Raw genomic sequence first — 56,021 nt, 5'->3', positions numbered from 1 at the left:
CGCACACCACGATGATCAACGGCCTGGGCGTACTCGGCTGGGGCGTCGGCGGCATTGAGGCGGAAGCCGCCATGCTCGGCCAGCCGGTATCGATGCTGATCCCGGATGTGGTGGGCTTTAAGCTGAGCGGGAAACTGCGCGAAGGCATTACCGCCACCGACCTTGTGCTCACCGTGACCCAGATGCTGCGCCAGCACGGCGTGGTCGGTAAATTCGTGGAGTTTTATGGCGATGGCCTCGATTCGCTGCCGCTGGCGGACCGGGCGACGATCGCCAATATGGCGCCGGAGTATGGCGCGACCTGCGGCTTTTTCCCGATCGATGCGGTGACCCTGAGCTATATGCGCCTCAGCGGGCGTAGCGATGAGCAGGTGGCGCTGGTGGAAGCCTATGCCAAAGCGCAGGGGATGTGGCGCCAGACCGGCGATGAACCGGTATTTACCAGTACCCTGGCTCTCGATATGGGCACCGTGGAGGCGAGCCTGGCCGGGCCGAAACGCCCGCAGGACCGCGTGGCGCTTGGCGACGTGCCGAAGGCCTTCGCCGCCAGCAGCGAGCTGGAGGTTAACCTGACGCAGACAGCGCGTCTGCCGGTTGACTATACGTTGAACGGACAGCAATATTCGCTGCCCGACGGAGCGGTCGCCATTGCCGCGATTACCTCCTGTACCAATACCTCTAACCCCAGCGTGTTAATGGCCGCCGGTCTACTGGCGAAAAAGGCCGTTGAACTGGGACTTAAGCCGCAGCCGTGGGTAAAAGCGTCTCTGGCTCCGGGGTCAAAAGTGGTTTCTGACTATCTGGCCCATGCCAATCTGACGCCGTATCTCGATGAGCTGGGTTTCAACCTGGTCGGGTATGGCTGTACCACCTGTATCGGCAACTCCGGGCCATTGCCGGAACCGATCGAAGAGGCCATCAAAAAAGGGGATTTAACCGTCGGGGCGGTGCTTTCCGGTAACCGCAACTTTGAAGGCCGAATTCATCCGCTGGTGAAAACCAACTGGCTGGCTTCGCCGCCGCTGGTGGTGGCCTATGCCCTCGCCGGTAATATGAACGTCAATCTGACCCGCGATCCGCTCGGTACCGGTAAAGATGGTCAACCGGTGTACCTGAAAGATATCTGGCCGAGCGGTCTGGAGATTGCGCAGGCGGTTGAGCAGGTTTCTACCGAAATGTTCCACAAAGAGTATGCCGAGGTGTTCGAAGGCACGCCGGAGTGGAAAGCGATTAACGTCGAGCGTTCTGATACCTATGACTGGCAGGAGGATTCAACCTATATTCGCCTGTCACCTTTCTTTGACGAGATGGGCGTGCTGCCCGAACCGGTGGAGGATATTCACGGCGCGCGGATTCTGGCGATGCTGGGCGACTCGGTGACCACCGACCATATTTCACCCGCCGGTAGCATCAAACCGGACAGCCCCGCCGGGCGCTACTTACAGGAACACGGCGTGGCGCGCGCTGACTTTAACTCCTACGGCTCCCGCCGCGGTAACCATGAAGTGATGATGCGCGGGACCTTTGCCAACATCCGCATTCGTAACGAAATGGTGCCGGGCGTGGAAGGGGGGATGACCCGACATCTGCCGGGCAGTGAACCGATAGCGATTTATGACGCGGCAATGCTGTATAAGGATGAAGGGGTTCCGCTGGCGGTCGTGGCCGGGAAAGAGTATGGCTCCGGTTCCAGCCGCGACTGGGCGGCGAAAGGTCCGCGTCTGCTGGGCGTGCTGGTAGTGATCGCCGAGTCATTCGAACGTATTCACCGCTCTAACCTGATTGGGATGGGGATCCTGCCGCTGGAGTTCCCGCAGGGCGTGACGCGTAAAACGCTGGGGCTGAGCGGAGAGGAGCGGATTGATATTAGCCATCTGCAGGCCTTACAGCCAGGCGCGACCGTTCCGCTGACCTTAACGCGGACGGACGGTACGCAAGAGGTGATTAACTGCCGCTGCCGTATCGATACCGCAACCGAGCTGACCTACTATCAGAATGACGGTATTCTGCACTATGTGATCCGCAATATGCTGTAAAAAAAGGCCAGCGTCGGCTGGCCCTTTTTCATGCTGGCGAACTATTTATTCAACAGGTGCCCCATCTTGGCGGCCTTGGTGTCCAGATAGTGGGCATTTTTCGGGTTGCGTCCGACGATCAGCGGCACGCGTTCAACGATGTTAATCCCGGCCTCGGTCAGAATTTCCACTTTTTTCGGGTTGTTGGTCAGCAGGCGGACCTGCTCGACGTTGAGCAGTTTGAACATATCGGCGCACAGCGTAAAGTCGCGCTCATCCGCGGCAAAGCCCAGCTGGTGGTTCGCTTCCACGGTGTCATAACCTTGATCCTGCAATGCGTAGGCGCGGATTTTATTCAGCAGACCGATGTTGCGGCCTTCCTGACGATGGTACAGCAGAATCCCGCGCCCCTCTTCGGCGATATGCGACAGCGCCGCTTCCAGCTGAAAACCACAATCACAACGCAGACTAAAAAGGGCATCGCCCGTTAAGCACTCAGAGTGTACGCGCGCCAGGACGGGCGACTGGCCCGAAATATCGCCGAATACCAGCGCGACATGATCCTGTCCGGTTGCCAGTTCTTCAAAACCCACCATCAGGAAATCGCCCCAGGGGGTTGGCAGTTTGGCTTCTGCCACACGTTTAAGCTGCATGTGATTCTCCAGATTCTGTCAGCACCTGAATGTGCTTCTGTTTGCCGCTATTTTGCCACAATGCCCTGACGTTCTCCTAATTGCGCACGGCTGCCTGCGCGTAAAGCGCACAAACGAACCACTTTCCGTTATGATAGTCGGGTGAACAGATAAGGAGATGAGATGCTGTCGATTGCCAGACGAACCGCCATCGCTGCGGCGCTACTGATCGTTATGCCCGCTGCGGTATGGACATCCGGCTGGAAGTGGCAGCCAGGCCTTCAGGAAGGCTGGTTAACGCTGCTGTACTGGATTACCGAAAGCGTGACCCAGCCGTGGGGCATTATCACCCACGCGCTGTTATGCGGCTGGTTTTTGTGGTGTTTACGCTTTCGTCTGCGCGCCGCCGTGGTGCTGTTTATGATTCTGGCGGCGGCGATTCTGCTGGGCCAGGGCATTAAGTCGTGGATCAAAGGGCAGATGCAGGAGCCGCGTCCTTTTGTGGTATGGCTGGAAAAGACGCAACAGGTGCCGGTCGATCAATTCTACGCGTTAAAACGCAAAGAACGCGCTAAACTGGTGCATGAACAGCTGGCGCAGGAGCGGGAGATTCCCAAATTCCTGCGTAAGCACTGGCAAAAAGAGACCGGCTTTGCTTTTCCGTCAGGGCACACCATGTTTGCCGCCAGCTGGGCGTTACTCGGCGTAGGGCTGTTGTGGCCGCGGCGGCGCTGGTTGACCATGGCCGCGCTGCTGACGTGGGCCACCGCGGTGATGGGCAGCCGCCTGGCGCTGGGCATGCACTGGCCGCAAGATTTGATTGTCGCCACGCTTATCTCCTGGCTACTGGTGACCGTGGCCACCTGGCTGACACAACGTCTGTGCGGCCCGCTCACCCCGCCTGGCGAAGAGGCGCAGGATATTAAGAAACGGACGATAAAACAGGGCTAAAGTTGATTTTGGCGCCAACCGGCCGCATATCCTGTAGAGGTGCCGTGCTTTTCCATTTCACCCCTGCAGCGAAAATGATACTTTATAGGGCTGAACGCGGGATTTCTTCGCTCAACCCACATAACGGGACGTCGTGTGAAATATTTACTTATTTTCTTACTGGTATTAGCGATTTTCGTCATCTCCGTGACATTAGGTGCGCAAAACGATCAACTGGTCACGTTCAATTATTTGCTCGCGCAGGGTGAATTTCGTATTTCCACATTGCTGGCCGTGCTCTTTGCCGCCGGGTTTGCTATTGGCTGGCTGATTTGCGGCCTTTTCTGGCTGCGGGTTCGCGTTTCTCTGGTTCGTGCCGAACGTAAGATTAAGCGCCTTGAACATCAGATTGCACCAACAAACGCCGCGCCGGCCGACGCAGGTGTCCCTGCGGTGAAGGAATAATCATTTATGCTGGAGTTGTTGTTTCTGCTTTTGCCCGTGGCCGCTGCTTATGGCTGGTATATGGGGCGCAGAAGTGCACAACAGTCCAAACAGGACGACGCGAGCCGCCTGTCACGTGACTATGTGACCGGGGTTAACTTCCTGCTGAGCAATCAGCAGGATAAAGCCGTGGACCTGTTCCTCGACATGCTGAAAGAGGATACCGGCACCGTTGAGGCCCATCTGACGCTGGGGAACCTGTTTCGCTCGCGCGGCGAGGTTGACCGGGCCATTCGCATTCACCAAAGCCTGATGGAAAGCGCTTCGCTGACCTACGATCAGCGGCTGCTGGCCGTCCAGCAGCTGGGGCGTGACTATATGGCCGCCGGTCTCTACGATCGCGCGGAGGATATGTTCAAACAGCTGGTGGACGAAACCGATTTCCGCCTCAGCGCGCTGCAGCAGCTGCTGCAAATCTATCAGGCTACCAGCGACTGGCAGTCTGCTATTGAGGTCGCCGAACGCCTGGTGAAGCTGGGTAAAGAAAAGCACCGGGGCGATATCGCTAACTTCTGGTGCGAGCTGGCGCTGCAGCAGATGGCCAACAGCGACATGGACAAAGCCATGACGCTATTGAAAAAGGGCGCGGCGGCTGACCGTAACAGCGCCCGTGTCTCGATTATGATAGGCCGGGTGTGGATGGAGAAGGGCGATTACGCGAAAGCGGTTGAGAGCCTGCAGCGGGTTATTAACCAGGATAAAGAGCTGGTCGGCGAAACGCTCGAGATGCTTCAGACCTGCTATCAGCAGCTGGGCAAACTCGATGAGTGGGAGACCTTTTTGCGCCGCTGCGTCGATGAAAACACCGGCGCCACCGCGGAGCTGATGCTGGCGCAAATCCTTGAGCAGCGTGAAGGTATCGAAGCGGCGCAAAGCTACGTCACCCGCCAGCTGGAGCGCCACCCGACGATGCGGGTGTTCCATAAATTGATGGATTACCACCTCAATGAAGCCGAAGAGGGGCGCGCCAAGGAGAGCCTGGGCGTGCTGCGCAATATGGTGGGCGAGCAGGTACGCAGCAAGCCGCGCTACCGTTGCCAAAAATGCGGCTTCACGGCCCATACCCTGTACTGGCACTGTCCATCCTGCCGTTCATGGTCGACGATCAAGCCCATTCGCGGTCTCGACGGGCAGTAGCGTCTAAAAAAAGCCTCGCTTTAGTTACAACATACTCTTGGTTTTTTATCACTCGCCTACTGAAGCCGCAGAGCCGGTATCGCCGGGCAGGAGGTAAAAAGCAGCCTGTCAATTTCCCGCCATCGCAGGTAGAATGCTGCCCGTTTACCTTTTTTGCGCCAAAGCGGCGCCTATCAACAATTAAGGTCTGGTCATGACGTCTACTGCTTCTTCTTCCCCTCGCGTTGTCACATCCTCTCCCGTTGTTGTTGCCCTCGATTACGATAACCGCGACAAAGCGCTGGCGTTTGTTGACCGCATCGACCCGCGCGACTGCCGTCTGAAGGTCGGCAAAGAGATGTTTACGCTGCTGGGCCCGCAGTTTGTTGGCGACCTGCAGCAGCGTGGTTTTGAAGTTTTTCTCGACCTCAAGTTTCACGATATCCCGAACACTACCGCGCGCGCGGTGGCCGCAGCGGCGGACCTTGGCGTCTGGATGGTCAATGTTCACGCCTCCGGCGGCGCGCGGATGATGACCGCCGCGCGAGAAGCGCTGCTGCCGTTTGCTAAAGACGCGCCGCTGCTGATTGCCGTAACCGTGCTGACCAGCATGGAAGCCAGCGATCTGCAGGATCTGGGTATTACGCTTTCACCCGCCGATCATGCGGCAAAACTGGCGGCGTTAACGCAGCGCTGCGGGCTGGACGGGGTAGTGTGTTCGGCGCAAGAAGCGGCACGCTTCAAACAGGAGCTGGGACAGACGTTTAAGCTGGTCACGCCCGGTATTCGTCCACAGGGCAGCGATGCCGGCGACCAGCGGCGTATTATGACGCCGGAGCAGGCGCAGGAAGCGGGCGTTGATTACATGGTAATCGGACGTCCGGTGACTCAGTCTGCCGACCCGGCTGCGACCTTATGCGCGATCAATGCGTCGCTGAAGAAGGGGGCATAATGGCTGATTCTAATAGCCGTCTGGTCTACTCGACCGAAAGCGGGCGCATCGCTGAGCCGAAGCAGGTTGCTGCGCGTCCGAAGGGGGATGGCATCGTGCGAATTCAGCGTCAGACCAGCGGCCGCAAAGGCAAGGGCGTTTGCCTGATTACTGGCGTTGACCTGGATGATGACGCTCTGGCCAAACTGGCCGCGGAGCTGAAAAAGAAATGCGGCTGCGGCGGCGCAGTGAAAGATGGCGTGATTGAAATTCAGGGGGATAAGCGAGATCTGCTGAAATCCCTTCTCGAAGCCAAAGGCATGAAAGTGAAGCTGGCGGGCGGTTAATAAACAACAAGGCCACGGTAACCACCGTGGCCTTGATTCTTTGCTGGTGCTAAAGTCGGCTAATGCGGGTTATATTTATATGTGGTCTGCTTTAAACCTTACTTACCAACCTGATGGCCAATAATCCCGCCAACTGCCGCGCCGCCGAGGGTACCCAGAGTGCTACCATCGGTTAATACCGCGCCGCCCAGTGCACCGGCGCCCGCGCCGATGGCGGTGTTGCGATCGCGTTTAGACCAGTGGGAACACGCGCTCAGAGACATTACCACCGTAACAGCCAGTACCGCCGCAGCCATTTTTTTGCTCATTGAAGTCATCATAATTTTCTCCTGAATAATCTATTCATGGATACTACTTACTTAAAGCATAGCATGAGGCTATACCTTAAAGTTCTTTTCCATGAAACTTGCGTTGCGCAGGTGTTACTTTAATCACGCAGGTGATAGTCACTTCCTGTTATATCGCTAATATTAATTCTACTTTTTTTTAATTTTACCGGCAGGTAAAAACTCTTAATTGCACCCTCGGAATACTCTCAGACGTGGCGTGGCGCGGCCTGCGCCCACATGGGGTGGCCGCAGGAAAATGAGAAAAGAGGTAAGCAGAGAAACGACAGCAATCAGGAAAATTTAACGATATCGACGATTAAACCACTTTCCGTCAGCTGTTGACGCACGGCATCGTTCAGGCTGTCATCGGTAATGATACGGTTAAAACGGCCCACCGGCCCGAGCGGATAAGGGTGGACGACGCTGAATTTCGAGCTATCGCTTAGCACAATCGCTTCACAGCCTTTTTCCAGGACCGCGTTAACCACATCCGCACGCATCATATCCCGCCCGGTAAAACCGGTCTCCGGCTGCCAGCCATCGATACCGATAAAAGCTTTGCTGAAATGAACCTGCTGAATAAACTGCCTTGTGAGCGGGCCAACCATGCTTTCACTGCGCTTCTGGTAGATCCCACCGAGCAGAATCACTTCCCCCGGCGTCTCTTTAAGCAGATGGGCGATATAGCTGCTGACGGTAATAATGGTGATATCGCCGCGCTCGGCAAGCGCACGGGCGAGCAGGGCGTTACAGCTGCCGTTTTCGATAAATACCGTCTCGCCGGAGGCGACGAGGTTCGCTGCGCGCATCGCCAGCTCACGTTTGATCGAGAAGTGGGTCATCATGCGGGTTTCGACATCTTCGCTGTCCAGCGGAACGGCAAAGCCGTGGGTCCGACGCAGATAGCTCTGCTTTTCCAGCAGATTTAAATCCTGACGAATCGTGACTTCAGAGACTCCGGTCATTTTCGCGAGGTCGGCCACGCTCATGCGGCCTTTATCGATGACCATTTGCAAAATACTTTGTTGTCGGGCGTTCATAGCAACATCACAGTTAGGGGGGCTATTTGGCTGGCAATCGGCGCCAGTGGGCCGGTTGCGGCGATGTGGGCGCTCAGATTTCCCAGGGCGCTTTCGGCTGGCCGGGTTTTGCTTCCGGTTCATCGCTGGCAAGCGCCTGAAGCTCGGCTTTAAGGATCTCAAGATTATGAATCGCGGAGTGATAATCTCCGGCAACCAGAATATCCAGCACGGTATCGATACGTTGGGCGAGCAGGCGGGCATTCAGATCAGACATAGCATTATCCTGGTTACAAAAACGAATGAAATCAATGATGCAAAAAACGGATGAAAAAGAGAAGTGAAAAGATCGCAGAACCTAAATCATCTGTGATAAATGAGCGGGGAAAGGTGGAAAAAATGCGGCTCCCGGGGTCGGGAGCCGCTGAGGAGAGCGATCAGGCGAACGGACGGGCGATAACGCTGCGCGTTTCCATCCGCACTTCGGCAATCTTGACGTCGATAACGTCAGTCACCTTATAGACGGTTTCACCTTTGATCTGCACGGTGCCGTTTTCCTGGCTGCAGACCAGTTCGTCGCGCACGGCGTGGAGGAACGGTGCCGGAATAAAGGCCACGGCGCCGTTATCCACCAGGCGCACGCGCATCCCGCCGCGGCTGATATCGATAATTTCGGCTGCAAAACGGGTGTCGGTACCGGCCTGTGGATTCAGGTAACGGGCGTACAGCCAGTCTCCCACATCGCGCTCGGCCATGCGGTTCAGGCGGCGACGTTCGGCCATCTGCACGGCGATCTCATCCTGTGGGCGAGAGGCCGTTTCACCTTTGATGATGGCTTTCAGCAGGCGATGGTTAATCATGTCGCCGTATTTACGAATCGGTGAGGTCCAGGTGGCGTAGGCTTCGAGGCCAAGGCCGAAGTGCGGGCCAGGCTCGGTGCTGATCTCTGCGTAAGACTGGAAGCGGCGAATGCGGCTGTCGAGGAAACCAGACGGCTGCGCATCCAGCTCGCGGCGCAGTTTGCAGAAACCGTTTAGTGTCAGCACTTCTACCGGATCAACGTGTACGTCGTGGGTCTTCAGCAGGGTTGCCAGCTGCTCCGTATTCGCCGGATCAAAGCCGGTATGCACGTTGTACACGCCAAAGCCCAGCTTGTCGCGCAGAACGCGAGCGGCGCAGATGTTTGCCGCGATCATCGACTCTTCAACGATGCGGTTGGCGATGCGGCGCGGTTCGGCAACAATGTCCAGCACTTCGCCTTTCTCACCCAGCACGAAACGGTAGTCCGGACGGTCTTTGAACACCAGCGCATGGGCTTTACGCCATTCGCTACGGCGCAGACAGACGTCCTGCAGCAGCTTAATCTGCTGAGCGATAGCGTCGTTTTCCGGCTGCCAGCTGCCGGTATTTTCCAGCCAGTCGGAGACGTTGTCGTAGGCCAGTTTCGCTTTTGACTCGATGGTGGCGGCAAAGAATTCGATATCGTCTTCAATGGTACCGTCAGCGGTCAGAATCATGCGGCAGGCCAGAACCGGGCGCACTTCATTCGCCCGCAGCGAGCACAGGTCGTCAGACAGTTCACGCGGCAGCATCGGAATGTTAAAGCCCGGCAGATAGTTGGTGAAGGCGCGGATTTTCGCAGCGTTATCCAGCTTACTGCCTTCGGCGATCCAGGCGGTCGGGTCGGCAATCGCGACGGTCAGATGCAGCTTGCCGTCAGCGGCCGCTGCGACATACAGCGCATCGTCCATATCTTCGGTGCTGGCGCTGTCGATGGTCACGAATTCCAGCGCCGTTAAATCACGGCGTTGCAGACCTTCGTCCTGCATTTCGGTCGCCACGCCGTCCGGCGCTTCTTTTTCCAGATTATGGCGTGCCAGCGTCACCCACCACGGAACAAAATGATCGTCACTGAAGGTGATGAACTGAGTCAGTTCGGCATAAAAACCGCGATCGCCTTTCAGCGGATGACGGCGCATTTCCGCAACGGCCCAGTCACCCTCTTTAAAGTCATGGTTTACGCCGCGATCGGCGCGGCAAGGAATGGCGTCTTTCAGCAGCGGATGATCGGGAACGATAGATAGCCGATCGTCTTTCTTATGCACTTTACCGACGAAACGGGTCAGGAAAGGTTCAATTAATTCTTCCGGTTCGGCGCTTTCACGATCTTTTTCAGTGTGGATCACGGCGCTGATACGGTCGCCATGCATCACTTTTTTCATTTGCGGCGGCGGAATAAAGTAACTTTTCTGCGCATCGACTTCGAGGAAGCCAAAGCCTTTTTCCGTACCCTTAACGACGCCTTCAACGCGAGGAGTCTGAGCATGCAGTTGCTGTTTAAGCTGCGCTAGCAGCGGGTTGTCCTGAAACATAATTAGGTATTTTCGTGGCTAAAAGAGCGGCTGACATTTTTACGCGATAATGCCTGTTGCAGCAAGCGATGTTTGGCATTTTACGTCTGTTGACGAACATTCCCGAGGGCGATTTTCAGACGATTCATCCAGCCACACAGCCCGCACCACGCCAGAATATCGATAACCCGATCGCGCGAAAGCCCGTATTCCGTGAGGGGAGTTAATTGCGCGGCGCTGAACCGGTCAGGCGCGCGGGTTAAAAGTTCTACCGCCTGGGAAACCGCGCGTTCGGCGGGATACCGCTGTTGCCAGAGCGCCAGCGCCCGATCGTCATGACGTAAGGCATCAGCAAATTCCGGCGCCCCTGACCACTGCTCGGCCCAGGCGTTGAAGCAGCTGACGCTACCGTTGATCCGTGCTGCGACCAGCGCCACCAGCGCAGCAAAGGGCTGTCTGGCGCTTAACTGGCTGAGTAACGCGTTCTGGGCCTTGAGTACCGCTTCCTGAGCGGCCAGCAGCGGCGCCAGCTCCGATAAACCCGGATGCAGCTGCCAGTCGGCCAGCAGCGCCTGTCGTTCATCGCTGGCATAGCGTAAATCGCTATCGTTGACGTCGGGCGTCCAGCTCACCGGATGGGCGGAAAAAAGTTCTGCCGGGGCATCTTCTTGTTGCGGCATCCCCGGCATCCAGCGTACCGGGTAGCCGAGGGTGGCGTGAAAGGCGGCGATGGCGCGAGCCTGGAAGCCGACAAAACCAATAATCTGATTCATCAGGATAATGTCGCGGCTGGTCAGCCCGACTTCATCCAGCTGGCTGCGGGAGAGGGCGGTAATCACCGACGGAGAGCCGGCCAACTGACGGGCATATTGGGTGATTTGCGCCAGACGGCGGTTGCTCTCGCGGGAGGAGTCCGGGCCCGGCAGCGGCGCCAGCCGCGCGGCATAGTGGTTGCACAGGCGCTGCACGCCGTACACCTGGGCGACGGTCAGCGCCGTACTCAGGCGGTCGTAGGCGCTGAAGGTTTGCAGGCGGTTAACGACAACTGACGATGGGAAAAGGGCATCGGCCAGACATCGCGCGGGCGCCAGCCACCCGGCGTGCGCATGCAGCCACTCTTCCGGTAATGTCAGGTCGAGGAGAAAACGGTCTTCGACATGGGCGGCTTCCGGGACGAGCGGCAATACATCCACCGGGCAGATTGTTGACTGGGTTTCATGATACCAGTGGTTTTTGCCATAAACGCGGCGTTGCTCCATGGGCGTTCCTTGATGGGTATGTGTCCAGCCGCACTTCCGTGGGCCATATATGCATAACTATCCTGGCGTAACCCTGAAGCAGGAGAAAATATTGATACGTGCTAACAAATAGCTGATTGGAATAACAGGGGGGAATGTGTACCGCGAGATGCGGCGAAGAAGACCCTCCTCACGGGCGTGAGGAGGGAAAGGAACTTATTTCAGTTCCAGTTCGTTCATTGCCGCGATGCTGAAACCGCCATCAACGTGAACGACTTCACCGGAGATACCGGCAGACAGGTCGGAACACAGGAAGGCGGCGCTGTTGCCCACGTCTTCAATAGTCACGGTGCGACGAATCGGGGTTACCGCTTCGCAGTGCGCCAGCATTTTACGGAAATCTTTAATGCCGGATGCGGCCAGAGTCCGGATTGGACCCGCAGAGATGGCGTTGACGCGCACGCCTTCCGGACCCATCGCATTCGCCATGTAGCGCACGTTGGCTTCCAGAGAGGCTTTCGCCAGACCCATCACGTTGTAGTTCGGGATCGCGCGCTCAGCGCCAAGGTAGGAGAGCGTCAGCAGGGCGGAGCCCGGGTTCAGCATCTCGCGGCAGGCTTTCGCCATCGCCACGAAGCTGTAGGCGCTGATGTCGTGGGCGATTTTGAAACCTTCGCGGGTCACCGCGTTAACGTAGTCGCCGTCCAGCTGGTCAGCCGGTGCGAAACCGATCGAGTGAACGAAACCGTCAAATTTCGGCCAGACTTTGGACAGTTCAGTGAACAGAGACGCAATGCTCTCATCTTCAGCCACGTCGCACGGCAGCACGATGTTGGAACCCAGTGCCGCAGCAAATTCTTCCACACGACCTTTCAGTTTGTCGTTCTGATAGGTGAACGCCAGTTCAGCCCCTTCACGGTGCATTGCTTGCGCAATACCGTAGGCGATGGACAGTTTGCTGGCAACGCCAGTGACCAGAATGCGTTTACCGGAAAGAAAACCCATAGCTTTAATCCTTATCGTTATTGCTTATTTTTACTTTAACAATCATTGGGTTAAGATTGTTATTTCAAAATAACTCAAATTTAGCCGAGAATTATATCCCACTGACGACCCCATGTGTCACGCTATTTTCGTGTCTTAACGCGTAATGGCGACCGTACCCCTCCAGTATATCACCGGATAGCAGGCGCCGTTTGGCGCTGTTTGGCCGGGTAAGAAGGTGCTAACGACGGGTAATGCGGGCCAGCAGAAGGCGGGCATCCGCAGCGAGCGGAACCAGTTCGCCCGGCGATAGCGACGACCATACGATCCCGGATCGGGCCTCATAGCGCTTCCCGGCCAACAACCAGCTTCCTGCCAGGACATAGGCCACGCCTTCGCTGCCGGCCTGCTGGGCGGCGGAGATCACGCTGACCTCCGCGGCGGCCCGGGTGCGCTGGGTCATTATGTTGAAATCCAGCCCCGGTGCGACAATCCCTTCGCTGCGCAGCGCCCATTCCCCGCAAAAAGTCCACGGCTGCCATCGCGCCAGGTGGTGGTGGATCCCCTCGCCACGCAGCCAAAGCGGCTGGCCTTCGATTAAGGTAATGACCCGGTCAATACCGATGAAAGGCGAGAACGGCCCGTCGTTTTGTAAGGTGGCGATACTGGCGCGCCAGAGAAACGGCGCATCGGGATCGGGAGAGGCAACGCTGACGATTTCACGTGTTTCACCGCCGCCGTTTTTCCAGGGGGTGACGGAAAGGGAAGAGAGCTGGAAAGGAACGATCATCATACGCTACGCCTTTGCTGACTGCAGGGAGAGGACGCGGCTGGCACCGCGTGATTGTTGATGTAATGTTGCCATATGGTTACTTTTATACATACAAAAATTTACATACCCATCACAAATTCATCATGCTCACGGTGCGTCCGCTTGTCAATGCTTGTATATACATGAGCTGTCATATGAGCGGGCCTGTCGCGATGGGTTCAGGGAAGTAAGGTCCTGAGGTGGTTGAAATACCGGTTAAAGCGAGGAAACTATGTCTTCTTTTTCGTCAACAGAAGGGCAGTCACAGCATCATCAGCAGGGCTTAACGGAAACGCGTTCGATCGATTATATTCCCGAGCGCGAAAGGCATGGACATCCTTTTAGTCAGTTTACGCTGTGGTTTGGCGGCAATCTGCAGATTACCGCGATTGTCACCGGCGCGCTGGCGGTGGTGCTCGGTGGCGACGTCGTGTGGTCGCTGATTGGGCTGCTGCTGGGGCAGGTGCTGGGCGCGGCGGTGATGTCGCTGCATGCGCTGCAGGGGCCGCGTCTGGGCTTACCGCAGATGATTATCAGCCGGGCGCAGTTTGGCGTTTTCGGCGCCGTGGTGCCGCTGGTGCTGGTTTGCGTGATGTACGTGGGCTTCTCCGCCAGCGGCACCGTGCTGGCCGGTCAGGCGATGGCCAGGCTGCTGTCGATTTCCAACGTCGCCGGGATGCTGCTGTTCAGCGCGATTATTATCGTCATTGCGGTCCTGGGCTATCGCGTGATCCACAAACTGGGCAAAGTGGCGAGTATTGTTGGGGTGTTAGCGTTCGTCTATTTGTTCGCGACCCTGCTGCTCTCCGCTAACCTGCAGGCGATCGCGCAGGATAACCATTTCTCGCTGCCGATGTTTTTACTGGCCGTGTCGCTCTCTTCATCGTGGCAGATTGCATTTTGCCCCTATGTTTCCGACTATTCACGCTATCTCCCGAAAAATGTCCCCGGCGTAAAAACCTTTTTTTGCGTCTTTAGCGGTACGGTCCTCGGCACGCAGGCATCTATGACGCTGGGCGTTCTGACGGCAGCCATCGCCGGCAGCGCGTTTCCCGGGCATGAGGTGAGCTTTATTGTCGGCCTGGGAAAAAGCCAGGTGATGGCGATGGTGATTTACTTCGCGATCTGCTTTGGCAAAATCACCTTTACCACTCTCAATGCCTACGGTAGCTTTATGTCGCTGAGCACTATCGTCTCCGGTTTTCGCCGTCAGACCTCGCTGTCGAAGCGGACGCGGATGACTTTTGTGGTGCTGATGGTCGCCATATCGTGCGTGATTGCGCTATTGAGCGAGCCGGCATTTTTAAAGAACTTCACCCATTTCCTGCTCTTCCTGCTGGCGTTCTTCGTGCCATGGAGCGCGATCAGTTTAACCGACTACTACCTGATCTCGGCGGGGGCCGTGGATATTCCCGCGCTCTCCGATCCGCAACAGCGCTACGGTTACTGGAATCTCTATGCGATTACGGTTTATGTGGCAGGCGTGCTTATCCAGCTGCCGTTTATTGAGAACCCGCTGTATCACGGTTCGCTGACATGGCTGTTTGCCGGAAATGATGTTTCGTGGATGATCGGCTGGTTCGGCACCGGCGTGCTCTATTACGCGCTGCGTCGTTTTGACCGCCGGGTGCTGCCGGCGCAAAGCGTATTCCCGGATTAATCTCCCCGGCAGGGCGAGCCTGCCGGGGCGACGGCCGATTATTTTCCGTCTTTACGCCAGGCATCGGCGGTGAGCGCCTCGCCGAAATGCCCGGCAATCAGCCGCCGGGTGAGGTCGTGCAGCGGCGACGCCAGCACATCGGCGGTACTGCCGCGCTCCACCACTTCGCCCTGATGCATCACCAGCACCTGGTCGCTGATATGCTTCATCATCCCCAGATGCTGGGTGACGTAGATATATGAAATACCCTGTTTTTCCTGCAGCTCCAGCATCAGGTTGATCAGCTGCGAACGCATCGACATATCCAGCGAGGCCAGGGCCTCGTCGCAGATAATTACTTTCGGGCGCAGGATCAGCGCGCGGGCCAGCCCCAGACGCTGTTTCTGCCCCGGGGCCAGCATATGCGGATAGTAGCTGACATGGTCCGGCAGCAGGCCCACCATGCGTAACGTCTCGATAATCTGTTTCTCCCGCGCCTCCGGCTCAAGGTCGGTATTCAGACGCAGCGGGAAGTCGAGGATCTGCGAAATCCGCTGGCGTGGATTCAGCGAGGTTGAGGGATCCTGAAAGATCATGCGAATCCGCTGGCTGCGGAACGAGTAATCGCCAAATTCCAGCGGATGATCGTCAATCAGCAGTTCGCCGGAGGTCGGCTCAATCATTCCCGCCAGCATTTTCGCCAGGGTAGACTTGCCGGATCCGTTTTCCCCGATGATCGCCAGCGTCTGCCGTTCACGCAGGGTAAAACTCAGCGGTTTGACCGCTTCCACCATCTGCCGATGAAACCAGCCCGTACGGTAGCGAAAGGTCTTACTCAGATTGCGGACTTCGAGCAATGTTTCGACCATTTCACTCTTTCTCCATGTTCAGCGGGAAATGACAGGCGAACAAATGCGTTCTGGCGCCGGTCAGGCGCGGCGTTTCGATACACTCGCGCTGAGCGTACGGGCAGCGCGGCCCGAGGCGACAGCCGATCGGCAGTTGCTCAAGCAGCGGGATGGCCCCCGGCAGGGTATTCAGGCGGCTTTTATGCGGCAAGGCGCTGCCAAAATCGGGGATTGCGCGGATTAATGCCTGGGTATAGGGATGGTGCGGCGTGGTCACCAGCTCCTCGCTGGGGGCCGTCTCCACCGTTTGTCCGCAGTACATGACGTTGATTTTATTCGCCCATTTACTGAGCATTTGCATATCGTGACTGATCAGCAAAATGGTGGTGTTGTTGTTCTGGTTCAACCGGGTGAGCAGGCGGATAATTTGCGCCTGCGTCGTTGGTTCCATGGCGTTGGTCGGCTCGTCGGCGATCAGCAGACGCGGCTGGTTGGCGAGGGCGATGGCAATCATCACCTTCTGGCACTCCCCGTCGGTTAATTCGTAGGGGAAACTGCGCATGGCATCTTTGTGATCCTTGATGCCAACGCGGTGCAGCAGCTCGATCGCCCGGCGTTTGCGCCAGCCCACGCGCTGCCACCAGCGGCCCTTAAAGGTCCAGCCGGGGATATTCTGCGTTAACTGCAGGCCGATACGCTCGGAAGGGTCGAGACAGGACTGCGGCTCCTGGAAAATCATCGACACGTTGTGGCCAATCAGCTTACGACGTTCGCGATTGGAGAGACGCAGCAGGTCGATATCATCGAAGCGCATGCGGTCGGCGGTGACCCGCCAGTTGTCTTTGGTGACGCCGCAGATCGCTTTGGCGATTAAGCTCTTACCGGAGCCGGACTCGCCCACCAGCCCGCGAATTTCGCCTTCCGCGAGGGTCAGGCTGACGCGATCGACGGCTTTGACCCACCCTTCGTTGGTTTTAAATTCAATGGTTAAATTGCGAATATCGAGTAACGGCATTATTCCACCCCGGCGATAATTGCGCGGCGGATACCGTCGCCCAGCAAATTGACCAACAGGACGCTGATCATAATCGCCGCCCCGGGCAGCATCACCGTCCACGGCGCCACGTAAATCAGCTCCAGCGCGTCGCCCAGCATCGCGCCCCATTCCGGAGAGGGAAGCTGGGCCCCGAGGTCGAGGAAGCCGAGGGCGGCGATATCGAGGATCGCCATCGACAGCGCGCGGGTTATTTCGGTCACCAGCCCGGAGGCGATATTCGGCAGGACCGCAAACCACAGAATATTCAGGGTGGTTGCGCCGTCGAGGCGGGCGGCGATCACGTACTCTTTTTCCAGTTCGTCATGCACCATGCTATAGACCGAACGCACGATACGCGGCAGCAGCGCCAGCCAGACGGCGAACATTGCATGGCCCAGGTTCGGCCCGGCAAAGGCGACGACGATAATCGCCAGCAGCAGCGACGGAATCGACAGCAGGGTATCGAGAATATGGTTCAGCATCGCGGAGAGCAGGCCGTGCGTCGACCCGGCAATGACCCCGAGCGCCAGCCCGAACAGCGTGGCGGCGAAAGTGACGACAAAAGCGCCGCCCACCGTGGGGGCCGCGCCGCTCAGCAGGCGGCTCAGAACATCGCGCCCAAGATCGTCGGTCCCGAGGAAGAAGGACACTTCACCATAGCGCGACCACGACGGCGGCAGCAGCTGGTAGCCAAGAAACTGCTGATCGATACCATAAGGGGCAAACCAACTGCCGCAGATGCACAGCAGCACCAGACCGGCGCAGCCGTACAGACCGATCATCGCGGTGGTATCGCCGTAGAATTTCCGCCATACGGTACGCAGCGCTCCCGGCGGGCGCTTTTCCAGATAAACGCTATCGTAGGGCATACCATTCCTTATGTTTCAACGGGTTAGCCATGGCGCCCAGAATATCTGATATCACGTTCACGGTAATAACCAGCGCACCGATAACCATCACTCCTGCCGAGATAGCGGCATAGTCCTGCTGGCGGATCGCGTTGATCAGCCAGCGGCCCAGCCCCGGCCAGCTGAAGACCATTTCGGTGATCATCGCCAGGGTCAGCATGGTCGAAAACTGCAGCCCAAGACGCGGGATAACCGGCGGCAGGGCGTTGTGCAGGACGTGGCGATGTAAAATCGTCCGCCGCGAAACGCCGCGGGTGGCGGCGGCTTTGACGTAGTTGGTGTCATACACTTCGCTGGTGCTGATGCGCATCAGGCGGATCACTTCGGTGGTCGGCGCGACGGCCAGCGTCAGTACCGGCAGCACCATATGGCGCACGGCGCTGACGATCATTTCATGGCGCCACGGCGAGTCGGAGAGCCAGGCGTCAATCAGCGCAAAACCGGTGACCGTTTTCACCTCGTACAGCAGATCGAAGCGCCCGGAGACCGGGAACCAGCCGAGAGTCAGGGAGAAAAACAGCGTCAGCAGCAGCGCCAGCCAGAAAACGGGGATCGAAAAACCGAGTAGCGCCAGAGCGCTGATCAGGGTATCGGGCCATTTGTTGCGCATGATGCCCGCCAGCATACCGACGGGGATGCCAATCAGCAGCGCAAAGCCAAACGCGAGGATACACAGCTCCATGGTCGCCGGGAAAACCTCTTTTAGCTGCTCTGCAATCAGCTGGCCGTTAATGCTGGAGACGCCGAAATCCCAGTGCAGCAGTCCGCTGAACCAGAACTGCCAGGCGTTCCATAACGAGGCGCCCTGCAGCGGAGCGTGCGGGGTAAAATAGCTCAGGCTGAAGCCGACAAAGGTCAGGAAAAAGAGCGTGACCAGCAGCAGCAGCAGGCGGCGGAGGGTAAAAATAATCATGGTTTTTTCACCTCGTCTTTTTTCTCCCGCGAGACGCCCGCAAAGGAGGCGTTGCCAAACGGACTCAGGATCAGACCTTTCATATCGTAGCGATAGGCCTGCAGACGCAGCGAAGAGGCCAGCGGCAGCACCGGCAGCTCGCGGGCGAGAATATGCTGCGCCTCTTTATAGGCATCGATGCGCGAAGCCAGCTGCTGGGAGCGCAATGCCTTTTGCAGCACCTCATCGAATTCCCGGTTACACCAGTGGGCGAAGTTGGTTTGCGAGGCAATGGCCGCGCAGCTCAGCAGCGGGCGGAAAAAGCTATCCGGATCGTTACTGTCCGTTGCCCAACCGGAAAGCGTCAGATCGTGGTTCATATCCATCAATCGGGCCTCCTGGAAGCGACCCTCTACCGGCACGATAATGACCTTCACGCCAATCTGCGCCATATCCGCCTGAATCAGCTCGGCGGTCTTCAGCGGGCTGGGGTTCCAGGCCTGGGAGCTGGTAGGGACCCACAGCTTAAGCGTCAGTTTTTCCAGCCCCAGCGCTTTAAGCCGGGCGCGGGCTTCCGCCGGGTTGTATTCGGTAATTTTAGCCTCGTTATCGTAGGCCCAGGAGGCGCGCGGTAGCATCGAGGCGGCGGTTTCTGCCGTACCGTAATAAATGGACTGCATCAGACGCTGGTTATTGATGGCCAGCGCCAGCGCATGGCGCACTTCCGGTTTATCCAGCGGCGGTCTGGCGGTGTTGAATGCCAGCCAGGCGATATTCATCCCCGGGCGCAGCGTCAGGCGCAGGCGCGGATCGTCACGCAAAATCGTCAACTGGCTGGCGGCGGGCCAGGCCAGAACGTCGCACTCCCCGGTCAGCAGCTTCGACAGGCGGCCGGTCCCCCCGGAACCCAGATCCACCACCACCTGCGGCATCAGCGGCTTACCGCGCCAGTAGCCCGGATGGCGCTGCAGACGCACGTACTGGCCGGCACGGTACTCCTCCAGCTGGAACGGACCGGTTCCCACCGGCTGGCGGTCAAGTAGCTCCTGACGATCGGTTTTGCTGAGCTGCGCGCCATATTCAGCGGACATCACCGAGGCGTAGTGGGTCGCCAGGTGCCAGAGGAACGAGGCATCCGGGCGTTTCAGGCGAAACTCGACGGTTTGATTATCCAGCTTGCGCACGCTTTCAACGCTGTCGGCGAACTGCAAACTGTCGAAATAGGGGAAGCTGCTGCCGTTGACGCTATGCCACGGGTCGTCACGGTTAAAAATACGACTGAAGGTGAAAATCACATCGTCGGCATTAAAAGCGCGGGTGGGTTTAAACCATGACGTCGACTGAAAGGGCACGTGGCTACGCAGATGGAAGCGGTAGGTGGCGCCGTTATCCAGTACCTCCCAGCTTTCGGCCAGTTCAGGCACCAGACGATAGGTATACGGGTCGACATCCAGCAGCCGATCGTACAGCTGGGCGGCTAAAGTATCGACAATCAGACCGCTGCTGACTTTTTGCGGGTTAAAGGTATTCACCTGACCGTTAACGCAGTAAACAAAGCCGCTATCGCGAATATCGGCATTCGCGGGTAGCGTGGGCGCGGCGATAGCCTGTCCACACAGCAGGGCTGCCGCTGCCAGGAGAGAGGATAATTTCAGGCGCATAATGTTTTTATGGTTATAGAGCAATGCTCTATCTTATTAATATTCAATGACATATTCCATCACCTTAAACGCTCACAGGAACAATGCAGTCGACTGCTACGCAATTGCGCTACTCCAGCGCTGCGCATTCATCGCGCATAACTACTTCGAGTATACCTCGGAAAGCCAGCAGGTGTTTTTATCCGCCATCCCTCTGAATAAACGTACAAAGCTTGCACCAGCGCAAGGCGGAACGATCGTGATGCTTCATCGGGGGCGACGGATTGATATTCATCAAAGACCTGAGGGTATGCTGCTCTTTTAGACGTTTCTCAGCCTGTTTATGCGGCGTGGAGCGGATAATGAAACATGGTATCTTTTTATTGCCGGTTTCTCCAGTTAGCTGTTTATTCCCCGGCGCTTACAGCGGAAGTAAGCGGTTATAACGGGCAATATAGTCTTTGGGGGTAATTTCGATCTCACTGCCGCCGTGATGGGTGGCGACAAACGTTCGTAGCACCATGCCGCTGCGTTTCTCGCTAATTTTCCAGCCCTGCTCGCGATAGGCATCGCGGGTTGAACGGATACATAAATCAGAGAAAATCATCATTACCGAGAGGGCGGGAGAACGATGGCTTTTCATGGTATGGGTCAAACTGACGTGTGCCGCATAGCGACTAAGAGTATGAATATTAACCGGAATCATGTGCGTTTTCAGTCCATTGAACGATGATGGCGCAGACTATAATTCACATTGGCACATCTTACCAGTTACAAATTATTAACTATCACGGGACCCTGGCGCGGCAATACAATGCGGGCCGGTGACCGGAGGCGAGCCCGCATTGCCCGGCAAATTCACCGCGACATGGGGTGTCAGGTGAGCGAATGAGACATCCGCGACAGAGCAAACTTCAGCACCTTATCACCATCAAATGAGGCATAGGGTAAGCTTTCAACGACCGCAATTTGCTGGTCATGGGTTAATGCCTGAGTAAGTTCATTGATTTTGTATTGAATATGCGGCGCAACCAACAGGCCGTGGTAGGCCGGGAGCACGCTCAGGACATTTTCCAGACCCACGGCGCTGATTAACAGATTCACCCCCTGGGCATCCGCTATTTTTTGCATTTTCTTCGCCAGGATGGTCGCTGTTTCGCCAGACAAGCAGCATATCAGTAATTTTTTCACGGTTTGATCCTCGATGGAGTTCCGTGTCTACAGTATGCCGCCTCAGGCGGGGAAAATACGTCCTGCATCAAGGTTGTTGCACATTCCCGCGGGTAATAAAAAAAGTGCCGCCGCGCCAGGTGGCCGCACTTTTTGTGACGACGTCACTTTTTATAATGGCCGTTTCGCAGATCGTCAAGCAGCTGAGGACCGGTCGGCTGCCAGCCAAGCTGCTGGCGGGTCCAGGCGGATGTTGCCCGCAGATCCATCCCGGCAAAGGCGGCAAACCAACCGAAATGCACCGCGGCCTCTTCGCTCGTCAGGGATTGCAGAGGGAGGTGGAGCTTTTCCGCCACGACCTCGGCGATGCGCAAAGAGGCGATGGCTTCTTCATCAACGGCATGATAGCGCATGCCGGTTTCTCCCAGCTCCAGCACCCGACGGTACAGTTCCGCCACATCGCTGACGTGCGCCGCCGACCAGCAGTTGCTACCGTCACCGACGACCGCCACGATCCCTTTTTCAGCCGCATGTTCAATGTAGTAGCTCAATAATCCCTGACGGGTGGTGCCATGAACCTGAGGCAACCGTACCACCCGCACATCGACACCGGCCTCCAGTAGCTGATTGCCGGCCAGCTCGGAGGCGGCGCGCGGGTTAGGGTGCGCGGAGTTAAAGTGCCGTTCGCTGGCGGGCTGCCCGTTGCCCGTATCGCCCATGGCGGTCCCTGAGGTGATGAGCAGCGGGCGGCGGCTGCCTTTCAGCGCCTCACCGATCGCGAGAATGACCCGGCGGTCCTTGTCGCAGTTCGCCACAAAGCGGCTGAAATCATGATCGAAGGCCGTATGGATAACCGCATCGCTGGCCTCAACCGCCGCCAGCAGCGAGTCGGGAGCCTCCAGCGTACCGCGCTGCACCTCGGCGCCCGCCGCCTGCAGCGCGAGGGCGCTGGCATCTGAACGGGCCAGGCCGGTGACCTGATGCCCGGCGGCCCGCAGTTCGCTGAGAATGCGTGAGCCGATAAAACCGGTCGCACCGGTGAGAAAAATTCGCATGATCTACCTCCAGAATGAGTATCCAGGCTATGGTAGTCTTATCGGGATACTATAAAAGTAGAGACATTATCAGGGTATAAATACTAACAGGCTGACGATGACTGACTCTTCAACACATGCACTTGGTGAATTTTTGCGGGCGCGACGCGGGCGACTCGACCCGGCAACGTTCGGCTTTCAGCCCGGCCGTCGGCGCACGCCCGGGCTACGGCGTGAAGAGGTGGCCCAGCTGGCGAACATCAGCCCGACCTGGTACACCTGGCTGGAGCAGGGACGCGGGGGCGCGCCGTCGCGGGAGGTGCTGGGGCGTATTGCCAGCGGCCTGCGGCTGACCACGCCGGAACGCGATCATCTGTTTATTCTGGCATTTGGTCATCCTCCGGAAACCCGGCTGATTGTCTCGGATGATATTACCCCGCGGTTACAGCGGGTTATCGATGCGTTTCCCGTGCCGGCGATCGTCAAAACCGCCACCTGGGACGTTATTGCGTGGAACCATGCCGCGGCCCGTGTGCTGACGGATTACGCCCAGCTGCCGCTGGCGGAGCGCAATATCCTGCGCCGCCTGTTTACCGATAGCCAGGCGCGGAGCGTGCTGGAAGACTGGCAGTCCGTAGCGCGCCTTATTGTCAGCGCCTTTCGCGCCGATGTGGCGCGGGTGGGTAACTCGCCCGATACCGAACGACTGATCGCTGAGCTTTCGGGCCAGAGCGCGGAATTTGGCACCTTCTGGCGGAGCAACGATGTTGCCGGGCATGGCGAAGGCTTTAAGCGGATGCAGCACCCGCAGATCGGTATGATTGAGCTGGAGTTTTCCACCTTTGCCGTTGAAGGGCGCCCGGATCTCAACATGCTGGTCTTTAATCCGGCCAGCGAAGAGAGCCGGATTAAAATTCAGGCGTGGGTGAATCAACCCACGCCCACCTGCGCAGATGATGCCGTTATCCATTCAGCGGGGTGAACTCATACAGCGCCAGGGCGTTACTCTCCAGCGAGTCGACGATCTGCCAGCGGGTATCCGGCCTCTCCTCTGAGACGCTCAGGTCCGGCCTGGCCTTGTGCATTAGCCATTGATAACCCTCCTCGTCCGGGCCGCTGTGGCTGCGAAAGGCTTCAAAGAGCGGGAATAACGCCCCGTGGTGCCGATCGAACAGATGCTGCTTAATCCGCCAGCGTCCCGCTTCAAGACCGGACAGCTGAATGCTGTAGGGCTGACTGAAACGCTGGATAAAGGCCTCTTCGCTGGAGAGCCAGGGGTTGAACACCACCGTATTGCGTAACAGCAACTGATAGTGCCCGTTGTGGCGCAACAGCAGCAGGTTTTTATCATTGACCAGCACTTCCCCCCGCAGCCGTCGCCATAGCCACAGTACCCAGTAAACCGGGCGCGGCAGGCCGTGGAGATAGTGCAGCGCGAGGCTTGAGGTGTCCAGTTTGCCGTTAGCGCGGGCTTCGCCCTGCAGACCCGAGTTGAGCCAGAACCCGGCCAGCCACACCTGATCCGCCAGCCCCAGCAGGTTATCCATCAGCAGCGCGCCGCGGAAGAAGCGGCCGTTGGTGTCGCGGGTGTCGCCGGTCAGGGTGTTCCACGAGAGCAGCCACAGGGGAAGGGTCAGCTGACGCTGGCGCAGGGCGCTGTGGATCTGGCGTAGTTTATGCACCGGGTAGTTTTCGCTTGCGGCCAGCTTACTGCTATCCAGCTGAGCGAGATCCAGTAGTTCGTTGGCGTCGGCCTGGCAGGCGAGGAAATCGGCTTCGCCAGGAATCGGCGATTGCAGCAGGGGATCGTCGTCAATGGCGTTTTCCGGGAAGCGATGCCAGACCCCCAGCTGCGGCTGCGGCAACGAGGCCCGCAGGACCTCGCGCTGCTGCCGCCAGGCGTGCTGGCGCGCCTCTTCGCTGGCCTGCGGCGACCAGTGCCAGACAAACCGCCAGCTGGCGAGGGTTGCCGCAGGGAAATGGTCAGCGGCGAGGCGGAGAAAGCGCTGTAGCAAATCGCAGCGGGTGGTGATCCCGGTATGCAGAATCACCCCCCAGCCCATTTTCGCCAGCCAGCTGAAAATGTGCTGCAGATTATACCAGCAGGCGTAGCCCGCCATCTGCGGATCGTCCCAGCCGGTGGCGAACAGCCGGCTGCTGAGAAAGGGATCGTGGATATCAATGGCGTAGACCGGCAGCGTTTCGTGCAGCCGTTCCAGTTCGTGACGGACATCTTCTCGTAGTAAATCATCCAGTTCACGCACCGTTACCACCATGCGGGTATGGCGTAACGACGCCGCGCGGGCAGGGAGCTGGCGCAGGTCAATCTGGCGGGTCTGCTGCGGGCTCAGCGGCGGCGGCGGGTTGTCCCAGCCGCTGCTCTCCGGTTCATTCAACCGGGCGTACAGACGCTCGACGGCGACCGGCAGCCAGACCTCGGCCCGGCTGGCGCGCGGACGCGCGGCCTCAAGGACAACCTGCGGATGCTGCTGGCGGAACTGGCGCGGCGTTAACCCATGCAGGCGTTTAAACAGGTCGCTCATAATGCGGGTACTGGCAAACCCGTGTTCCAGGGCAATCTGCTGTACCGGTTTACGGGTGGCGATGAGCTGCCCGGCCGCCTTGTTCAGGCGTAACGCGGTGAGATACTGCATAAAGCTCATGCCGACCTCTTTGCGAAACAGACGCGACAGCCAGGCTTCGGAGACCAGTTCCGCTGCGGCGATTTCATGCAGCGAGAGCCGACGCTGGTAGCTGGCGTCGATGCGCGCCACCACCCGGGTAATACGGCGGCTCCAGCTATCCGCCCCGCGCCGGGGGCCGGAGGCAATGGGCTGGCTGAAGCGGGTGGCCAGCAGCAGGGCTATTTCGCTGAGCCAGCGGTTAGCCTCCAGGCGATAGCGGGCCTGGTGATTAACCAGTTCAACGACTAACAGCTGGCGCATCAGGCGGCGCAGATTGGCATCGGCGTCGCGCGTTTCGGCGCTAACCCGGTAGTCGACGGTAAAAAAATCGCCGTCGAGGCGCGTCAGCCAGCCGCCGGAAAGGGTCAGCAGCATGACCGCGTTGGCGGCTGACGCGTGCAGGCTCCAGCGATGGTGGCGGTTGACTATCGTCAGTTCGTCCGGCGATAGCCGCTGTTTCAGGTCGCCGTCGTGCAGCTCAAGCTGGCCTTCGAGAACCCACAGCAGCGTCAGCGCATCGCTCTCCGGCTGACTGTAGTGACGAATGTCGCGCACCGCGACGCCAAAATCCCCTGAATGGTGCTCCACCGTGGTCTCCTCTGCAGGACAAAAAATAACAGGTTATTTTTTGTCATAACCGATTTGTATGAAAAACACTCATTAATAATCCGTCAATATAAAACAAAAAACAGCACTTTAAAGCCAATAAGGCAGCATAAACTCGAAAGTGTCGCGCAAACACAACAAAGGGATAACAAAAATGACGCATCCACTTATTGAGGCATTACAGGTTAATGAAGAGCAGTTTATTGCCCTGCGCCGCCGCTTCCATCAGCAGCCGGAGATCGGCTTCGAAGAACATAAAACCAGCGATGAAGTCGCCCGTCTGCTGAGCGAATGGGGCTATGACGTACATCGCGGTCTGGCGGGGACCGGGGTGGTCGGGACCTTAAAGGTGGGCAACGGCGAACGTCGTCTCGGCCTGCGGGCGGACATGGACGCCTTACCGATGCAGGAAGCGAGCGGCAAAGCCTGGGCCAGCCTGGTCGATGGCCGTTTTCATGGCTGCGGTCATGACGGGCATACCACCACGCTGCTGTACGCCGCGGAGTATCTGGCGCGCACGCGTCAGTTTAACGGCACGCTGCATCTGATTTTTCAGCCTGCCGAAGAGCTGCTGTACGGCGGCCGGGTGATGGTGGAAGACGGGCTATTCGATCAATTCCCCTGCGATACCCTTTTCGGCCTGCACAATATGCCGGGACAGGCGCTGGGCAAAATTGGCCTGCGCGACGGCGCGATGATGGCCTCCTCGGATACCCTGCATATTGAAGTAAAAGGCATAGGCGGCCACGGCGCGGTGCCGGAACATACCGTCGACGCCACGCTGGTGGCCTGCCATATCACCCTCGCACTGCAATCTATCGTCTCGCGCAATATCACGCCATTTGAGGCGGCGGTGGTCACCGTCGGCAGTATTCAGGCCGGGCATGCGCCGAACATCATTAACGATAAGGTGCTGATGAAGCTGACGGTACGCACCCTGAACGAGCAGGTGCGCGAGACGGTCCTGCAGCGGATCCACGATATTGCCGTCGCCCAGGCGGAAAGCTTTAACGCCAGCGCCACGTTGACCCACGTTAACGGCAGCCCGGTGCTCAGAAACGATCCCGTCGCCAATGAGATGGTGCGTAGCGTGGCGACGGCGCTGTTCGGCGCGGAGCTGGTGGGTGAGGTGAAACCGTTTATGGGCAGCGAAGATTTTGCCTTTATGCTCGAGCATAATCCCAACGGTTGCTACTTCACTATCGGCGCCGGGGACGAGGCGGAGCGCTGCATGGTGCATAACCCCGGATACGATTTTAACGACCGGATCCTGCTCAAGGGCGCGGCGCTGTGGTGCGCCCTGACAGAACATTATCTGCGTTAACCATCCGCAACGGGGAGGATCGAATAATGAGTTCCGTATCTCTGGCCGAATCACCGTTTGTGGGCACCGACCGCCTGCTGGCGGGAATTGTTTTGAGCGTTTTGACCTTCTGGCTGTTTGCCCAGTCGGTGATTAATGTCGTTCCGGCGATGAAAAGCAGCCTGGATATTTCCCTCGAGACGCTGACGTTAGCCGTTAGCCTGAGCGCCTTATTCAGCGGCTGCTTTGTGGTCGCCAGCGGCGGGCTGGCGGATAAGTTTGGCCGCATGCGTATGACCCATATCGGCTTGCTGTTAAGTATTATCGGCAGCGCGCTGCTGGTGCTGGCCCAGGGGCCAGGGCTGTTTCTGACCGGGCGCGTTTTGCAGGGGCTGTCGGCGGCCTGCATCATGCCGGCGACCCTGGCGCTGATTAAAACGTGGTATGAAGGCAAGGCGCGGCAGCGCGCGGTAAGCTTCTGGGTCATCGGCTCGTGGGGCGGCAGCGGTTTGTGTTCCTTCGTTGGCGGCGCGATCGCGACCGGCCTCGGCTGGCGCTGGATCTTTGTTTTTTCGATCGCCGTCGCGCTGGCGGCTCTGCTGCTGCTCCGCGGCACGCCGGAAAGCCGCAGCCAAAGCGCCCAGCGGCAGAAGCTGGATATCAGCGGCCTGTTGAGCCTGATTATTTCGCTGGTACTGTTGAATCTGTTTATCAGTAAAGGGCACGGCTGGGGCTGGAGCAGCGGCCTGTCGCTGACGATGCTTGCCGGTTCGCTGCTGTCGGCGAGCTATTTTATCCGCAGCGGGTTGCGCAAAGGGGACGCGGCGCTGATCGATTTTGCCCTGTTTCGTAACCGGGCCTACGGTGCCGCCGTGCTGTCGAACTTTATGCTCAACGGCGCGATCGGCACGATGATGATCGCCAGCATCTGGCTACAGAAGGGGCACAATATGAGCCCGCTGGAAACCGGAGTGATGACCCTGGGATATCTGGTCACCGTGCTGGCGATGATCCGGGTCGGGGAAAAGCTGCTGCAGCGTTACGGGGCCCGGCTGCCGATGATGACCGGACCGGTGGTTACCGCCGTCGCGATCCTGTTTATCTCCTGTACCTTTCTTGATAAGTCGGTCTACATCGTGACGGTGTTTCTCAGCAACGTGCTGTTTGGCCTCGGGCTGGGCTGCTATGCCACTCCGTCGACGGATACCGCGGTTTCCAACGCGCCGGAAAGCAAAATCGGCGTTGCTTCAGGTGTTTACAAGATGGGCAGCTCGCTGGGCGGGGCGATGGGCATTGCGGTGACGGCGTCACTTTTTGCGCTATTTTTACCCCTCGGTATGGCCAGCGCGGCGCAGTATGCGCTGTGGTTTAACGCGGCGCTGTGCCTGGGGGCGATGGTGGTCAGCGCCCTGATGCTGCCGCGTACGCCTCAGAGCTGATGCTTTTTCAGCAGCGCCCGCAGCTGGTGGTAGGTTAACCCGAGCAAATCTGCCGCCTGTTTCTGATTGTACTTCGCCTGCTGGAGGCTGGCCTGCAGCAGGCTTTTTTCTTGCCGGAGCTGGAAGGCGCGCAGATCCAGCGGCAACGCTGGCTCGTCCGGGACGGCGACAGCGGCAGGCGCTGGCTGTTGCTGATGAAAAGGGTTGATGATGATGTTATCCAGTTCGCTGTCGCTGGTGCCGTGGCGATAGACGGAGCGCTCCACCACGTTTTTTAGCTCGCGAATGTTGCCCGGCCAGCGGTAGCCGAGCAGCGTCTGCGTGGCGCGCTCGCTGAAGCCCGGGAACAGCGGCAGCCCAAGTTCCCGGCACATCTGGATGGCGAACTGATTCGCCAGCAGCATGATGTCGCTCTGTCGTTCGCGCAGCGGCGGCAGGTGTACCACGTCAAACGCCAGGCGGTCGAGCAGGTCGGCGCGAAATTGGCCCGCAGCCACCATCTGCGGCAGGTCGGCATTGGTCGCACACACCAGCCGCACGTTGACCTGTAGCGGCTGACTGCCGCCGACGCGCTCCAGTTCGCCATATTCAATCACCCGCAGCAGCTTTTCCTGCACCAGCATCGGCGCCGTCGCCAGTTCATCCAGAAACAGCGTGCCGCCGTCGGCGCGCTCAAACCGCCCCGGATGGCGTTTGCTGGCGCCGGTAAATGCCCCGGCCTCATGGCCAAACAGTTCAGTATCGAGCAGGTTTTCATTCAGCGCCGCGCAGTTGAGAGAGATGAACGGTCCCTGCCAGCGCGATGAGAGAAAGTGCAGACGATTGGCGATAAGCTCTTTACCGGTGCCGCGTTCGCCGATAACCAGCACCGGCTTGTCCAGCGGCGCCAGCCGTGAAACCTGCTCCAGCACCTCGAGAAAGCTGTTGGCTTCGCCGAGCAGGTTATCCTTGTATTCAGCCATGATGAAATTCGCCATTTAGTCGTGTGATTCACCAGGTCACTGTAGCAACCCGCTGTGCAGATAACAACCACATCTTTTAAAATCAACAAGATAAAAAACTGGCACGGGATTTGTATTGGTATCCGCAAGTATCGACGCAGGCCGCGGCCTGATATCAGAACTATGAGGACTTAAATTATGGGTATTTTTTCTCGTTTTGCCGACATCGTGAACGCCAACATCAACTCCCTGCTGGAGAAAGCGGAAGATCCGCAGAAGCTGGTGCGACTGATGATCCAGGAGATGGAGGATACGCTGGTTGAAGTGCGTTCGACCTCGGCGCGCGCGCTGGCGGAAAAGAAACAGCTGAGTCGCCGGATTGAACAAGCGCTGGCCCAGCAGGCCGAGTGGCAGGAAAAAGCCGAGCTGGCGCTGCGCAAAGACAAAGAAGATCTGGCCCGTGCGGCGCTGATCGAAAAACAGAAGCTGACCGATCTCATCGCCAGCCTGGAAAATGAAGCGCAGATGGTTGATGAAACGCTGACCCGGATGAAGAAAGAGATTGGCGAGCTGGAAAACAAACTGAGCGAAACGCGCGCTCGCCAGCAGGCATTGACCCTGCGTCATCAGGCGGCCAGCTCTTCCCGCGACGTTCGTCGTCAGCTGGACAGTGGTAAAATTGATGAAGCAATGGCGCGGTTTGAGTCCTTCGAACGCCGCATCGATCACATGGAAGCCGAGGCGGAAAGCCATGGTTTCGGCAAACAGAAAACGCTGGACCAGCAGTTTGCCGACCTGAAAGCGGACGATGAAATCAGCGCCCAGCTGGCGGCGTTGAAAAGCAAAATGAATCAAAATAACTAATGAAATACGCGCATTCCTTTAGCCGGCGCGGATAAGGCGGTCATCCCGCCAGCGGAGACCGCCACCGACCAGGCAAGCTGAAGGATGACGCGATGCGGCGCTGTCATGCGCCGCCGCTCACTCACTGTAAGGAGTACACATGAGTACGCTTTTTATTGCCATACCCCTGACGCTGTTTGTGCTGTTTGTTTTACCGGTGTGGCTCTGGCTGCATTACAACAACCGCACTGCGAACGGCAGCCTGTCGCAGAATGAACAGCAGCGTTTGTTGCAGTTGACCGATGACGCTAAGCGCATGCGCGAGCGTATTCAGACGCTGGAAGACATTCTGGATGCCGAACATCCGAACTGGAGAGACAAATAATGGGCGGACTGGATCTGAATAAAAAGCTGTGGCGCGTGCCGCAGCGCGGCATGGTCAAGGGCGTCTGCGCCGGGATTGCGCAGTACCTGGATGTGCCGGTCAAACTGGTGCGATTGATTACCGTGCTGGCGATGATTTTTGGCCTGTTTTTCTTTGTGGTGGTGGCGTACATCATCCTGACTTTCGCGCTTGACCCGATGCCGGAAAGCGAACTTTACGGCGAGAAAAGCCCCTCCAGCGGTGAGCTGCTGGCGGAGGCGGACCGCGAGCTGGCGGCCAGTGAACGCCGCCTGCGCGAAATGGAACGTTACGTCACGTCCGATACCTTTACGCTGCGCAGCCGTTTTCGCCAGCTGTAACTGACAACTGAGGTCACGCATGAACATCAATTGGCAGCAGACCGGGCAAAAAGTGAAACCCGGTCTGAAAATCGCGGGTAAGCTGGTTCTGCTGACCGCATTACGTTATGGCCCGGCGGGCGTTGCCGGCTGGGCGGTGAAATCGGTGGCGCGTCGGCCGCTGAAGATGCTGCTGGCGGTGGCCCTTGAGCCGTTGCTCAGCCGTCTGGCGCGCCGTCTTACCCGCAGCATGAAATAAGGCGCCACGGGGAGAGGGCGCGGTATTTTTTGAAAATGGGGTGAGGCGGTATACAAAATGACGGCAGTACAGCGCGCTCTGCGCGAGGATGTCGCGCCGCCGACCACGACGAACTGCCCGCAGAACGACCGCGATATATTCGGCTTATCCTCACCTAATAGCTTATAATCACAGCACTTTCCTTCAACGCATAACGGGATGGCAATGAAGCGACTCAAAACTGAATTCAATGCGCTGGTCAACCGGGGTGTTGACCGGCATTTGCGTCTGGCGGTCACCGGCCTGAGCCGCAGCGGGAAAACCGCCTTTATCACCGCGCTGGTGAATCAACTGCTGAATATTCATTCCGGGGCGCGACTGCCGTTGTTGAGCGCGGCGCGCGAAGAGCGCCTGCTGGGCGTCAAACGCGTTCCGCAGCGTGATTTCGGCATTCCGCGCTTTACCTATGACGAAGGGCTGGCGCAGCTGTATGGGGCGCCGCCGGTCTGGCCGACGCCCACCCGCGGGGTGAGTGAAATCCGTCTGGCGCTGCGCTACCGCTCCAGCGAATCGCTGCTGCGCCACTTTAAAGACACCTCTACCTTGTACCTGGAAATCGTCGATTATCCGGGGGAGTGGCTGCTCGATTTACCGATGCTGGCGCAGGATTATCTCAGCTGGTCGCGACAGATGACCGGTCTGCTGCAGGGGCAGCGTGAAGAGTGGTCCGCGCGCTGGCGTCAGCTGTGCGCAGGCCTGGATCCGCTGGCCCCGGCGGAGGAAAACCGGCTGGCGGAGATCGCCGCCGCGTGGACGGAGTACCTGCACGCCTGCAAACGTGAAGGGCTGCACTTTATTCAGCCGGGGCGCTTTGTGCTGCCCGGCGATATGGCCGGCGCGCCGGCGCTGCAGTTTTTCCCGTGGCCGGATGTTGACGCCATCGGCGAGGCGAAGCTCGCCCAGGCGGATAAACACAGCAACGCCGGAATGCTGCGCGAACGCTTTAAATATTACTGCGAAAAAGTGGTTAAGGGCTTTTACAAAGACCACTTCCTGCGTTTTGACCGCCAGATTGTGCTGGTGGACTGCCTGCAGCCGCTGAACAGCGGGCCGCAGGCCTTCAACGATATGCGTCTGGCGCTGACTCAGCTGATGCAGAGCTTCCATTACGGTCAGCGAACCCTGTTCCGCCGTCTGTTTTCCCCGGTGATCGACAAGCTGCTGTTTGCCGCGACCAAAGCCGACCACGTCACCGTCGATCAGCACGGCAATATGGTTTCCCTGCTGCAACAGCTGATTCAGGACGCCTGGCAAAATGCCGCGTTCGAAGGCATCAGTATGGACTGCCTGGGGCTGGCGTCGATTCAGGCGACGCAGAGCGGGCTGATTGAGGTCAACGGCGAGAAAATCCCCGCCCTGCGCGGCGACCGGCTGAGCGACGGCCAGCCGCTGACTATCTACCCCGGCGAGGTGCCGGCCCGCCTGCCGGGTCAGGCGTTCTGGCAGCAACAGGGGTTCCAGTTTGAGAACTTCCGCCCGCGGGTCATGGACGTTGATAAGCCGCTGCCGCATATTCGCCTGGATGCCGCGCTGGAATTTTTGATTGGAGATAAATTGCGATGAGCGAACCGTTAAAACCGCGTATCGACTTCGACGGACCGCTGGAAGCGGCGAAAATAGATGCGCTAAAATCTGCCCGCGCTTTTGACGACCTGGAGGCGGAAAAGTTTGCCCCGGCGCGGCTCGATGCCCTGGAGGAGGAAGACGGAGCGGCGGAAGCGGTAGTGGAATCGGTACTGCGGCCGAAACGCAGTTTATGGCGTCGGATGGTCAGCGCCGGGCTGGCTATTTTTGGCGTCAGCGTGGTGGCGCAGGGCCTACAGTGGACCCTGAGCGCCTGGCAGACCCAGGACTGGATTGCGCTGGGCGGCTGTGCCGCCGGGGCGCTGATTATCGGCGCCGGCGTGGGCTCGGTCGCCACCGAATGGCGGCGGCTGTGGCGCCTGCGCCAGCGCGCCCATGAGCGCGATGAGGCCCGGGACCTGATGCACAGCCACGCGGTCGGGAAAGGGCGGGCGTTTTGCGAGAAACTGGCGCAGCAGGCCGGCCTGGACCAGGCGCATCCGGCGCTGCAGCGCTGGTACGCGGCGATTCATGAAACGCAGAACGATCGCGAAGTGGTCAGCCTGTATGCGCAGCTGGTGCAGCCGGTGCTGGATGCGCAGGCGCGGCGGGAAATCAGCCGCTCGGCGGCGGAATCAACCCTGATGATCGCCGTCAGCCCGCTGGCGCTGGTGGATATGGCGTTTATCGCCTGGCGTAATTTACGCCTGATCAACCGTATCGCCGCGCTGTACGGCATTGAGCTGGGTTATTACAGTCGTCTGCGCCTGTTCCGCCTGGTGTTGCTCAATATCGCCTTTGCCGGCGCCAGCGAACTGGTACGGGAGGTGGGCATGGACTGGATGTCGCAGGATCTGGCGGCCAGGCTGTCGGCCCGTGCGGCGCAGGGCATCGGCGCCGGGTTACTGACCGCGCGCCTGGGGATTAAAGCGATGGAGCTGTGCCGGCCGCTACCGTGGATCGCCGAGGATAAACCGCGACTGGGGGATTTCCGTCGCGAACTGATCGGCCAGCTGAAAGAGACCCTGCAGAAAAGCAAAGCCAGCGCGGAGAAGTAATTCCGTTTATCGCCGCCGCGGAGAAGCGACGGCTTTTTACTATCCCTGACGCTGAAATGCGTCGCTGAAGGTATAGCTTTACGCCACAACGGCCGTTTTTCCGCCATGCTGTCAATAATTGTTGACAGCTATCTTCACGCCAGCAAATAACTGTCCTATTATTCATCCGTCATTGGCCTTTTTAGGGTGAAAACTCCCATGCGTCTTGAAGTCTTTTGTGAAGACCGTCTTGGTCTGACTCGTGAATTACTCGATTTGCTGGTGCTCCGCGGGATCGATCTGCGCGGCATTGACATTGATCCTGTTGGCCGAATTTATCTCAATTTCGCCGAGCTGGAGTTTGCCAGCTTCAGCAGCCTGATGGCGGAAATCCGTCGTATCTCCGGGGTGACCGACGTGCGTACCGTGCCGTGGATGCCGTCGGAGCGTGAACACCTGGCGCTCAGCGCGCTGCTGGTGGCGATGCCGGAGCCGGTGCTGTCGCTGGATACCAAAGGCAAGGTCGAGCTGGCGAACCCCGCCAGCTGTCAGCTGTTTGCGCAGAGCCAGGAGCGGCTGCGTAATCATCCGGTGGCGCAATTGATTACCGATTTTAACATCCCGCGCTGGCTGGAGAGCGGCCCGCAGGAGTCGCACAGCGAACATGTGGTGGTCAACGGGCAGAACTTCGTCCTGGAGATCACCCCGGTCTATCTGGAAGGCGAACACGGTGAGCGGGTGCTGACCGGAGCGGTGGCGATGCTGCGCTCCACCGTGCGTATGGGCCGTCAGCTGCAAACCATGACGACGCAGGATACCAGCGCCTTCAGCCAAATCCTTGCCGTTGGCCCGAAAATGCGCCATGTCGTCGAGCAGGCCCGCAAGCTGGCGATGCTCAGCGCGCCGCTGCTGATCGTCGGCGACACCGGCACCGGTAAAGATTTGCTCGCCCACGCCTGCCATCTGGCCAGCCCGCGGGCCAGCAAACCCTATCTGGCGCTGAACTGCGGATCCATCCCGGAGGATGCCGTCGAAAGCGAGCTGTTTGGCGATGCCATTCAGGGGAAAAAAGGCTTCTTTGAGCAGGCTAACGGCGGCTCGGTGCTGCTGGATGAAATTGGTGAAATGTCGCCGCGGATGCAGACCAAGCTGCTGCGTTTCCTCAATGACGGCACCTTCCGCCGGGTGGGCGAAGATCACGAGGTTCACGTCGATGTGCGGGTGATCTGCGCGACGCAGAAAAACCTGGTCGAGCTGGTACAGAAGGGGCTGTTCCGCGAGGATCTGTACTATCGCCTCAATGTGCTCACCCTCTACCTGCCGCCGCTACGCGACTGCCCGCAGGATATCATTCCGCTGACTGAGCTGTTTGTCGCCCGCTTTGCCGACGAGCAGGGGATCCCGCGGCCGAAGCTTTCCGCCGATCTCAGTACGGTCCTGACGCGCTATAGCTGGCCCGGCAACGTTCGCCAGCTGAAGAATGCGGTGTATCGGGCGCTGACCCAGCTGGAAGGCTTTGAGATACGGCCGCAGGACATCCTGTTGCCGGACCACGATGTCGCCTCGTTACCGGTCGGCGAAGAGGCGATGGAGGGGTCGCTGGACGATATTACCCGCCGCTTCGAGCGCTCGGTGCTCACCCAGCTGTACCGCAGCTTCCCCAGCACGCGCAAGCTGGCCCGGCGCCTCGGAGTATCGCATACCGCGATTGCCAACAAGCTGCGCGAATATGGCCTGAGCCAGAAGAAAGGCGAAGAGTAGTTCTCCCCACCGGCTGCGCCCGCGGCCGGTGTCTGCTTTGTGCAAAAGGGGGTTCTGCCTGGCGCGCAATTCTGTATATACTCCGTTTTTATTCATTTTTTCCAGGAATACGGATGTCAACTTCGCCTGGTCATCTGCTTCAGTGGATGAAACTGCTGGCACTCTCTGCCGGGCTCTCGTTTGTGTTGTTCTGGTTTCATCTGCCCGCGGCGCTGCTGCTGGGGCCGATGATCGCCGGGATAACCTTGAGCCTGCGCGGGGCGAATATTCGCGTCTCCCGTCCTTTTTTTATTGCCGCGCAGGCGATTATTGGCTGCATGATTGCCCGCACGCTGACCCCCTCTATCTTTGGCGTCCTTCTCGGCCACTGGCCGCTGGTCCTGTTGATTCTCGTCTCCACGCTTGTCGTTAGCGCGCTGGCGGGGTGGCTGCTGGTGCGTTACAGCGCGCTACCCGGGGCGACCGGCGCATGGGGAAGCTCGCCGGGCGGCGCGTCGGCAATGGTGGTAATGGCCCAGGATTACGGCGCCGATGTGCGGCTGGTCGCCCTGATGCAGTATCTGCGGGTGCTGTTTGTCGCCGGGGCGGCGGCGCTGGTGGTGCGTTTTGCTTTAGGCGGCGATGCCCAGGCGCTGACCCAGCAGATCGTCTGGTTTCCGCCGATCACGTGGCAGCTGCCGTGGACGCTGCTGCTGACGGGGGCGGCCGGCTGGCTGGGGCTGAGAATGCGTTTCCCTTCCGGGGCGATGCTATTCCCGATGCTGGCGGGCGCGGTGGTGCAGGGGGAAGGCTGGCTGATGCTGGAACTGCCGGAATGGCTGCTGGCGCTGGCTTATGCCGCCATTGGCTGGAGCGTTGGGCTAAAGTTTAATAAAGAGATCTTCTTGCTGGCCCTGAAGACGCTGCCGCAGATTATCGCCTCCATTATCGGTCTGATCCTGCTCTGCGCGCTGATGGCCCTGGGGCTGACGCGGGTGCTGCCGCTCGATTTTATGACCGCCTATCTGGCCACCAGCCCCGGCGGGCTGGATACGGTGGCGATTATTGCCGCCGGCACCCGGGCTGACATATCGTTTATCATGGCGATGCAGACCTTGCGGCTGTTCACTATTCTGCTGACCGGCCCGGCGATTGCGCGATTTATTTCCCGCTATGCGCCGCGGAAAGAAAAAAGCCTCCGCTAAACGGAGGCTTAGCATAGCCGGGTAAGGGAGGCCGCTCCTGACCCGGCGAGTAGGGCGCGATTAGCCTTTCAGCGAGGCCAGCGCCGCGTCGTAGTCCGGCTCTTCGGTGATTTCGTTGACCAGCTGGCTGTAAACAACCTGGTCATTTTCATCAATAACCACCACCGCACGCGCGGCCAGACCGGCCAGCGGGCCAGCGGAGATCGCGACGCCGTAATCTGCCAGGAACTGCGGCGCGCGCAGGTTGGACAGGGTGACGACATTGTTCAGGCCTTCCGCGCCGCAGAAGCGCGACTGGGCGAACGGCAGGTCGGCAGAGATGCACAGCACAACGGTGTTATCCAGCTCGGATGCCAGTTGGTTGAATTTACGTACCGATGCCGCGCAAACGCCGGTATCGATGCTCGGGAAAATGTTCAGTACTTTACGTTTGCCGGCGAACTGGCTCAGCGCGACGTCAGAGAGATCTTTGGCGACCAGCGTAAACGGCTGCGCTGTCGCGCCTGCCTGCGGAATGGTGCCCTGAACAGAAACGGGGTTGCCCTGGAAATGCACGGTTTGTGACATGTTTATCTTCCTGTTTACATATAGTTAACGTCACGGGTAGTGTATGACATCCGTTATCGGCACGGCAAATCCTATTTAATGTTTCCCCTGGAGGAACCTGGGAATGCGAAACCTGCGAGTCTATGAAGAAGCCTGGCCGCTGCATACGCCTTTTGTGATTGCCCGCGGCAGCCGCAGCGAGGCGAAGGTGGTGGTGGTGGAAGTGGAAGAGAACGGGGTGAAGGGCGTGGGGGAGTGTACGCCGTATCCGCGCTATGGTGAGAGCATTGCCTCGGTGATGGCCCAGATCCTTACCATCGGCGAGCAGCTGGAAAACGGCGCGACCCGCGAACAGCTTCAGCATCTGCTGCCGGCCGGGGCGGCGCGCAACGCCGTGGATTGCGCATTATGGGATTTGCAGGCCCGCAGCGTGGGTAAAACCCTTCCACAACTGCTTGGCGTGGCGCTTCCCAACCGGGTGGTGACGGCGCAGACGGTGGTGATTGGCACAGCCGAACAGATGGCGGCCAGCGCCGCGGCGCTATGGCAAAAGGGCGCCAGGCTGCTGAAGGTGAAGCTGGATGACCATCTGATCAGCGAGCGGCTGATCGCCATTCGTAATACGGTGCCGGAGGCGACGCTGATTGTCGATGCCAATGAATCCTGGCACAGCGATGGCCTGGCGGCACGCTGCCAGCTGCTGGCGGATATTGGCGTGGCGATGCTGGAACAGCCGCTCCCGGCGGATGCCGACGATGCGCTGACGAACTTTATCCACCCGCTGCCGATCTGCGCCGATGAGAGCTGCCACACCCGTGCCAGTCTGCCGAAGCTGCGCGGGCGCTATGAGATGGTGAATATCAAGCTTGATAAAACCGGCGGCCTGACCGAGGCGCTGTTTCTGGCGCAGGAGGCGGAACAGCTGGGGTTTGAACGCATGCTTGGCTGCATGCTTTGCACCTCGCGGGCCATTTCCGCGGCGCTCCCGCTGGCGCCGCTGGCCCGCTTTGCCGATCTGGATGGCCCGACCTGGCTGGCGGTGGATGTTGAACCGGCGCTGCATTTCAGCACCGGGGTACTTCACCTTTGAGTATGCCAGTGCAGCAGGTCAGTCATCGCCGACAGGTGCTTTTCCGTGGCCTCGTCGGCTGAGATGGGCGGAAACTCGGCGGTAATGCAGGGCAGGCCGATATCGGCGCACCAGCTGCCAAAAGATCCGGGAGTTTCGTAACCGACGCTGCTCACCAGCGGTAGCGCAAAGGCGTCGGCCAGCCACTGACCCAGCTCGCTGTGACCGGGATCTTCAATGCAGGCCAGGGGATCGTGAAACGACACCACCCACGCCGGGTGGATCTGATGGATCAACTGGCACAGGGCCTGCGTCTCCGGTTCTGAGGCGGGTTTTTCGCCGGTCAGCAGGACCACGTCGCGCTGTTCCGCCGCGCTATTCCAGCGATAGACCGTTTCCCCTTCCTTCCAGTTAGCCGCCGGAAAATTGCGGTTAAGATCGACGCCGCGGGCGTTGGCGCGTAGCCCCAGCTGGCAGCCGTCAGGGTTCACCGCCAGGACGACGTGATGGCGACGCAATTCCGGTTTTAGCGTGCGTAGCGCACAGGAAAGCGTCACGATCGAGGAGTTTTCATCGCCATGGGTACCGGCAAGAATCAGGCCGCTGCGGCTGTCCGCCAGCGGTGCCGGGAACCACAGTAGTGGCGCGCCAAGGTGTGACTGACCATAGCGTTGGGTGCCGGGCGGGAAGGCACCGCGCAGAGGGCGGGGACGAGAAACGGGCATAGGGCATCCTGTTAGCAGGTTATTTTCTGCAGTGTTGTGTAAAAGCGCCCCGGAATCAAATAGTTTCCTGAGGCGGTTAAATCAGAATACAGGTCAATTTTCTATCACAAGCCGTTTGCAATTTCAGGTGATGAAACAAATAATTATCGCTCTGTCAGCTCTGGTTTTTTTATTTTAAAGGGGATCTCATGAAGTATCCTGTCACATTGACATGCGGCGCGCTGTGGTTAGCCAGCGTTTCTTCTCTGGCCTGGGCGGCGGATGTTCCCCCGGGAACCGTATTAGCCGAAAAGCAGCTGCTGGTACGGCATATTAAAGATGAACCCGCATCATTGGATCCCGCTAAAGCCGTTGGTCTGCCGGAAATTCAGGTGATTCGCGATCTTTTCGAAGGGTTAGTCAATCAGGACGCCAAAGGCAATATTATCCCCGGCGTGGCGACCCGCTGGCAGAGCAACGATAACCGCGTCTGGAGCTTTACCCTGCGTGATAACGCGCGCTGGTCGGACGGTTCGCCGGTGACGGCGCAGGACTTCGTCTACAGCTGGCAGCGGCTGGTCGACCCGAAAACGACCTCGCCATTTGCCTGGTTCGCCGCGCTGGCGGGGATAACCAATGCGCAGAATATTATCGATGGTAAAGCGGCGCCGGATACGCTGGGAGTGACCGCCGTGGATGCCCGCACCCTGCGCGTACAGCTGGACAAGCCGCTGCCGTGGTTCAGCAAGCTGACGGCCAGCTTCGCGTTTTATCCGGTACAGAAAGCCAACGTCGAGAGCGGCGCCAACTGGACGCGTCCGGGTAGCCTGGTTGGCAACGGGGCCTATGTCTTAAAAGACCGCGTGGTAAACGAAAAACTGGTGGTCGTTCCGAACGGCCACTACTGGGATAACGCGAAGACGGTTATCCAGCAGGTGACTTTCGTGCCGATCAATCAGGAGTCATCGGCGACGAAACGCTACCTGGCCGGCGATATTGATATCACCGAATCTTTCCCGAAAAATCTGTACCAGAAGTTGCTGAAAGATATCCCCGGGCAGGTGTATACCCCGCCGCAGCTGGGTACCTACTACTACGCGTTTAACACCCGGAAAGGGCCTACCGCCGATGAACGCGTACGTCTGGCGTTAAGCATGACCATCGATCGCCGTTTGATGGCGGAGAAGGTGCTGGGGACCGGAGAAAAACCGGCATGGCACTTTACGCCGGACGTCACGGCAGGCTTTACGCCGGAGCCATCGCAGATGGAAAGTATGAGCCAGGCCGAGCTGAATGCCCAGGCGAAGGCGTTATTGCAGGCGGCAGGTTACGGCCCTGGACGCCCGTTACAGCTGAAGCTGCTGTATAACACCTCGGAAAACCATCAGAAAATTGCCATCGCGGTGGCGTCGATGTGGAAGAAGAACCTCGGCGTCGACGTCAAGCTGCAGAATCAGGAGTGGAAAACCTATATCGATAGCCGCAATACCGGTAATTTCGATGTCATTCGCGCGTCGTGGGTTGGGGATTATAATGAGCCTTCCACCTTCCTGTCGCTGCTGACCTCCAGCCATAGCGGTAACATCTCCCGCTTTAACGATCCGGCCTATGACAAGATCCTGAGCCAGGCAGCACAGGAAACCTCGGATAAAGCGCGCAACGATGATTACAATGCGGCGGAAAAAATCATCATGGGTAAAGCGCCCATCGCCCCGATTTACCAGTACACCAACGGGCGGTTGATTAAGCTGTGGCTGAAAGGGTATCCGATTACCAACCCGGAGGACGTGGCCTATAGCCGCACGATGTATATTGTGAAGCATCAGTAGACATCTGCGGTTATTTCCTGAATCCCATCATGGCGCGGTTTACCGCGCCATTCTTTTTTTGCGGCCTTAGCCATTCACAACCTGCAACGCTATTGTGCATAAAAAAGAGGCGAGTGGTGCATGAAGTCACTGAGCGAGGTAATACGCAATCGTCAGCCCTGGAATATATACCGTTGATGAGCAGAAAAATAAATGGCTTATCTATACCCTAAATAATTCGAGTGGCAGGAAGGCGGCCCGTAAGGGCGAGTCTCATGGATGAGCCGGGTAACAAAGCCAACGCGCATGCAACCTGAAGTATGACGGGGATGGGTAATATTCATTATTGGCTTTACTTATGCTTAATATCGCTATTGCGCCATGACCTGACATATCCGATAGAGAAAATGGTGATGTGATGTCTGCGGCGATAACTATCGTTAATGTCAGGTCACAGGAGTTAAGCGGCATGAACCCAGAGAAGATGCCGGCAGTCGTCTCAGCCGTTTTTGTCGCGCTTAGCGTCGTTTTTTAAACGTAAACTGCTGTTTTTTTCTGTCCCTGATGTAGGAAACGAGAGAAAAAACAGCAACCAGAAGTAATACTATTGCCAATACTAAAAAGAGTAAGTTTGCCATGTGGTTTATTCCCGGGGAAGTTTATGGACATTATTGCTTTTATGAAATGGAATCTACTCCTGGATTAAGAAAAATCCTAATGAAATATTTTGAGAGCTCAGAAGAAAAGTATTTTTAATACTTCTGACGTCTATTTTGTGGAGTTTAATGCTAATGCCCCCGAAGTGGTATAGCATGTTATGGCAATAGGGAATGGATTTTTTACTTAAAAACACCGAACCTACTATTATTTAGCAGAAGTTTAGCAGAATGTAAAAAGGTTGTTGCTGGCAGGGACTATCTGACTAAAAAGTAAATGGAAACCGACAGGAAGTCGGCGATGGAAAGCTTAAGATGAAGAGAGACAGCAGACACCAAAGGATGCCTGCTGCAGGGGCTTATTTAGCGCAATACACACGCGCATCGCGCGGAGTATAAATTCCTAAGGTCACAAAACCGAGCAGCCCATCGACAAACGTCTGCTGGACTTCGGTACGTACCACTTTATCCGCACCACCGCAGACCTGAGCGGCGTCGATTTGTTTTGACTGGCCGATCCCGCTGACGAAGAAGTGGTGGGTTGTGACCTGCTGAGGCGCAACGGCAATACCTTGATTCACGGAGAAGGTTTGTTGCGCACAGCCAGAAATTGCCGTTGCTGCCAGAATCACCATCATTAACTTTTTCATTTTATCTCTATCCTTGTTGAATTAACCCTGATTCAGGGTAGGTGAATTCTATACATTAAACGGTCCGCTTCACAACCGACCTGTTTTGTGGGGGGAGTCCGCTAACTCGTTCCTGTTGGAGCCGACGTTAGCGGTTTGAGTATGCAGATATGCCGATGCTGTAGGGGGGCGAAGATCATCGGACAGGGGGGACCAGCAGGCTGCTCCGTCGCTGCGCGCTATTTTGCCTGACCGGCGTTCAATCAACGTTGTTGAAGTAGTCCCGTGCAACCGTTTCGACGCGCTTTGCATCGAGACCCGTTTTTTCGCTAATCAATGCAATGAACGGTTTGAATTTTTCGGTCATCACGTTGCCGCCATCCCAATGGGCGACGTAGAAACGACACTGGTAGCGATAAAAATGGAGGGTGGTCTCTCCTAACGTGTAGTACATAAGCATCTCCAGTTCAGTCTGTCGGGTATATCGCCACTATGCCGGGATGACGATGACCCATAACGGTCGGCTTTACAGAGACTATCCTCCTCCCAATCAGCGAAAATTTCCACAGATGCGTCTTACTCTTTGCCATTTTTCTGCTCACTTCTTCTGCCTGCGGTTTTGTCCGTGGAGAGGTTCGCTGGCTGAACGGTATGTTATGTCGCCCGCTCCGACGACGGTATTCTTTGCTCCTGCGCCCGGTTTGTCTTGCGGCCTGGTCCTGCAATTAGTCTAAAAGAGTCGTTATCAAATCAGCGGCATACGTAACCGATACGCCGTTATCACGCAAGCAGCTCTTGATTTCCATCGCCGATCGATAATACTGTATATGTATACAGTATTACTGATGGTGATTATCATGTCGTTTTTCACACCTACCGAGCTACGTCAGATCGTGGCATTGCCCTTGTTCAGCGATCTTGTTTCATGCGGCTTTCCGAGCCCGGCACAGGATTATGTTGAGCGACGCATTGACCTGAATGAACTGATGATTCAGCACCCGAGTGCGACCTATTTTGTGAAATCCAGCGGTGATTCAATGATTGACGCCGGAATTGGCGAAGGGGATTTACTGGTGGTGGATAGCTCCCGTCAGGCTGAGCATGGCAATATCGTTATTGCTGCGGTCGATGGCGAATTCACCGTTAAGCGCCTGCTGCTGCATCCCGTTGCGATGCTTAAGCCTGAAAACAGCGCCTATGCGCCGATCGTGATTGGCCGCGAAGACCGTCTGGACATTTTCGGGGTGGTGACCTACATCGTGAAGTCTGCGAGCTGATCATGTTTGCGCTGTGCGATGTGAATTCGTTCTATGCCTCTTGTGAAACCGTATTTCGCCCGGATCTGAAGGGGAGGCCGGTGGTCGTTTTGTCAAATAACGACGGTTGCGTTATTGCGCGTTCTGCTGAAGCGCAATCTCTGGTGAAAACCGGCGAACCGTACTTCAAACTGAAGGATCTCTTCAGGCGTCACGGGGTGGTTTGTTTCAGTAGCAACTATGAACTCTACGCGGATATGTCCAGTCGGGTGATGGCCACTATCGAGGAGATGTCTCCCCGCTGCGAAATATACTCCATTGATGAGATTTTTTGTGACCTCACCGGCGTGCGTAACTGTCGCGATCTGGCGGAGTTTGGGCGTGAAATCAGAGCCACGGTTCTGCAGCGCACGCATCTGACGGTTGGGGTGGGTATCGCCCAGACCAAAACCCTGGCCAAACTGGCGAACCATGCGGCAAAAAAATGGCAACGGCAGACCGGTGGGGTGGTGGATCTGTCAAATATCGAGCGTCAGAGGAAGCTGATGGCGGCATTATACGTTGATGACGTCTGGGGCGTCGGTCGGCGTATCGCGAAAAAACTGGAAGGCCTGGGTATCAAGACCGTATTGCAGCTGGCGGACAGCGATATTCGGTTTATCAGAAAACATTTCAACGTTGTGCTGGAGAGAACCGTGCGGGAGCTACGCGGCGAGTCATGCCTTGAACTGGAAGAGTTTCCCCCGATAAAACAGGAGATTATCTGTTCCCGTTCCTTCAGCCAATACATTAGGGAATACGAGGAGATGCGGCAGGCTATTTGCAGCTACGCCACCCGGGCGGCGGAGAAACTGCGTAGCGAGCATCAATATTGCCGCTTTATTTCGGCGTTTGTTAAAACCTCGCCATTTGCGCAAAACGATCCGTATTACAGCAACAGCGCATCTTTTAAACTGCTGACGCCGACACAGGACAGCCGGGATATTATCGGTGCGGCGACGCGCTGCCTGGATGCCATCTGGAAAGATGGCCATCGCTATCAGAAAGGTGGAGTCATGCTGGGTGACTTTTACAGCCAGGGCGTAGCGCAGCTTAATCTGTTCGACGAAAATGCGCCGCGGCACAACAGCCAGAAGCTGATGGAGGTGTTGGATCGTCTGAACGCGAAAGAGGGCCGCGAAACGCTTTACTTCGCCGGGCAGGGTATTCAGCCGCAATGGCAGATGAAACGGGAAATGCTCTCGCCGAGATACACCACGCGATATGCCGAGCTGCTTACGGTTAAGTGATAACCCGCAGCTCATGACTCATCGCTCTTCATCAGCGATTGCCGCTCATCGCGGCAATCGCGCAGCCCGGTTGGGGCTGGATAATTGGCGATCGAGCGGCTCGCCTGACCCGGACTGAATTTCTTTTAAACGTGAGCGAATAGTCAGCGCCGTTATTTCGTTGCAAGCTCCTGGCGGATGATTTCTGCACCAGCGCTTAAAGCATGCAGCTTGCCTGTAGCGACCTGACGGGACAGGGGGGCCATACCACAGTTGGTTGAGGGATAAAGCTTGTCAGCGTCGACAAACTGCAGTGCTTTTCGCAACGTACTGGCGACTTCTTCCGCTGTCTCTATGGTATTGGTTGCCACGTCAATGGCCCCTACCATCACTTTTTTACCGCGAATCAGTTCAAGCAGATCCATCGGAACATGCGAGTTATGGCATTCCAGGGAGATGATATCGATATTAGACGTCTGCAGTTTGGGAAACGCCTCTTCATATTGTCGCCACTCTGACCCGAGGGTCTTTTTCCAGTCGGTATTGGCTTTGATGCCATAGCCATAGCAGATATGGACAGCTGTTTCACATTTCAGCCCTTCAATGGCTCTTTCTAACGCGGCGATCCCCCAGTCATTCACCTCATCAAAGAAAACGTTAAATGCGGGTTCATCAAACTGGATAATATCGACACCGGCAGCCTCTAATTCTTTGGCTTCCTGATTGAGAATTTTGGCGAATTCCCAGGCGAGTTTTTCGCGGCTTTTATAGTGGCTATCATAAAGCGTATCGATCATCGTCATCGGCCCTGGCAGGGCCCATTTAATCGGCTGGCTGGTGAGCTGCCGTAAAAACCGGGCATCTTCCACAAAAACGGGCTTTTGACGAGCGACAGCACCCACGACTGTCGGGACGCTCGCATCATAGCGATTACGAATTTTAACGATCTGACGTTTCTCAAAATCAACGCCGCTGAGATGCTCAATAAACGTCGTGACAAAGTGCTGACGCGTTTGCTCGCCATCACTGACAATATCAATACCTGCCCGCAATTGATCTTCGAGGGACAAACGCAGAGCGTCTTGTTTTCCCTCAATTAATTCCTCATTTTGCAATTTCCAGGGCGACCACAGCGTCTCTGGTTGCGCAAGCCAGGAAGGTTTGGGTAAACTGCCAGCCGTTGAGGTGGGGAGCAATGTTTTCATAATAAATGACCTTGTATTTTGGGTTAATCACAGAGCGTAGCTAGCAGACCATTGCTCAAGAATAGTTTTATAGGGTTTGATGAAATGTTCTTCAGTAAATCTTCCCTGCTCAATCGCCAACTGGCTACGTTCTTCGCGGTCATAAACAATTTTTGTCAATGAGTGATCCTGGTTATTCAGATCTGGTTGATAGTATTGGCCTGCAGCCGAGTTAGCATTGTAAATTTCAGGGCGGTAAATCTTCTGGAAAGTCTCCATCGTGCTGATGGTAGCGATCAGTTCAAGATCGGTGTAATCACTCAGTAAATCACCAGAAAAATAAAATGCCAAAGGCGCAACGCTATTTTTCGGCATGAAATAGCGAACCTGCAAGCCCATTTTATTGAAGTATTTTTCAGTCACAGAAGAACCATTCTGCTGGTATTCGATGCCCAGTACTGGATGCTCATTCCCGGTTCGCTGATAGATGTTTTTGCTGGAAACGCTCAGGCATATGACCGGCGGTTTTTTAAAACTCTCGCGGTATTCATGTGAGTTGACGAAATGTTTGAATATATTGCCATGTAAATCGCCAAAGTTATCCGGAACGCTAAATTCGGATTTGTTCTTATTGAGCTCTAACAGCAATACGCTGAAGTCATAATCTCGCACGTAAGAAGAGAAATTGTTCCCCACAATGCCGGCAATGCGTGCGTTCGTTTTCTTATCAACGATGGTAGTTTTTAAGATTTCAATCGCCGGGAAGGTGGCGTCGTTGTCTTCAAGGCCAATATTCATCTCAACAGAAATGATTTCAAGTTCGACAGAATAACGATCGCCTGTAGGGTTGTCCCAATGCGCCAGAGTATTGAAACGATTGTCAATCATCACTAACGTGTTGCGCAGGTTCTCCTGACGGTTCTTTCCGCGGGCGAGGTTGGCAAAGTTGGTGGTAATACGCGTATTTTCTGAAGGGTTATAATTTTCGTCGAAATCACTGCGCGTAATAGTAAATGTAAAGTTTCTATTCATTGCGATGTTGTATCCTAAGTTCTGCCAGGAAAACTGAATTTATTTCTTGATTTGCCAGATTTTCTCTTCCGGCTTTCTCATTCAGTTATCTTCATATTGTCTGTAGTTGATAATGCATATTTTATGCCTGAGTCATTAGATGAGTGGAAGTGACTTAATTTCATTACAACATGAGTCATCTTCATGATCCGGGATGCGACCCGGTGTGGCGCTGTTGGCTAACGCCCGGCGGGTAAGATTCACCGTGGGGATCCATGGGCAGGAGCGGCTAATTGAGCAGGCGTCCGGTCACCGGAAGGGGCATTCTTGCCTGGAAGAGAGCGACTTGAGTTTTACTCATATTGCTTAGATTCACAGCGTATTTTTATGCCGCCCGATGTCCTGGCGCGAACCTGCTATGCGCTGGTGGCATTTTCAGCCGAACGGGATATCCGGGAAAGCGTGGGGGAACCTCCGATTTTGACTAATCTCTGACACGCTGCGGTAGGCCAAAGAGTGCCGCGGACATCCCCGGACCTGCGTGGCTATTTTTTCTTTTTAAACGAGCTCATTATAAGGATATAAAGCGCCGTTAGCATCATGGTAAGCGCCATCGGTATGGGCATCCTGAAGGATACCTGTATGCTATAGTTTTATGTCTCTCTTTAGGTGAGGGCGCGTTTATCACCACACAACGACAGGAAATGTAATTTGCCTCAACGTCAGGAGCAGACCATGCGCAGGAGGGCATTTTTGGCCGACACCGTTGCGCTGATCCTCTTTTTCACGACAACGGGTATCATTAATGAACGCCTGATAGCGGCTATGACGTGGGAGCAGGTTTTTCATGCCCGCCTGTTGGGAGCGGCCCTGATGATTCCGGTAGCCAGGCCATACGGCATATGGCGGGATTGGATAATGAAGCGTGCCGGCCAGGGGCGAATGTCTCAGTTGCTATGGGACAGTGTAGCCCTTGTCAGTTTCCAGGTGCCTGTCTATGCCGCGATCATTGCTTTCAGCGGCGCTTCGGGGAGCGGCCTGCTCCGAGGCACTCTCGGTGCCGCCTTGATGATGCTCTTTCTCGGACGCCCTTATGGTGCGTTTCTTAACCGGGTTCGTAAATTGTTTGGCTTACCTCCGGGTGGCAGTAAACCTATGTCGTTGAACAGCTGAAGGGCGCCTGGTGCCGGAAGGGGTCATTGGCGCTTTAAACTAACCAGAATATACGTCGCCCGATTATTGCATGCAGTAATCACTGAGACTGCATTTTTAATGGCAGTGAGGAATTGCAGAAAAGGAAACCCCCCGCTTCAGCGGGGGGCGCAATATCAAGAGGCTTTTATTCGGCAAATTTCAGCAGCGCTTCGCCATCCAGACGATAGCGTACCCATTCAGACTGTGGCAGTGCGCCAATGCTCAGGTAAAAATCAATGGCGGGCTGGTTCCAGTCCAGCACACTCCATTCAAGACGGCCGCACTGCCGTTTTACTGCGCATTGCGCGATATTTTTCAGCAACGCTCTTCCCGCGCCTTTGCCGCGATAATCGGGGGAAATGTATAAATCTTCCATATAAATACCGTTACGCCCCAGCCAGGTGGAGTAGCTGGTGAAGAAAACGGCATACCCTACGGTCTGGCCTGCCATCTCACAGATCAACGCTTCGGTTTTACTGCCGGCGCCAAAGAGCGTTTCGCGGATCTCATCCGGCGTGGTGACCACTTCTTCCGGCGCTTTTTCATACACCGCCAGCTCATAGATCATATCGTAAATTGCCGTTGCATCTTCCGGGCGGGCCTGGCGAATTGTGATACTCATTGGTTTTCCTGTTATTTCTGCATGGTGTCGACATTGATGGGGCTAAGCATAAGGGTTATTGTCAGGAGAATTAAGTGCAATGAAATCACCAAATGATGAATATTATGCATCCGGCGCTGAGGCGCCTTGATTTAAACCTGCTGCCTGCTTTTGACGCGATTTATCGTCACCGTTCCGTTCGTCTGGCGGCGGATGAACTGGCGATGAGCACATCGGCGCTGAGCCATGCGCTGTCCCGGCTGCGTATCACTCTCAATGACCCGTTATTTTTCCGGGAAGGCCACCGGATGTCCCCGAGCGTGTATGCCGCACAGCTCGCGCCTTCTATTGCTTCGGCGCTGAAATTGCTCAATCAGGAGCTGGCACCGCAGCCGGAGTTTGCAGCCGCCGGTAGTACGGAGCGTGTACAGATTGCCATTACGGATTTCACCGCGTTTTGTATTTTCCCTGCGCTGATGCACAAACTGCAGCACGAAGCGCCCGGCTTGCGCTTTGAGTTACGCTATTTGCCGCACAGCCCGGCGCTGACGGAACTGCTGGCGGGCGAAGTGGATCTGGCGCTGGGATTCAGCACGTTGGATGATATCCGGCATCCGGAACTGGATGAGATCGGCTGGTTTGAAGATGAGTATGTCGCCATCAGCAATACCCGCCGAACGCAGCTGACGCTGGAGGATTATCTTGCCGCGCGGCACCTCGTGGTGACGCCCTGGAATGAGAAGCAGGGAGTGCTGGATTTACAGCTTGAACAGATGGGGTATACACGGCAGATAGCGATCAAAACGCCGTCAATGCTCAGCGCGCCGTTTATTGTTGCGGAAAGCGACCTGCTGATGGCGATTCCTCGTTTTGCCGCTGAGAAGCTGATTGTGGCAACGAAGATCAAGATTTTTTCATTGCCGTTCGCGATCCCTCCGTTTGAAGTGAAGATCTATTCACATCAACGGAGCGGCCAGCGAGGCGCGACGAACTGGCTGAAGGCGAAACTGCGTACGCTGGCGACAGAGGTCAGGTCAGGGCGGTGAATGCGGAAATGCTAAAGCGGGCAGGGGGTTAACTCACCGCTCTTCTCCGTAGACGCAGACACCGTAATGTTCGAGTCAGTATCCCCAGCTAAGCCTATTATCCGGGGGCAGTAGCAGGTCATAATCATGCCCGTCTTTTCTGTGGCGCCCGTACAGCGGTTTCTTCTGGCTGCCTGTATTGCGTATAATTCGGCTTCTACGTTTTCTGATAACGGCTGTGGCTAATGGTATGAATCTCAATCGCTGTTGTTATTTGCTTCTGGCCTGCGCGGCGATCGGGAGTATTTTGACGTCTCATCCCGTGGCTATGTGGCTCCTGCTCGCCAACGTACTGACGCTGGCGATTTACGGGGTGGATAAAATGGCGGCGCGTAAGGCCTGGCGCAGAGTGCCAGAATCCACCTTGCTGCTGTTTGGGGTGGTCGGTGGGTGGGCCGGCGCGATTGCGGGTCAACAGCTCTTTCGCCATAAAACGCAAAAGCAGCCATTTAAAACATACTTTATTGTCAGTGTGTTATTGAATATCGCGGCGATGGTGGCGGTTTACCAGCTTGCTCCTTTTTCCGCATCCTGAACACAGATATTCCCTGTGATTTCAGGCAGCAGTTGCTCGATCACGCTGACGATGCTCCTGACCCTCTGGGGGATAAAGCGGGCATCGGGATAGACGGCATAGAGGAAGCGGTCAGGTAAGCGGTAGGCGGGTAATACCGGAACCAACCTACCGGCCTGCAAAGCTTTGACCGCGAGCGGTAGCTGCATGCCACCGATACCGATGCCTGCCTCTAGCGCCTGTAACAGCGCTTCACTGGTGTTGGCCCGGAAAACGGTCTTCACTTTCACGTCGAGAGTGTCATTAGCAGAGACTAACCGTAGCGGCGCTTCCAGCGCGATGCCGCTGAAACGCACGTGCGGATGCGCAGCCAGCTCGCTCACGGAATGAACCGGCGTAAAACCGGGGGCGGCAAAGAGCCTCGTTTCAATACGCGCCAGCACGCGCGCCGCATGGGTTGGCGGAGGCTCATTGCCCAGCCGCAGCGCGACATCGACCCCTTCAGGGACAAGCTCGGCGATACGGTCATCAAGTGAAAGCATCAGGTGCAATCCTGGATTCATTTTCTGCAGTTCGAGCAGATGTGGCAAAAAGCGCTGGCCCAGACCGCTCGGCAGCTGCACATGGACCCTGCCCTGAAATTGGCGCTCGGCAGGGTTCAGGCGCCTTTCTGCTTCCCGCATGGCTTCCAGCAAAAGCTGCATATCGCGCCGGTAGCTTTCTCCCTGCTCAGTCAGCGCCATCACCCGCGTTGTACGGTGCAGCAATACCACCCCGAGTTCCTCCTCAAGGGCGGCTATCTGCTGACTGACGGCCGATTGCTTCATACCGCTCTGGCGGGCGGCCGCAGAAAAGGAGCCGGCTTCTGCGACGCGTAAAAAGGTGGCAATGGCATTGAGCTTATTATTCATTTAATGATTCTGCTTATAAGTGCCATCAGTTTCATGGGATATGTGTGAAAAAAATAATATATCACACTGTGTCTGTCACCTTATCTGGAGAAATACCATGAACAAGACGCAGCAACAGAGAGTCGCGCTGGTCGCCGGCGCCAGCGGTATTGTCGGCAGGCAGCTGGTTAACACGCTGCTGGACAATGAGTGGGAGGTGATCGGCCTGAGTCGCCATGCACTATTCCACCCGGCAAACATTCCGATAGTCAACGTCGATTTACTGGATGAGCGGCAGAGCGCGCAGATATTGCAACCCCTTAACGGCATCAGCCATATTTTTTACAGCGCCTGGGTGAACGCCGCGAACTGGACAGACATGGTTGAGCCGAACGTCACCATGCTGCGTAACCTGGTCAGTAACGTTGAGCAAACCGCGCCGCTACAGACGGTAAGCCTGATGCAGGGATACAAAGTCTATGGCGCGCATCTTGGTCCGTTCAAAACCCCGGCGCGTGAAAGCGATCCCGGCGTACCCGGCGCAGAATTTAACGCCGCACAGCTCACCTGGCTCAGCCATTTTCAGCGTGGGAAAGGTGGCGCTGGAATGCCATCAGGCCGGGCGTGGTGGGCAGCGCTGTGCCTGGCAACGCCATGAATCTCGCCCTCAGCATCGCCCTGTATGCCTCGCTGTGTAAGGCTCAGGATTTACCTCTGCGCTTTCCCGGTTCGGAACACACCTGGCACAGCATCGTTGATCATACTGATGCCGGATTGCTGGCGGAGGCGACGCTGTGGGCAGCGACCTCGCCGATGGCAGAGAATCAGGCTTTCAACGTGAATAATGGGGACGTCTGGCGCTGGAGCGAGCTGTGGCCGCGTATCGCGCGCTGGTTTGCGTTGGAATCCGCACCGCCGGTCAGGCTGTCATTTCACCAGTTGTTTAAGGACTATCGTGAGGTATGGCGCGAACTTGCCGGGCAGCGGCTGGTGGAAGCGGATATTTTACAGCTGAACGACGGGCAGTTTGCCGATTTCGTGTTTGGCTGGAATTACGACATGTTTGGCGATGGCAGCAAGCTGCGCCGGGCGGGCTTCACGCGTATGCAGGCAACCGACGAGATGTTTTTCAGCCTGTTCATGCAGCTGAGAGCCGCGCGCATTATCCCCTGACAACGCATTGAGCCGTGGATTGCCGATGACGTGGATCCCCGGCTCCTGGCTCCGGCAGGGATGCGTAGCGCGGAGAAGAGCATGTCAGGGGAGAGTGCATGATTTGCTTTGACCCAGAGACGGAGCAGAAAACATATCGGTATGTGTATAGTTTGTGTCAGGAGCGGGCGTAACAAGGTGCTGTATTGATGTTCTCTATGCACAGAGCCATTATCACAAGGAGTGGCTAAACGGCCCCCTTATATACAGCGTATCGAAGTGGGGAAGGGGCTTCACGCTGAATGCCCGCTTCTCGCTCATGGCGGACCTTAGGCTCAGGTTACATGTCCGTTTCGTGCCAGAAGCGGACATTGCTGACCCTTAGATGCTCCTGTCAATTAGGTTAGATCACATACCGCAAAACATCGATTGGCCACTCATTCGCAGAAATGCAGCCGTTCGGAGGTTTTTTCCTCTTGCAGAACTATCAGAACCTTGCATTATTGATTTCGTTTCACCTCGTATCGCAGGCACACTACGCCCGACGGGAAAACTTTACTATTCACCAGCATGAGTGAGGTTCTGTCTTTTATGTTTTTGAACAAGGGAATGCCTTGCCCCAGCAGAATCGGATTGACGAATAGCCAATACTCATCGATAAGGTTTTCCGCCATTAGCGCGTGAGTAGCTGAGGGACTGCCAAACATTAAGATTTCGCTGCCCGCGTTATGCTTGAGCTTGCTGATTTCGTCGCTTAAATTGTTACTGATAATTTGCGTATTAGGGTGATTTTTTTCCAACAGGGTTTTCGACAACACCACTTTATGGGCAGATTTATACCAACGCGAATGCGCATGGTCATGCGGGCTGGCGTCAGGCTTATCGGCAGCAGTTGGCCAGTACGACTCCATCATCTGGTAGGTGGTACGCCCATATAAGGCGGTGTCGGTCTGCTGAATCCGCTGCTCCACGTATTCAAACAAGTCGGGGCTTATGTTTATCCAGGCCAGACCTGCCGGGCCCTCGGCGGTAGAAGCGACAAAACCATCCAGCGACACATGGACAAAGGAAACTATTTTTCTCATGATTTTCTCTTTGATTAAGTTTTGATTGCATAAGCTGCGAGGCGCGCCAGGGTTTGGTTCCCGTCTTCAGTCTCACCAATTTTCACCAGCGCCATCTTGCGTGCTCCCGCATCCGGAAAAAACAGATGTATCGTCACTTTGGTTTGTCCATCCACCGCTGACCACGCCGGAGGTGGTGACGAAGGTGTTCCTGAGCACGCTCAAGTTGTATCGGGTCAAGATGAACAAAAGAACGAAGCAGTGAGAAAAACTGGTTGCTCCCCATGGTAAGCCCCTAATCCCGAAACATCTGGAACTAAGTAACCAGTACGGTTCTGGAACAACGCCCATTGGATAATTGACCCTGATTTGTGTGATAAGTGCCAACTTCTGCTTTTCGCTCATGGCAGTCCGATGATGACATGATGTTTGGTTTCGTGCCAAAATGAACCCAACTAATAGTATGGTGTGTTAATCAACGAAGAGCAGGCCAAAAAGTCGCCTGTTTGTTGTTCTTTTCGTCCGACTTTGCAAAGATGTATCGCACACGATTCCAGACCTGCCACGTCATCAGGGCCAGGATCTACTCCCCATGATCGGTGCCCTGGCAGCAATGCGCTATGTGGCAATGTCGACGTCGAACTGGTTCTGCTTTGAGGATTCCGATATGACCACCTTTCATCAACTGACAGCCACCAGTCTGGGCGGCCAGGTTATTTCTATGGCTGACTACGCTGGTAAGGTGACTCTGGTAGTTAATACCGCTAGCCATTGTGGATTCACACCACAATATGGCGGCCTTGAAGCGCTCTACAAGAAATACGCCGCCCAGGGTTTAGTGGTGCTTGGTTTTCCCTGTAACCAGTTCGGTAAACAAGAACCTGGCGGTGCCGACGAAATCGCGCAGACATGTCACATTAACTACGGTGTGAGCTTTCCGATGTTCGAGAAAGTAGAGGTCAACGGTACCGCCGCGCACCCGGTGTTTCGTTATCTAAAAAACGCATTGCCCGGCGTGCTGGGGGGGCGGATCAAGTGGAACTTCACTAAATTTCTGATTGGACGCGACGGTAAACCGCTCAAGCGTTTTGCACCGTTCACCACCCCGGAGAAAATGGAAGCCACAATCCTTGCTGCACTTGAAATCTAAGTGTTTCGTCATCCGAACCAGTCACTTTTTCAGCGCTTGCGAAAAACTTATTATCCGCGGGATAACTTCTGCACCTCGCTCATAGCTGGCCCTCAGCGCCACACACCTGTCCGCTCCGTGGCATTAGCGGACGTTGCTAATGCCACTGATGTATTAATCAATGGAGAGCAGGTCATATTTATAATATAAATTGACGGACACGCTGTGTTTTACAGGAACATCACCGATGAATATTACCGCCTCCATTGCCATTTTGAGCGCTTGCCCATTTGTGAGTCTGGCGGCAGTGCCGGTGACCTTTTCCGAAACTGTCCTGGATGCCGCTGGGCCAAAAGGTCCTTTGAAAGGTATGTTACTCACCCCAAATCCAAAACCAACCGCCGTTGTTCTTATCGTTCCTGGCTCAGGGCCGACCGATCGGGATGGAAACAACCCGCTTGGTGTGAATGCATCGCCTTACCGACTTCTTGCTGAAGGCCTGGCTGCAAAAGGCTTTGCAACGCTTCGTATCGACAAACGTGGAATGTTCGCTAGCGCAATGGCCGTAGAGGATGCCAATGCGGTGACGATTGCTGACTATGTTGACGACGTTCGATCCTGGGTAAAAGTGCTTAGGCGTCAGATGCACACCCCTTGTATTTGGGTTTTAGGGCACAGCGAAGGAGGCGTAGTCGCACTTGCCTCGGCTCAAGAAGAGGATGTGTGCGGCGTGGTTCTTATCGCAACGCCCGGGAGGCCGATGGGCGAGGTGTTGAGGGGGCAACTTAACGCTAATTCGGAAAACGAAATGTTATTAAAGCAAGCACTGCCGATAATTGATGCTCTGGAGCATCGGAGGCGGGTCGATATTACAAATATGCATCCAGCACTGCAAAATCTCTTTAATCCTGCGGTTCAGGGATTTTTGATCAATGCGTTTTCATATAATCCAGGTCAGCTCATTTCGACCATTTCCAAACCCGTGTTAGTGCTACAAGGGCAACGCGATCTCCAGGTGGAAGAAACGGATGCAAGACTGCTTAAGGCAGCGAATCCCCAAGCGTCCCTGGTTATACTGCCCAATATGAACCATGTTATGAAAGAGGTGATTTCGGACGATCGCAAGGTGAATATTGCTTCATACGCTGAACCAGCGAGACCCTTAGCACCCGGTTTAATCGACTCGATTGAGCATTTCCTGATCCACAACCCAAATTCTCCCGAAAAATAACAGCTGCTCTGGTCCCGATACCGTGCCTAAAAAACGATTTACTTTTAAATAGTTCAGCATGCTTTAAAGCATTCGTCTGCTCCTTGCTCACTGCGGACCTTCAGCTCTGTTACCTTGCCCGCTTCGTGCCAGAAGCGGACATTGCGCACATTGTGGCGTGGTCAATGTGAGTCACCTGATGGATTTGACCCTATATATCCAGACGTTTTTGCTCTCTTACGGTTGCGATAACTTCCTGCGTATATATTCCCGTGGTGAGCGATATCCCAGTGCA

The 56,021-nt window shown here is 56.6% G+C and carries 56 protein-coding genes and 1 pseudogene (1 of these 57 running past the window's edge); 29 read left to right on the top strand and 28 right to left on the bottom strand.

All coding sequences use genetic code 11. The annotated features are described in order from the left end of the window. Window positions 1–2,036, top strand: the 3' portion of a protein-coding gene (acnA, locus tag EDF73_RS04690; RefSeq protein ID WP_132726444.1) for an aconitate hydratase AcnA. The gene continues 637 nt to the left of window position 1, outside the view; only the last 2,036 of its 2,673 coding nucleotides appear in the window; its start codon lies beyond the left edge, outside the window; it ends in the stop codon at window positions 2,034–2,036. Between the two features lie 41 nt (window positions 2,037–2,077). On the opposite strand, the gene ribA is transcribed toward acnA, so the two are convergent. Then, window positions 2,078–2,668, bottom strand: coding sequence for a GTP cyclohydrolase II (gene ribA / locus EDF73_RS04685; RefSeq protein ID WP_132726441.1), 591 nt, complete (start codon window positions 2,666–2,668; stop codon window positions 2,078–2,080). Between the two features lie 162 nt (window positions 2,669–2,830). On the opposite strand from ribA, the gene pgpB reads away from it, so the two are divergent. The 5 genes from pgpB to yciH all read left to right on the top strand — a co-directional run bounded on the left by pgpB (window position 2,831) and on the right by yciH (window position 6,475). Next, a complete protein-coding gene (pgpB, locus tag EDF73_RS04680; protein ID WP_132726438.1) occupies window positions 2,831–3,598 on the top strand; it encodes a phosphatidylglycerophosphatase B in 768 nt (255 codons plus the stop codon). Between the two features lie 135 nt (window positions 3,599–3,733). Next, a complete protein-coding gene (locus EDF73_RS04675) occupies window positions 3,734–4,042 on the top strand; it encodes a LapA family protein (RefSeq protein ID WP_004861050.1) in 309 nt (102 codons plus the stop codon). Between the two features lie 6 nt (window positions 4,043–4,048). Continuing rightward, complete coding sequence (gene lapB / locus EDF73_RS04670) at window positions 4,049–5,218, top strand: lipopolysaccharide assembly protein LapB (protein ID WP_132726436.1); 1,170 nt, start codon at window positions 4,049–4,051, stop codon at window positions 5,216–5,218. A gap of 193 nt (window positions 5,219–5,411) precedes the next feature. Further along, window positions 5,412–6,149, top strand: coding sequence for an orotidine-5'-phosphate decarboxylase (gene pyrF, locus EDF73_RS04665; protein ID WP_132726433.1), 738 nt, complete (start codon window positions 5,412–5,414; stop codon window positions 6,147–6,149). Next, complete coding sequence (yciH, locus tag EDF73_RS04660) at window positions 6,149–6,475, top strand: stress response translation initiation inhibitor YciH (protein ID WP_132726430.1); 327 nt, start codon at window positions 6,149–6,151, stop codon at window positions 6,473–6,475. The genes pyrF and yciH overlap by 1 nt, the downstream gene beginning before the upstream one ends. 98 nt (window positions 6,476–6,573) lie before the next feature. On the opposite strand, the gene osmB is transcribed toward yciH, so the two are convergent. From osmB to EDF73_RS04625, 7 genes are all read right to left on the bottom strand, one after another. Beyond that, window positions 6,574–6,792: an osmotically-inducible lipoprotein OsmB gene (gene osmB / locus EDF73_RS04655; RefSeq protein ID WP_026612282.1), complete on the bottom strand. Its 219-nt coding sequence runs from the start codon at window positions 6,790–6,792 to the stop codon at window positions 6,574–6,576. A 302-nt stretch (window positions 6,793–7,094) separates the two neighbouring features. Further along, window positions 7,095–7,844 (bottom strand): DNA-binding transcriptional regulator YciT, encoded by a 750-nt coding sequence (locus tag EDF73_RS04650; RefSeq protein WP_132726427.1) that lies wholly within the window; start codon window positions 7,842–7,844, stop codon window positions 7,095–7,097. A gap of 73 nt (window positions 7,845–7,917) precedes the next feature. Then, on the bottom strand, window positions 7,918–8,100 hold the full coding sequence (locus EDF73_RS04645) for a hypothetical protein (RefSeq protein ID WP_131050198.1): 183 nt from the start codon (window positions 8,098–8,100) through the stop codon (window positions 7,918–7,920). Window positions 8,101–8,260: 160 nt separating this feature from the next. Continuing rightward, window positions 8,261–10,195 (bottom strand): exoribonuclease II, encoded by a 1,935-nt coding sequence (locus EDF73_RS04640; protein WP_132726424.1) that lies wholly within the window; start codon window positions 10,193–10,195, stop codon window positions 8,261–8,263. A gap of 80 nt (window positions 10,196–10,275) precedes the next feature. Then, entirely contained in the window at window positions 10,276–11,433 is a 1,158-nt protein-coding gene (locus EDF73_RS04635) for a CMD domain-containing protein (protein WP_132726421.1), read from the bottom strand. Between the two features lie 195 nt (window positions 11,434–11,628). After that, entirely contained in the window at window positions 11,629–12,417 is a 789-nt protein-coding gene (gene fabI / locus EDF73_RS04630; RefSeq protein WP_132726419.1) for an enoyl-ACP reductase FabI, read from the bottom strand. A gap of 220 nt (window positions 12,418–12,637) precedes the next feature. Beyond that, on the bottom strand, window positions 12,638–13,186 hold the full coding sequence (locus EDF73_RS04625; RefSeq protein ID WP_132728088.1) for a HutD family protein: 549 nt from the start codon (window positions 13,184–13,186) through the stop codon (window positions 12,638–12,640). Window positions 13,187–13,439: 253 nt separating this feature from the next. Between EDF73_RS04625 and EDF73_RS04620 the strand changes: the two genes are divergently transcribed. Further along, window positions 13,440–14,867, top strand: a complete 1,428-nt coding sequence (locus EDF73_RS04620; protein WP_132726416.1) for a cytosine permease — start codon at window positions 13,440–13,442, stop codon at window positions 14,865–14,867. A 38-nt stretch (window positions 14,868–14,905) separates the two neighbouring features. Here the strand turns inward: EDF73_RS04620 and sapF are convergent, their stop codons facing one another. The 8 genes from sapF to EDF73_RS04580 form a co-directional block, all read right to left on the bottom strand. Next, window positions 14,906–15,715, bottom strand: a complete 810-nt coding sequence (gene sapF / locus EDF73_RS04615) for a peptide ABC transporter ATP-binding protein SapF (protein ID WP_132726413.1) — start codon at window positions 15,713–15,715, stop codon at window positions 14,906–14,908. A 1-nt stretch (window position 15,716) separates the two neighbouring features. Continuing rightward, complete coding sequence (gene sapD, locus EDF73_RS04610) at window positions 15,717–16,709, bottom strand: putrescine export ABC transporter ATP-binding protein SapD (RefSeq protein WP_132726411.1); 993 nt, start codon at window positions 16,707–16,709, stop codon at window positions 15,717–15,719. After that, entirely contained in the window at window positions 16,709–17,599 is an 891-nt protein-coding gene (gene sapC, locus EDF73_RS04605) for a putrescine export ABC transporter permease SapC (RefSeq protein WP_132726408.1), read from the bottom strand. Before sapC ends, sapD begins: the two co-directional genes overlap by 1 nt. Beyond that, window positions 17,586–18,551: a putrescine export ABC transporter permease SapB gene (sapB, locus tag EDF73_RS04600; RefSeq protein WP_132726406.1), complete on the bottom strand. Its 966-nt coding sequence runs from the start codon at window positions 18,549–18,551 to the stop codon at window positions 17,586–17,588. Before sapB ends, sapC begins: the two co-directional genes overlap by 14 nt. After that, window positions 18,548–20,191 (bottom strand): ABC transporter substrate-binding protein SapA, encoded by a 1,644-nt coding sequence (gene sapA, locus EDF73_RS04595; protein ID WP_132726403.1) that lies wholly within the window; start codon window positions 20,189–20,191, stop codon window positions 18,548–18,550. Before sapA ends, sapB begins: the two co-directional genes overlap by 4 nt. Window positions 20,192–20,591: 400 nt before the next feature. Beyond that, complete coding sequence (locus tag EDF73_RS04590) at window positions 20,592–20,876, bottom strand: hypothetical protein (RefSeq protein WP_132726400.1); 285 nt, start codon at window positions 20,874–20,876, stop codon at window positions 20,592–20,594. 170 nt (window positions 20,877–21,046) lie between these two features. Beyond that, window positions 21,047–21,361 (bottom strand): PTS cellobiose transporter subunit IIB, encoded by a 315-nt coding sequence (locus EDF73_RS04585; RefSeq protein WP_132726398.1) that lies wholly within the window; start codon window positions 21,359–21,361, stop codon window positions 21,047–21,049. 143 nt (window positions 21,362–21,504) lie between these two features. Beyond that, the gene (locus tag EDF73_RS04580) at window positions 21,505–22,395 is read right to left on the bottom strand and encodes an SDR family oxidoreductase (protein WP_132726395.1); all 891 of its coding nucleotides are present in this window, start codon (window positions 22,393–22,395) and stop codon (window positions 21,505–21,507) included. Window positions 22,396–22,492: 97 nt separating this feature from the next. Between EDF73_RS04580 and EDF73_RS04575 the strand changes: the two genes are divergently transcribed. Continuing rightward, window positions 22,493–23,356, top strand: coding sequence for a helix-turn-helix transcriptional regulator (locus EDF73_RS04575; protein ID WP_132726392.1), 864 nt, complete (start codon window positions 22,493–22,495; stop codon window positions 23,354–23,356). On the opposite strand, the gene EDF73_RS04570 is transcribed toward EDF73_RS04575, so the two are convergent. Then, window positions 23,337–25,646 carry a helix-turn-helix domain-containing protein gene (locus tag EDF73_RS04570; RefSeq protein WP_132726390.1) on the bottom strand — a complete coding sequence of 770 codons (2,310 nt, stop codon included), beginning with the start codon at window positions 25,644–25,646 and terminating at the stop codon, window positions 23,337–23,339. The two genes, EDF73_RS04575 and EDF73_RS04570, sit on opposite strands and share 20 nt — an antisense overlap. A gap of 172 nt (window positions 25,647–25,818) precedes the next feature. On the opposite strand from EDF73_RS04570, the gene EDF73_RS04565 reads away from it, so the two are divergent. Both EDF73_RS04565 and EDF73_RS04560 read left to right on the top strand, forming a co-directional pair. Beyond that, window positions 25,819–26,988 carry a M20 aminoacylase family protein gene (locus EDF73_RS04565; protein WP_132726387.1) on the top strand — a complete coding sequence of 390 codons (1,170 nt, stop codon included), beginning with the start codon at window positions 25,819–25,821 and terminating at the stop codon, window positions 26,986–26,988. Between the two features lie 26 nt (window positions 26,989–27,014). Continuing rightward, window positions 27,015–28,406, top strand: a complete 1,392-nt coding sequence (locus tag EDF73_RS04560) for an MFS transporter (RefSeq protein ID WP_132726384.1) — start codon at window positions 27,015–27,017, stop codon at window positions 28,404–28,406. On the opposite strand, the gene pspF is transcribed toward EDF73_RS04560, so the two are convergent. Next, window positions 28,397–29,383 carry a phage shock protein operon transcriptional activator gene (pspF, locus tag EDF73_RS04555; protein ID WP_165905646.1) on the bottom strand — a complete coding sequence of 329 codons (987 nt, stop codon included), beginning with the start codon at window positions 29,381–29,383 and terminating at the stop codon, window positions 28,397–28,399. The genes EDF73_RS04560 and pspF overlap by 10 nt on opposite strands. A gap of 162 nt (window positions 29,384–29,545) precedes the next feature. Here pspF and pspA point away from each other — a divergent pair, with 162 nt between their 5' ends. From pspA to EDF73_RS04515, 8 genes are all read left to right on the top strand, one after another. Beyond that, on the top strand, window positions 29,546–30,211 hold the full coding sequence (gene pspA / locus EDF73_RS04550; RefSeq protein ID WP_132726379.1) for a phage shock protein PspA: 666 nt from the start codon (window positions 29,546–29,548) through the stop codon (window positions 30,209–30,211). Window positions 30,212–30,350: 139 nt separating this feature from the next. Then, window positions 30,351–30,575, top strand: coding sequence for an envelope stress response membrane protein PspB (gene pspB, locus EDF73_RS04545; RefSeq protein WP_132726376.1), 225 nt, complete (start codon window positions 30,351–30,353; stop codon window positions 30,573–30,575). After that, entirely contained in the window at window positions 30,575–30,934 is a 360-nt protein-coding gene (gene pspC, locus EDF73_RS04540; RefSeq protein WP_132726373.1) for an envelope stress response membrane protein PspC, read from the top strand. Before pspB ends, pspC begins: the two co-directional genes overlap by 1 nt. Window positions 30,935–30,953: 19 nt before the next feature. Beyond that, the gene (gene pspD, locus EDF73_RS04535) at window positions 30,954–31,172 is read left to right on the top strand and encodes a phage shock protein PspD (RefSeq protein ID WP_132726370.1); all 219 of its coding nucleotides are present in this window, start codon (window positions 30,954–30,956) and stop codon (window positions 31,170–31,172) included. A 204-nt stretch (window positions 31,173–31,376) separates the two neighbouring features. Next, a complete protein-coding gene (locus tag EDF73_RS04530; protein ID WP_132726367.1) occupies window positions 31,377–32,774 on the top strand; it encodes a YcjX family protein in 1,398 nt (465 codons plus the stop codon). Next, window positions 32,771–33,832: a YcjF family protein gene (locus EDF73_RS04525; protein WP_132726364.1), complete on the top strand. Its 1,062-nt coding sequence runs from the start codon at window positions 32,771–32,773 to the stop codon at window positions 33,830–33,832. The genes EDF73_RS04530 and EDF73_RS04525 overlap by 4 nt, the downstream gene beginning before the upstream one ends. Window positions 33,833–34,030: 198 nt before the next feature. Further along, window positions 34,031–35,572, top strand: coding sequence for a transcriptional regulator TyrR (gene tyrR, locus EDF73_RS04520; protein ID WP_132726361.1), 1,542 nt, complete (start codon window positions 34,031–34,033; stop codon window positions 35,570–35,572). A 113-nt stretch (window positions 35,573–35,685) separates the two neighbouring features. Beyond that, the gene (locus EDF73_RS04515; RefSeq protein WP_165905645.1) at window positions 35,686–36,756 is read left to right on the top strand and encodes an AbrB family transcriptional regulator; all 1,071 of its coding nucleotides are present in this window, start codon (window positions 35,686–35,688) and stop codon (window positions 36,754–36,756) included. Window positions 36,757–36,816: 60 nt separating this feature from the next. Here EDF73_RS04515 and tpx read toward each other — a convergent pair whose 3' ends face one another. Next, window positions 36,817–37,323: a thiol peroxidase gene (tpx, locus tag EDF73_RS04510; RefSeq protein ID WP_132726357.1), complete on the bottom strand. Its 507-nt coding sequence runs from the start codon at window positions 37,321–37,323 to the stop codon at window positions 36,817–36,819. 103 nt (window positions 37,324–37,426) lie between these two features. Here tpx and ycjG point away from each other — a divergent pair, with 103 nt between their 5' ends. Then, window positions 37,427–38,392, top strand: coding sequence for an L-Ala-D/L-Glu epimerase (gene ycjG / locus EDF73_RS04505; protein ID WP_132726354.1), 966 nt, complete (start codon window positions 37,427–37,429; stop codon window positions 38,390–38,392). On the opposite strand, the gene mpaA is transcribed toward ycjG, so the two are convergent. Next, window positions 38,383–39,096, bottom strand: coding sequence for a murein tripeptide amidase MpaA (mpaA, locus tag EDF73_RS04500; RefSeq protein WP_132726351.1), 714 nt, complete (start codon window positions 39,094–39,096; stop codon window positions 38,383–38,385). The genes ycjG and mpaA overlap by 10 nt on opposite strands. Before the next feature lie 96 nt (window positions 39,097–39,192). Between mpaA and EDF73_RS27400 the strand changes: the two genes are divergently transcribed. Both EDF73_RS27400 and EDF73_RS04495 read left to right on the top strand, forming a co-directional pair. Further along, on the top strand, window positions 39,193–39,288 hold the full coding sequence (locus EDF73_RS27400; protein ID WP_165905669.1) for a hypothetical protein: 96 nt from the start codon (window positions 39,193–39,195) through the stop codon (window positions 39,286–39,288). Next, a complete protein-coding gene (locus EDF73_RS04495) occupies window positions 39,285–40,904 on the top strand; it encodes an ABC transporter substrate-binding protein (RefSeq protein WP_132726348.1) in 1,620 nt (539 codons plus the stop codon). Before EDF73_RS27400 ends, EDF73_RS04495 begins: the two co-directional genes overlap by 4 nt. Window positions 40,905–41,401: 497 nt before the next feature. Here the strand turns inward: EDF73_RS04495 and EDF73_RS27395 are convergent, their stop codons facing one another. From EDF73_RS27395 to EDF73_RS04485, 3 genes are all read right to left on the bottom strand, one after another. After that, window positions 41,402–41,521 (bottom strand): small membrane protein, encoded by a 120-nt coding sequence (locus tag EDF73_RS27395; protein WP_165905644.1) that lies wholly within the window; start codon window positions 41,519–41,521, stop codon window positions 41,402–41,404. 377 nt (window positions 41,522–41,898) lie between these two features. Continuing rightward, the gene (locus EDF73_RS04490; protein WP_132726345.1) at window positions 41,899–42,189 is read right to left on the bottom strand and encodes a Bor family protein; all 291 of its coding nucleotides are present in this window, start codon (window positions 42,187–42,189) and stop codon (window positions 41,899–41,901) included. A 238-nt stretch (window positions 42,190–42,427) separates the two neighbouring features. Then, entirely contained in the window at window positions 42,428–42,622 is a 195-nt protein-coding gene (locus tag EDF73_RS04485) for a hypothetical protein (protein WP_132726343.1), read from the bottom strand. A gap of 403 nt (window positions 42,623–43,025) precedes the next feature. On the opposite strand from EDF73_RS04485, the gene EDF73_RS04480 reads away from it, so the two are divergent. Together EDF73_RS04480 and EDF73_RS04475 are read left to right on the top strand one after the other, a co-directional pair. Further along, window positions 43,026–43,445 (top strand): translesion error-prone DNA polymerase V autoproteolytic subunit, encoded by a 420-nt coding sequence (locus tag EDF73_RS04480; protein WP_132726341.1) that lies wholly within the window; start codon window positions 43,026–43,028, stop codon window positions 43,443–43,445. A 2-nt stretch (window positions 43,446–43,447) separates the two neighbouring features. Next, window positions 43,448–44,713 (top strand): Y-family DNA polymerase, encoded by a 1,266-nt coding sequence (locus EDF73_RS04475; protein WP_132726338.1) that lies wholly within the window; start codon window positions 43,448–43,450, stop codon window positions 44,711–44,713. 152 nt (window positions 44,714–44,865) lie between these two features. Here the strand turns inward: EDF73_RS04475 and EDF73_RS04470 are convergent, their stop codons facing one another. Together EDF73_RS04470 and EDF73_RS04465 are read right to left on the bottom strand one after the other, a co-directional pair. Beyond that, the gene (locus EDF73_RS04470) at window positions 44,866–45,897 is read right to left on the bottom strand and encodes a methionine synthase (protein ID WP_132726335.1); all 1,032 of its coding nucleotides are present in this window, start codon (window positions 45,895–45,897) and stop codon (window positions 44,866–44,868) included. Window positions 45,898–45,924: 27 nt separating this feature from the next. Beyond that, a complete protein-coding gene (locus EDF73_RS04465) occupies window positions 45,925–46,908 on the bottom strand; it encodes a DUF1852 domain-containing protein (protein WP_132726333.1) in 984 nt (327 codons plus the stop codon). A gap of 714 nt (window positions 46,909–47,622) precedes the next feature. Here EDF73_RS04465 and alaE point away from each other — a divergent pair. Beyond that, window positions 47,623–48,060, top strand: coding sequence for an L-alanine exporter AlaE (alaE, locus tag EDF73_RS04460; protein ID WP_279387989.1), 438 nt, complete (start codon window positions 47,623–47,625; stop codon window positions 48,058–48,060). Between the two features lie 166 nt (window positions 48,061–48,226). On the opposite strand, the gene EDF73_RS04455 is transcribed toward alaE, so the two are convergent. Continuing rightward, the gene (locus EDF73_RS04455; RefSeq protein WP_132726328.1) at window positions 48,227–48,703 is read right to left on the bottom strand and encodes a GNAT family N-acetyltransferase; all 477 of its coding nucleotides are present in this window, start codon (window positions 48,701–48,703) and stop codon (window positions 48,227–48,229) included. Window positions 48,704–48,795: 92 nt separating this feature from the next. Between EDF73_RS04455 and EDF73_RS04450 the strand changes: the two genes are divergently transcribed. Together EDF73_RS04450 and EDF73_RS04445 are read left to right on the top strand one after the other, a co-directional pair. Next, a complete protein-coding gene (locus EDF73_RS04450; protein WP_132726325.1) occupies window positions 48,796–49,728 on the top strand; it encodes a LysR family transcriptional regulator in 933 nt (310 codons plus the stop codon). Between the two features lie 229 nt (window positions 49,729–49,957). Beyond that, the gene (locus EDF73_RS04445; protein WP_132726323.1) at window positions 49,958–50,302 is read left to right on the top strand and encodes a DUF1294 domain-containing protein; all 345 of its coding nucleotides are present in this window, start codon (window positions 49,958–49,960) and stop codon (window positions 50,300–50,302) included. On the opposite strand, the gene EDF73_RS04440 is transcribed toward EDF73_RS04445, so the two are convergent. Beyond that, entirely contained in the window at window positions 50,272–51,192 is a 921-nt protein-coding gene (locus tag EDF73_RS04440) for a LysR family transcriptional regulator (protein WP_132726320.1), read from the bottom strand. The genes EDF73_RS04445 and EDF73_RS04440 overlap by 31 nt on opposite strands. Window positions 51,193–51,289: 97 nt before the next feature. Between EDF73_RS04440 and EDF73_RS04435 the strand changes: the two are divergent. Then, window positions 51,290–52,344, top strand: a pseudogene (locus EDF73_RS04435) (SDR family oxidoreductase). A gap of 479 nt (window positions 52,345–52,823) precedes the next feature. Here the strand turns inward: EDF73_RS04435 and EDF73_RS04430 are convergent. Continuing rightward, a complete protein-coding gene (locus EDF73_RS04430) occupies window positions 52,824–53,408 on the bottom strand; it encodes a dihydrofolate reductase family protein (RefSeq protein WP_132726318.1) in 585 nt (194 codons plus the stop codon). Between the two features lie 646 nt (window positions 53,409–54,054). Here EDF73_RS04430 and EDF73_RS04425 point away from each other — a divergent pair. Continuing rightward, window positions 54,055–54,537, top strand: a complete 483-nt coding sequence (locus EDF73_RS04425) for a glutathione peroxidase (RefSeq protein ID WP_132728084.1) — start codon at window positions 54,055–54,057, stop codon at window positions 54,535–54,537. A 226-nt stretch (window positions 54,538–54,763) separates the two neighbouring features. Beyond that, window positions 54,764–55,747 (top strand): alpha/beta fold hydrolase, encoded by a 984-nt coding sequence (locus EDF73_RS04420; RefSeq protein WP_132726315.1) that lies wholly within the window; start codon window positions 54,764–54,766, stop codon window positions 55,745–55,747. The last annotated feature ends 274 nt before the right edge of the window (window positions 55,748–56,021 follow it).

It is taken from the genome of Klebsiella sp. BIGb0138, from assembly GCF_004342285.1.
Classification (GTDB): Bacteria; Pseudomonadota; Gammaproteobacteria; order Enterobacterales; family Enterobacteriaceae; genus Klebsiella.
Note: the sequence above shows the minus strand (reverse complement) of the source record. Positions and strands in the feature narration are given on the sequence as shown.

Excerpts from the sequence above, each read along its gene's own strand:
- ribA (WP_132726441.1), bottom strand. The coding sequence starts at position 2,668 with ATGCAGCTTAAACGTGTGGCAGAAGCCAAACTGCCAACCCCCTGGGGC.
- pgpB (WP_132726438.1), top strand. The coding sequence starts at position 2,831 with ATGCTGTCGATTGCCAGACGAACCGCCATCGCTGCGGCGCTACTGATC.
- lapB (WP_132726436.1), top strand. The coding sequence starts at position 4,049 with ATGCTGGAGTTGTTGTTTCTGCTTTTGCCCGTGGCCGCTGCTTATGGC.
- pyrF (WP_132726433.1), top strand. The coding sequence starts at position 5,412 with ATGACGTCTACTGCTTCTTCTTCCCCTCGCGTTGTCACATCCTCTCCC.
- yciH (WP_132726430.1), top strand. The coding sequence starts at position 6,149 with ATGGCTGATTCTAATAGCCGTCTGGTCTACTCGACCGAAAGCGGGCGC.
- osmB (WP_026612282.1), bottom strand. The coding sequence starts at position 6,792 with ATGACTTCAATGAGCAAAAAAATGGCTGCGGCGGTACTGGCTGTTACG.
- EDF73_RS04650 (WP_132726427.1), bottom strand. The coding sequence starts at position 7,844 with ATGAACGCCCGACAACAAAGTATTTTGCAAATGGTCATCGATAAAGGC.
- EDF73_RS04645 (WP_131050198.1), bottom strand. The coding sequence starts at position 8,100 with ATGTCTGATCTGAATGCCCGCCTGCTCGCCCAACGTATCGATACCGTG.
- EDF73_RS04640 (WP_132726424.1), bottom strand. The coding sequence starts at position 10,195 with ATGTTTCAGGACAACCCGCTGCTAGCGCAGCTTAAACAGCAACTGCAT.
- EDF73_RS04635 (WP_132726421.1), bottom strand. The coding sequence starts at position 11,433 with ATGGAGCAACGCCGCGTTTATGGCAAAAACCACTGGTATCATGAAACC.
- fabI (WP_132726419.1), bottom strand. The coding sequence starts at position 12,417 with ATGGGTTTTCTTTCCGGTAAACGCATTCTGGTCACTGGCGTTGCCAGC.
- EDF73_RS04625 (WP_132728088.1), bottom strand. The coding sequence starts at position 13,186 with ATGATCGTTCCTTTCCAGCTCTCTTCCCTTTCCGTCACCCCCTGGAAA.
- EDF73_RS04620 (WP_132726416.1), top strand. The coding sequence starts at position 13,440 with ATGTCTTCTTTTTCGTCAACAGAAGGGCAGTCACAGCATCATCAGCAG.
- sapF (WP_132726413.1), bottom strand. The coding sequence starts at position 15,715 with ATGGTCGAAACATTGCTCGAAGTCCGCAATCTGAGTAAGACCTTTCGC.
- sapD (WP_132726411.1), bottom strand. The coding sequence starts at position 16,709 with ATGCCGTTACTCGATATTCGCAATTTAACCATTGAATTTAAAACCAAC.
- sapC (WP_132726408.1), bottom strand. The coding sequence starts at position 17,599 with ATGCCCTACGATAGCGTTTATCTGGAAAAGCGCCCGCCGGGAGCGCTG.
- sapB (WP_132726406.1), bottom strand. The coding sequence starts at position 18,551 with ATGATTATTTTTACCCTCCGCCGCCTGCTGCTGCTGCTGGTCACGCTC.
- sapA (WP_132726403.1), bottom strand. The coding sequence starts at position 20,191 with ATGCGCCTGAAATTATCCTCTCTCCTGGCAGCGGCAGCCCTGCTGTGT.
- EDF73_RS04590 (WP_132726400.1), bottom strand. The coding sequence starts at position 20,876 with ATGATTCCGGTTAATATTCATACTCTTAGTCGCTATGCGGCACACGTC.
- EDF73_RS04580 (WP_132726395.1), bottom strand. The coding sequence starts at position 22,395 with ATGCGAATTTTTCTCACCGGTGCGACCGGTTTTATCGGCTCACGCATT.
- EDF73_RS04575 (WP_132726392.1), top strand. The coding sequence starts at position 22,493 with ATGACTGACTCTTCAACACATGCACTTGGTGAATTTTTGCGGGCGCGA.
- EDF73_RS04565 (WP_132726387.1), top strand. The coding sequence starts at position 25,819 with ATGACGCATCCACTTATTGAGGCATTACAGGTTAATGAAGAGCAGTTT.
- EDF73_RS04560 (WP_132726384.1), top strand. The coding sequence starts at position 27,015 with ATGAGTTCCGTATCTCTGGCCGAATCACCGTTTGTGGGCACCGACCGC.
- pspF (WP_165905646.1), bottom strand. The coding sequence starts at position 29,383 with ATGGCGAATTTCATCATGGCTGAATACAAGGATAACCTGCTCGGCGAA.
- pspA (WP_132726379.1), top strand. The coding sequence starts at position 29,546 with ATGGGTATTTTTTCTCGTTTTGCCGACATCGTGAACGCCAACATCAAC.
- pspB (WP_132726376.1), top strand. The coding sequence starts at position 30,351 with ATGAGTACGCTTTTTATTGCCATACCCCTGACGCTGTTTGTGCTGTTT.
- pspC (WP_132726373.1), top strand. The coding sequence starts at position 30,575 with ATGGGCGGACTGGATCTGAATAAAAAGCTGTGGCGCGTGCCGCAGCGC.
- pspD (WP_132726370.1), top strand. The coding sequence starts at position 30,954 with ATGAACATCAATTGGCAGCAGACCGGGCAAAAAGTGAAACCCGGTCTG.
- EDF73_RS04530 (WP_132726367.1), top strand. The coding sequence starts at position 31,377 with ATGAAGCGACTCAAAACTGAATTCAATGCGCTGGTCAACCGGGGTGTT.
- EDF73_RS04525 (WP_132726364.1), top strand. The coding sequence starts at position 32,771 with ATGAGCGAACCGTTAAAACCGCGTATCGACTTCGACGGACCGCTGGAA.
- tyrR (WP_132726361.1), top strand. The coding sequence starts at position 34,031 with ATGCGTCTTGAAGTCTTTTGTGAAGACCGTCTTGGTCTGACTCGTGAA.
- EDF73_RS04515 (WP_165905645.1), top strand. The coding sequence starts at position 35,686 with ATGTCAACTTCGCCTGGTCATCTGCTTCAGTGGATGAAACTGCTGGCA.
- tpx (WP_132726357.1), bottom strand. The coding sequence starts at position 37,323 with ATGTCACAAACCGTGCATTTCCAGGGCAACCCCGTTTCTGTTCAGGGC.
- ycjG (WP_132726354.1), top strand. The coding sequence starts at position 37,427 with ATGCGAAACCTGCGAGTCTATGAAGAAGCCTGGCCGCTGCATACGCCT.
- mpaA (WP_132726351.1), bottom strand. The coding sequence starts at position 39,096 with ATGCCCGTTTCTCGTCCCCGCCCTCTGCGCGGTGCCTTCCCGCCCGGC.
- EDF73_RS04495 (WP_132726348.1), top strand. The coding sequence starts at position 39,285 with ATGAAGTATCCTGTCACATTGACATGCGGCGCGCTGTGGTTAGCCAGC.
- EDF73_RS27395 (WP_165905644.1), bottom strand. The coding sequence starts at position 41,521 with ATGGCAAACTTACTCTTTTTAGTATTGGCAATAGTATTACTTCTGGTT.
- EDF73_RS04490 (WP_132726345.1), bottom strand. The coding sequence starts at position 42,189 with ATGAAAAAGTTAATGATGGTGATTCTGGCAGCAACGGCAATTTCTGGC.
- EDF73_RS04485 (WP_132726343.1), bottom strand. The coding sequence starts at position 42,622 with ATGTACTACACGTTAGGAGAGACCACCCTCCATTTTTATCGCTACCAG.
- EDF73_RS04480 (WP_132726341.1), top strand. The coding sequence starts at position 43,026 with ATGTCGTTTTTCACACCTACCGAGCTACGTCAGATCGTGGCATTGCCC.
- EDF73_RS04475 (WP_132726338.1), top strand. The coding sequence starts at position 43,448 with ATGTTTGCGCTGTGCGATGTGAATTCGTTCTATGCCTCTTGTGAAACC.
- EDF73_RS04470 (WP_132726335.1), bottom strand. The coding sequence starts at position 45,897 with ATGAAAACATTGCTCCCCACCTCAACGGCTGGCAGTTTACCCAAACCT.
- EDF73_RS04465 (WP_132726333.1), bottom strand. The coding sequence starts at position 46,908 with ATGAATAGAAACTTTACATTTACTATTACGCGCAGTGATTTCGACGAA.
- alaE (WP_279387989.1), top strand. The coding sequence starts at position 47,623 with ATGCGCAGGAGGGCATTTTTGGCCGACACCGTTGCGCTGATCCTCTTT.
- EDF73_RS04455 (WP_132726328.1), bottom strand. The coding sequence starts at position 48,703 with ATGAGTATCACAATTCGCCAGGCCCGCCCGGAAGATGCAACGGCAATT.
- EDF73_RS04450 (WP_132726325.1), top strand. The coding sequence starts at position 48,796 with ATGATGAATATTATGCATCCGGCGCTGAGGCGCCTTGATTTAAACCTG.
- EDF73_RS04445 (WP_132726323.1), top strand. The coding sequence starts at position 49,958 with ATGAATCTCAATCGCTGTTGTTATTTGCTTCTGGCCTGCGCGGCGATC.
- EDF73_RS04440 (WP_132726320.1), bottom strand. The coding sequence starts at position 51,192 with ATGAATAATAAGCTCAATGCCATTGCCACCTTTTTACGCGTCGCAGAA.
- EDF73_RS04430 (WP_132726318.1), bottom strand. The coding sequence starts at position 53,408 with ATGAGAAAAATAGTTTCCTTTGTCCATGTGTCGCTGGATGGTTTTGTC.
- EDF73_RS04425 (WP_132728084.1), top strand. The coding sequence starts at position 54,055 with ATGACCACCTTTCATCAACTGACAGCCACCAGTCTGGGCGGCCAGGTT.
- EDF73_RS04420 (WP_132726315.1), top strand. The coding sequence starts at position 54,764 with ATGAATATTACCGCCTCCATTGCCATTTTGAGCGCTTGCCCATTTGTG.